This is a genomic window from Pristimantibacillus sp. Z349TD_6 (assembly GCF_056173205.1).
Genome location: NZ_CM149662.1, coordinates 15,001 through 72,671 on the forward strand (window position 1 = coordinate 15,001; position 57,671 = coordinate 72,671).

58 protein-coding genes, 2 rRNA genes and 1 riboswitch (2 of these 61 only partly in view) are annotated in these 57,671 nt (G+C 46.0%); of the genes, 55 read left to right on the forward strand and 5 right to left on the reverse strand.

Annotated features, from left to right (window positions below; all coding sequences use genetic code 11):
- Together AC0VYE_RS00065 and rrf are read left to right on the forward strand one after the other, a co-directional pair.
- Nucleotides 1-1,489, forward strand: a 23S ribosomal RNA gene (locus AC0VYE_RS00065) (it extends 1,444 nt beyond the left edge of the window).
- 99 nt (nt 1,490-1,588) lie between these two features.
- Nucleotides 1,589-1,705 (forward strand): 5S ribosomal RNA (rrf, locus tag AC0VYE_RS00070).
- A gap of 111 nt (nt 1,706-1,816) precedes the next feature.
- On the opposite strand, the gene AC0VYE_RS00075 is transcribed toward rrf, so the two are convergent.
- Nucleotides 1,817-2,347, reverse strand: a complete 531-nt coding sequence (locus tag AC0VYE_RS00075; protein WP_475445332.1) for a transposase — start codon at nt 2,345-2,347, stop codon at nt 1,817-1,819.
- A gap of 232 nt (nt 2,348-2,579) precedes the next feature.
- Here AC0VYE_RS00075 and AC0VYE_RS00080 point away from each other — a divergent pair, with 232 nt between their 5' ends.
- From AC0VYE_RS00080 to rsmI, 10 genes are all read left to right on the forward strand, one after another.
- Entirely contained in the window at nt 2,580-2,771 is a 192-nt protein-coding gene (locus AC0VYE_RS00080) for a sigma factor G inhibitor Gin (protein ID WP_076271262.1), read from the forward strand.
- A gap of 105 nt (nt 2,772-2,876) precedes the next feature.
- A complete protein-coding gene (locus AC0VYE_RS00085) occupies nt 2,877-4,406 on the forward strand; it encodes an aminotransferase class I/II-fold pyridoxal phosphate-dependent enzyme (protein ID WP_475445334.1) in 1,530 nt (509 codons plus the stop codon).
- 113 nt (nt 4,407-4,519) lie between these two features.
- Nucleotides 4,520-5,176, forward strand: coding sequence for a dTMP kinase (tmk, locus tag AC0VYE_RS00090; protein WP_076271264.1), 657 nt, complete (start codon nt 4,520-4,522; stop codon nt 5,174-5,176).
- A gap of 127 nt (nt 5,177-5,303) precedes the next feature.
- Entirely contained in the window at nt 5,304-5,633 is a 330-nt protein-coding gene (locus AC0VYE_RS00095; RefSeq protein WP_054025787.1) for a cyclic-di-AMP receptor, read from the forward strand.
- A gap of 16 nt (nt 5,634-5,649) precedes the next feature.
- Nucleotides 5,650-6,093, forward strand: a complete 444-nt coding sequence (locus tag AC0VYE_RS00100; RefSeq protein ID WP_076271265.1) for a YaaR family protein — start codon at nt 5,650-5,652, stop codon at nt 6,091-6,093.
- Between the two features lie 33 nt (nt 6,094-6,126).
- Nucleotides 6,127-7,104, forward strand: a complete 978-nt coding sequence (holB, locus tag AC0VYE_RS00105) for a DNA polymerase III subunit delta' (protein ID WP_076271266.1) — start codon at nt 6,127-6,129, stop codon at nt 7,102-7,104.
- 3 nt (nt 7,105-7,107) lie between these two features.
- Nucleotides 7,108-7,911, forward strand: a complete 804-nt coding sequence (locus tag AC0VYE_RS00110) for a PSP1 domain-containing protein (RefSeq protein WP_053373398.1) — start codon at nt 7,108-7,110, stop codon at nt 7,909-7,911.
- 62 nt (nt 7,912-7,973) lie between these two features.
- On the forward strand, nt 7,974-8,375 hold the full coding sequence (locus AC0VYE_RS00115) for an initiation-control protein YabA (RefSeq protein ID WP_076271267.1): 402 nt from the start codon (nt 7,974-7,976) through the stop codon (nt 8,373-8,375).
- A 127-nt stretch (nt 8,376-8,502) separates the two neighbouring features.
- Nucleotides 8,503-9,171, forward strand: a complete 669-nt coding sequence (locus AC0VYE_RS00120) for a tRNA1(Val) (adenine(37)-N6)-methyltransferase (protein ID WP_076271322.1) — start codon at nt 8,503-8,505, stop codon at nt 9,169-9,171.
- Nucleotides 9,168-10,049 carry a 16S rRNA (cytidine(1402)-2'-O)-methyltransferase gene (gene rsmI, locus AC0VYE_RS00125; protein ID WP_076271268.1) on the forward strand — a complete coding sequence of 294 codons (882 nt, stop codon included), beginning with the start codon at nt 9,168-9,170 and terminating at the stop codon, nt 10,047-10,049. Before AC0VYE_RS00120 ends, rsmI begins: the two co-directional genes overlap by 4 nt.
- Nucleotides 10,050-10,180: 131 nt before the next feature.
- On the opposite strand, the gene AC0VYE_RS00130 is transcribed toward rsmI, so the two are convergent.
- Nucleotides 10,181-10,435, reverse strand: a complete 255-nt coding sequence (locus tag AC0VYE_RS00130) for an AbrB/MazE/SpoVT family DNA-binding domain-containing protein (protein WP_054025791.1) — start codon at nt 10,433-10,435, stop codon at nt 10,181-10,183.
- Nucleotides 10,436-10,705: 270 nt separating this feature from the next.
- On the opposite strand from AC0VYE_RS00130, the gene AC0VYE_RS00135 reads away from it, so the two are divergent.
- The 25 genes from AC0VYE_RS00135 (at nt 10,706) to urtE (ending at nt 37,244) form a co-directional block, all read left to right on the forward strand.
- On the forward strand, nt 10,706-12,004 hold the full coding sequence (locus AC0VYE_RS00135; RefSeq protein WP_475445338.1) for an HD domain-containing protein: 1,299 nt from the start codon (nt 10,706-10,708) through the stop codon (nt 12,002-12,004).
- A 17-nt stretch (nt 12,005-12,021) separates the two neighbouring features.
- Nucleotides 12,022-12,795 (forward strand): TatD family hydrolase, encoded by a 774-nt coding sequence (locus AC0VYE_RS00140; protein ID WP_076271270.1) that lies wholly within the window; start codon nt 12,022-12,024, stop codon nt 12,793-12,795.
- Between the two features lie 184 nt (nt 12,796-12,979).
- A riboswitch (cyclic di-AMP (ydaO/yuaA leader) is annotated at nt 12,980-13,161 on the forward strand.
- 248 nt (nt 13,162-13,409) lie between these two features.
- Nucleotides 13,410-14,558: a 3D domain-containing protein gene (locus AC0VYE_RS00145; protein WP_076271271.1), complete on the forward strand. Its 1,149-nt coding sequence runs from the start codon at nt 13,410-13,412 to the stop codon at nt 14,556-14,558.
- Nucleotides 14,559-14,682: 124 nt separating this feature from the next.
- On the forward strand, nt 14,683-15,231 hold the full coding sequence (rnmV, locus tag AC0VYE_RS00150) for a ribonuclease M5 (protein ID WP_076271272.1): 549 nt from the start codon (nt 14,683-14,685) through the stop codon (nt 15,229-15,231).
- A 4-nt stretch (nt 15,232-15,235) separates the two neighbouring features.
- Nucleotides 15,236-16,153: a 16S rRNA (adenine(1518)-N(6)/adenine(1519)-N(6))-dimethyltransferase RsmA gene (gene rsmA / locus AC0VYE_RS00155; protein ID WP_076271273.1), complete on the forward strand. Its 918-nt coding sequence runs from the start codon at nt 15,236-15,238 to the stop codon at nt 16,151-16,153.
- Between the two features lie 76 nt (nt 16,154-16,229).
- Nucleotides 16,230-17,114 (forward strand): sporulation peptidase YabG, encoded by an 885-nt coding sequence (gene yabG / locus AC0VYE_RS00160; RefSeq protein ID WP_076271274.1) that lies wholly within the window; start codon nt 16,230-16,232, stop codon nt 17,112-17,114.
- A gap of 282 nt (nt 17,115-17,396) precedes the next feature.
- Complete coding sequence (gene veg, locus AC0VYE_RS00165; protein WP_053373389.1) at nt 17,397-17,672, forward strand: biofilm formation stimulator Veg; 276 nt, start codon at nt 17,397-17,399, stop codon at nt 17,670-17,672.
- 205 nt (nt 17,673-17,877) lie between these two features.
- A complete protein-coding gene (locus AC0VYE_RS00170) occupies nt 17,878-18,063 on the forward strand; it encodes a small, acid-soluble spore protein, alpha/beta type (protein ID WP_054025797.1) in 186 nt (61 codons plus the stop codon).
- 137 nt (nt 18,064-18,200) lie between these two features.
- Complete coding sequence (ispE, locus tag AC0VYE_RS00175) at nt 18,201-19,055, forward strand: 4-(cytidine 5'-diphospho)-2-C-methyl-D-erythritol kinase (protein ID WP_475445341.1); 855 nt, start codon at nt 18,201-18,203, stop codon at nt 19,053-19,055.
- An 83-nt stretch (nt 19,056-19,138) separates the two neighbouring features.
- Nucleotides 19,139-19,966 carry a pur operon repressor gene (purR, locus tag AC0VYE_RS00180; protein ID WP_076271323.1) on the forward strand — a complete coding sequence of 276 codons (828 nt, stop codon included), beginning with the start codon at nt 19,139-19,141 and terminating at the stop codon, nt 19,964-19,966.
- 51 nt (nt 19,967-20,017) lie between these two features.
- Nucleotides 20,018-20,416 carry a RidA family protein gene (locus AC0VYE_RS00185; protein ID WP_305953918.1) on the forward strand — a complete coding sequence of 133 codons (399 nt, stop codon included), beginning with the start codon at nt 20,018-20,020 and terminating at the stop codon, nt 20,414-20,416.
- A 130-nt stretch (nt 20,417-20,546) separates the two neighbouring features.
- Entirely contained in the window at nt 20,547-20,828 is a 282-nt protein-coding gene (gene spoVG / locus AC0VYE_RS00190) for a septation regulator SpoVG (RefSeq protein WP_028609566.1), read from the forward strand.
- A gap of 319 nt (nt 20,829-21,147) precedes the next feature.
- Nucleotides 21,148-22,545, forward strand: coding sequence for a bifunctional UDP-N-acetylglucosamine diphosphorylase/glucosamine-1-phosphate N-acetyltransferase GlmU (glmU, locus tag AC0VYE_RS00195; protein ID WP_475445344.1), 1,398 nt, complete (start codon nt 21,148-21,150; stop codon nt 22,543-22,545).
- A gap of 256 nt (nt 22,546-22,801) precedes the next feature.
- A complete protein-coding gene (locus tag AC0VYE_RS00200; RefSeq protein ID WP_441885271.1) occupies nt 22,802-23,452 on the forward strand; it encodes a 50S ribosomal protein L25/general stress protein Ctc in 651 nt (216 codons plus the stop codon).
- Nucleotides 23,453-23,636: 184 nt separating this feature from the next.
- Nucleotides 23,637-24,197, forward strand: a complete 561-nt coding sequence (gene pth, locus AC0VYE_RS00205) for an aminoacyl-tRNA hydrolase (RefSeq protein ID WP_076271325.1) — start codon at nt 23,637-23,639, stop codon at nt 24,195-24,197.
- 63 nt (nt 24,198-24,260) lie between these two features.
- Nucleotides 24,261-24,491 (forward strand): anti-sigma-F factor Fin family protein, encoded by a 231-nt coding sequence (locus AC0VYE_RS00210; RefSeq protein WP_339205871.1) that lies wholly within the window; start codon nt 24,261-24,263, stop codon nt 24,489-24,491.
- Nucleotides 24,492-24,600: 109 nt separating this feature from the next.
- Nucleotides 24,601-28,128, forward strand: coding sequence for a transcription-repair coupling factor (gene mfd / locus AC0VYE_RS00215; RefSeq protein WP_076271279.1), 3,528 nt, complete (start codon nt 24,601-24,603; stop codon nt 28,126-28,128).
- Between the two features lie 71 nt (nt 28,129-28,199).
- Nucleotides 28,200-29,270 (forward strand): peptidylprolyl isomerase, encoded by a 1,071-nt coding sequence (locus AC0VYE_RS00220; RefSeq protein WP_076271280.1) that lies wholly within the window; start codon nt 28,200-28,202, stop codon nt 29,268-29,270.
- Nucleotides 29,271-29,355: 85 nt separating this feature from the next.
- Nucleotides 29,356-30,930, forward strand: coding sequence for a helix-turn-helix domain-containing protein (locus tag AC0VYE_RS00225; protein WP_475445348.1), 1,575 nt, complete (start codon nt 29,356-29,358; stop codon nt 30,928-30,930).
- 147 nt (nt 30,931-31,077) lie between these two features.
- Entirely contained in the window at nt 31,078-32,085 is a 1,008-nt protein-coding gene (locus AC0VYE_RS00230) for an iron-hydroxamate ABC transporter substrate-binding protein (RefSeq protein ID WP_475445350.1), read from the forward strand.
- Between the two features lie 326 nt (nt 32,086-32,411).
- Entirely contained in the window at nt 32,412-33,686 is a 1,275-nt protein-coding gene (gene urtA / locus AC0VYE_RS00235) for an urea ABC transporter substrate-binding protein (RefSeq protein ID WP_076271283.1), read from the forward strand.
- Between the two features lie 129 nt (nt 33,687-33,815).
- The gene (gene urtB / locus AC0VYE_RS00240; protein WP_076271284.1) at nt 33,816-34,721 is read left to right on the forward strand and encodes an urea ABC transporter permease subunit UrtB; all 906 of its coding nucleotides are present in this window, start codon (nt 33,816-33,818) and stop codon (nt 34,719-34,721) included.
- A gap of 22 nt (nt 34,722-34,743) precedes the next feature.
- A complete protein-coding gene (gene urtC, locus AC0VYE_RS00245; protein ID WP_475445352.1) occupies nt 34,744-35,826 on the forward strand; it encodes an urea ABC transporter permease subunit UrtC in 1,083 nt (360 codons plus the stop codon).
- The gene (gene urtD / locus AC0VYE_RS00250; RefSeq protein ID WP_475445354.1) at nt 35,798-36,571 is read left to right on the forward strand and encodes an urea ABC transporter ATP-binding protein UrtD; all 774 of its coding nucleotides are present in this window, start codon (nt 35,798-35,800) and stop codon (nt 36,569-36,571) included. The genes urtC and urtD overlap by 29 nt, the downstream gene beginning before the upstream one ends.
- Nucleotides 36,549-37,244 (forward strand): urea ABC transporter ATP-binding subunit UrtE, encoded by a 696-nt coding sequence (urtE, locus tag AC0VYE_RS00255; protein ID WP_076271287.1) that lies wholly within the window; start codon nt 36,549-36,551, stop codon nt 37,242-37,244. Before urtD ends, urtE begins: the two co-directional genes overlap by 23 nt.
- 87 nt (nt 37,245-37,331) lie before the next feature.
- Here urtE and AC0VYE_RS00260 read toward each other — a convergent pair whose 3' ends face one another.
- Nucleotides 37,332-38,204, reverse strand: coding sequence for a phosphotransferase (locus AC0VYE_RS00260; RefSeq protein ID WP_475445356.1), 873 nt, complete (start codon nt 38,202-38,204; stop codon nt 37,332-37,334).
- A 26-nt stretch (nt 38,205-38,230) separates the two neighbouring features.
- On the reverse strand, nt 38,231-38,722 hold the full coding sequence (locus AC0VYE_RS00265; protein WP_475445358.1) for a hypothetical protein: 492 nt from the start codon (nt 38,720-38,722) through the stop codon (nt 38,231-38,233).
- A gap of 155 nt (nt 38,723-38,877) precedes the next feature.
- On the opposite strand from AC0VYE_RS00265, the gene AC0VYE_RS00270 reads away from it, so the two are divergent.
- The 4 genes from AC0VYE_RS00270 (at nt 38,878) to AC0VYE_RS00285 (ending at nt 43,238) form a co-directional block, all read left to right on the forward strand.
- Nucleotides 38,878-39,750: an SPFH domain-containing protein gene (locus tag AC0VYE_RS00270; RefSeq protein WP_475445360.1), complete on the forward strand. Its 873-nt coding sequence runs from the start codon at nt 38,878-38,880 to the stop codon at nt 39,748-39,750.
- Nucleotides 39,751-39,762: 12 nt separating this feature from the next.
- Nucleotides 39,763-39,948 (forward strand): type II toxin-antitoxin system antitoxin, encoded by a 186-nt coding sequence (locus tag AC0VYE_RS00275; RefSeq protein ID WP_076271291.1) that lies wholly within the window; start codon nt 39,763-39,765, stop codon nt 39,946-39,948.
- A gap of 343 nt (nt 39,949-40,291) precedes the next feature.
- Nucleotides 40,292-40,834 (forward strand): stage V sporulation protein T, encoded by a 543-nt coding sequence (spoVT, locus tag AC0VYE_RS00280; RefSeq protein ID WP_054025813.1) that lies wholly within the window; start codon nt 40,292-40,294, stop codon nt 40,832-40,834.
- A gap of 127 nt (nt 40,835-40,961) precedes the next feature.
- On the forward strand, nt 40,962-43,238 hold the full coding sequence (locus AC0VYE_RS00285) for a polysaccharide biosynthesis protein (RefSeq protein WP_475445363.1): 2,277 nt from the start codon (nt 40,962-40,964) through the stop codon (nt 43,236-43,238).
- A 154-nt stretch (nt 43,239-43,392) separates the two neighbouring features.
- On the opposite strand, the gene AC0VYE_RS00290 is transcribed toward AC0VYE_RS00285, so the two are convergent.
- Nucleotides 43,393-43,689, reverse strand: a complete 297-nt coding sequence (locus AC0VYE_RS00290; RefSeq protein ID WP_475445365.1) for a hypothetical protein — start codon at nt 43,687-43,689, stop codon at nt 43,393-43,395.
- A gap of 1,018 nt (nt 43,690-44,707) precedes the next feature.
- Here AC0VYE_RS00290 and yabN point away from each other — a divergent pair.
- From yabN to ftsH, 14 genes are all read left to right on the forward strand, one after another.
- Nucleotides 44,708-46,204 (forward strand): bifunctional methyltransferase/pyrophosphohydrolase YabN, encoded by a 1,497-nt coding sequence (gene yabN, locus AC0VYE_RS00295; RefSeq protein ID WP_475445367.1) that lies wholly within the window; start codon nt 44,708-44,710, stop codon nt 46,202-46,204.
- A 180-nt stretch (nt 46,205-46,384) separates the two neighbouring features.
- Entirely contained in the window at nt 46,385-46,657 is a 273-nt protein-coding gene (locus tag AC0VYE_RS00300; protein ID WP_053373361.1) for an HU family DNA-binding protein, read from the forward strand.
- Nucleotides 46,658-46,660: 3 nt separating this feature from the next.
- Nucleotides 46,661-46,951: an RNA-binding S4 domain-containing protein gene (locus AC0VYE_RS00305; protein ID WP_076271293.1), complete on the forward strand. Its 291-nt coding sequence runs from the start codon at nt 46,661-46,663 to the stop codon at nt 46,949-46,951.
- Between the two features lie 130 nt (nt 46,952-47,081).
- Entirely contained in the window at nt 47,082-47,825 is a 744-nt protein-coding gene (locus AC0VYE_RS00310) for a DUF7847 domain-containing protein (RefSeq protein WP_475445369.1), read from the forward strand.
- 166 nt (nt 47,826-47,991) lie between these two features.
- Nucleotides 47,992-48,279 (forward strand): sporulation protein YabP, encoded by a 288-nt coding sequence (gene yabP, locus AC0VYE_RS00315; RefSeq protein ID WP_076271295.1) that lies wholly within the window; start codon nt 47,992-47,994, stop codon nt 48,277-48,279.
- On the forward strand, nt 48,276-48,884 hold the full coding sequence (gene yabQ / locus AC0VYE_RS00320; protein ID WP_475445371.1) for a spore cortex biosynthesis protein YabQ: 609 nt from the start codon (nt 48,276-48,278) through the stop codon (nt 48,882-48,884). Before yabP ends, yabQ begins: the two co-directional genes overlap by 4 nt.
- Before the next feature lie 8 nt (nt 48,885-48,892).
- Nucleotides 48,893-49,201, forward strand: a complete 309-nt coding sequence (locus AC0VYE_RS00325; protein WP_076271297.1) for an FtsB family cell division protein — start codon at nt 48,893-48,895, stop codon at nt 49,199-49,201.
- A 148-nt stretch (nt 49,202-49,349) separates the two neighbouring features.
- The gene (locus AC0VYE_RS00330) at nt 49,350-49,871 is read left to right on the forward strand and encodes a S1 domain-containing RNA-binding protein (RefSeq protein ID WP_475445373.1); all 522 of its coding nucleotides are present in this window, start codon (nt 49,350-49,352) and stop codon (nt 49,869-49,871) included.
- A 503-nt stretch (nt 49,872-50,374) separates the two neighbouring features.
- Nucleotides 50,375-52,867: a stage II sporulation protein E gene (gene spoIIE, locus AC0VYE_RS00335; protein ID WP_076271299.1), complete on the forward strand. Its 2,493-nt coding sequence runs from the start codon at nt 50,375-50,377 to the stop codon at nt 52,865-52,867.
- A 674-nt stretch (nt 52,868-53,541) separates the two neighbouring features.
- A complete protein-coding gene (locus AC0VYE_RS00340) occupies nt 53,542-54,267 on the forward strand; it encodes a vWA domain-containing protein (protein ID WP_441885240.1) in 726 nt (241 codons plus the stop codon).
- Entirely contained in the window at nt 54,251-55,174 is a 924-nt protein-coding gene (locus AC0VYE_RS00345; RefSeq protein WP_475445375.1) for a protein kinase domain-containing protein, read from the forward strand. The genes AC0VYE_RS00340 and AC0VYE_RS00345 overlap by 17 nt, the downstream gene beginning before the upstream one ends.
- Before the next feature lie 39 nt (nt 55,175-55,213).
- Complete coding sequence (gene tilS / locus AC0VYE_RS00350; RefSeq protein ID WP_475445377.1) at nt 55,214-56,626, forward strand: tRNA lysidine(34) synthetase TilS; 1,413 nt, start codon at nt 55,214-55,216, stop codon at nt 56,624-56,626.
- Between the two features lie 49 nt (nt 56,627-56,675).
- Nucleotides 56,676-57,215: a hypoxanthine phosphoribosyltransferase gene (gene hpt / locus AC0VYE_RS00355; RefSeq protein ID WP_076271303.1), complete on the forward strand. Its 540-nt coding sequence runs from the start codon at nt 56,676-56,678 to the stop codon at nt 57,213-57,215.
- Between the two features lie 98 nt (nt 57,216-57,313).
- Nucleotides 57,314-57,671, forward strand: partial view of an ATP-dependent zinc metalloprotease FtsH gene (gene ftsH, locus AC0VYE_RS00360; RefSeq protein WP_475445379.1) — the 5' end (the start) only. It continues 1,640 nt past the right edge of the window; only the first 358 of its 1,998 coding nucleotides appear in the window; the start codon lies at nt 57,314-57,316; its stop codon lies beyond the right edge, outside the window.

Sequence of the window (57,671 nt, forward strand, 5' to 3'; positions counted from 1 at the left end):
TCCTGTACCACCGAAGATCGTTTGAGCAATGGGGTGACACAGAAGGGCAGTGACGCGGACTGATGGAATAGTCCGTCCAAGCAGTGAGGCTGATCGATAGGCAAATCCGTCGATCATGAAGGCTGGGCTGTGATGGGGAGCGAAAATTGCAGTAGCGAAGGTCATGTACTCCGGCTGTCAAGAAAAGCCTCTAGTGAGATCTAGGTGCCCGTACCGCAAACCGACACAGGTAGGCGAGCAGAGCATGCTAAGGCGCGCGGAAGAACTCTCGTTAAGGAACTCGGCAAAATGACCCCGTAACTTCGGGAGAAGGGGTGCCTCGGTAGGGTGAATAGCCCGAGGGGGCCGCAGTGAAAAGGCCCAAGCGACTGTTTAGCAAAAACACAGGTCTGTGCGAAGCCGTAAGGCGAAGTATACGGGCTGACGCCTGCCCGGTGCTGGAAGGTTAAGGGGAGCGGTTAGGAGCAATCCGAAGCTGTGAACCGAAGCCCCAGTAAACGGCGGCCGTAACTATAACGGTCCTAAGGTAGCGAAATTCCTTGTCAGGTAAATTCTGACCCGCACGAATGGCGTAACGACTTGGGCGCTGTCTCAACGAGAGATCCGGTGAAATTTTAATACCTGTGAAGATGCAGGTTACCCGCGACAAGACGGAAAGACCCCATGGAGCTTTACTGTAACTTGATATTGAACTTTGGTACGATCTGTACAGGATAGGTGGGAGCCTTTGAAGCATGAGCGCCAGCTTGTGTGGAGGCAACGTTGGGATACCACCCTGATCGTATCGGAGTTCTAACCTAGAACCGTGAAACCGGTTCGGGGACCGTGTCAGGTGGACAGTTTGACTGGGGCGGTCGCCTCCTAAAATGTAACGGAGGCGCCCAAAGGTTCCCTCAGAATGGTTGGAAATCATTCGAAGAGTGCAAAGGCATAAGGGAGCTTGACTGCGAGACCTACAAGTCGAGCAGGTACGAAAGTAGGGCTTAGTGATCCGGTGGTACCGAATGGAAGGGCCATCGCTCAACGGATAAAAGCTACCCTGGGGATAACAGGCTTATCTCCCCCAAGAGTCCACATCGACGGGGAGGTTTGGCACCTCGATGTCGGCTCATCGCATCCTGGGGCTGAAGTAGGTCCCAAGGGTTGGGCTGTTCGCCCATTAAAGCGGTACGCGAGCTGGGTTCAGAACGTCGTGAGACAGTTCGGTCCCTATCTGTCGCGGGCGCAGGAAATTTGAGAGGAGCTGTCCTTAGTACGAGAGGACCGGGATGGACGTACCGCTGGTGTACCAGTTGTTCCGCCAGGAGCACCGCTGGGTAGCCAAGTACGGACGGGATAAGCGCTGAAAGCATCTAAGCGTGAAGCCCCCCTCAAGATGAGATTTCCCAGTATGTAAGACCCCTTGAAGACGACGAGGTTGATAGGTTCGGGGTGGAAGCACAGCAATGTGTGTAGCTGACGAATACTAATCGGTCGAGGGCTTATCCTAAACACGTTTACTGTGACCCATACATCCAGTAGACAGCAGCATAAAGGCTTCAGCAAGCCTAATCTTTCGTATCCAGTTTTCAGCGTGCAACACGCTACGTTTGGTGGCGATGGCGGAGGTGAACCACGCGTTCCCATACCGAACACGACCGTTAAGCCCTTCAGCGCCGATGGTACTTAGACCGCAGGGTCTTGGGAGAGTAGGACGTCGCCAAGCACGAGAGACCTATCGCATGTGATGCGATAGGTTTTTTGTTTCTTCCGTGTCTAATTTTGATTAAAAATTCAGGCCTTAGAACGCTCTGTATGAGCTTCTAAGGCCTCTTTGTTATCTGCGATAATAAGATGCTTCTCTAGACTGAAGCCTAAGTACGCCGTCCTTCTGCTCCTTACGGAAAGAGAAGGACAGAAGCATACGCGGGATCAGCAGCCATAGGTGCCAACTTACAATGCTAATCATCAATGATTCTTTGATCCATGGATATAGAAGCGCAATGGCACAAAGGCCGATCCAGAACATATGACGATGAACTCGGCGAAATAGGAACAGCTTTATATCATTAGCAGGTTTAAATCCAATCCATGGGGGTGTAATACGCCACACCCATTGCCTGTCAGCTGCTTCGTCCACTCGGATAAAAGTTAGCAGTATAATCGCGATATGGATGACTTGCACGACTGCAAAGCCGAAAAGCCATGAAAACAGACCATCCATTTCATACATAAGCATTTGGAAAGCCAATAATACGGCTGCAATAAGCAAATGGCTCTGAATAAGCTCAGGGCGAATGATTTTTCGTTTTACAAGCTGATATTGATAAATTGTAGCATTTTGTTGTTCGGATAATTTTTGACGCATATTTACTTTTCCTTTCCTTCTCAGAGATACTGTGACTCTCGTTAACTATATCGGTATTTACAAGCATTCTGTCCATAGCTTTATGAAACATTTTTACATATGCTGTAACCATTAGCCCATACGGGGCATACGATATATAAATATTTGAAATGCGCTATGAAACAAGTATAAATAGATAGACTATGTGTCATAATAATAGTTAATAAGGGACGATCAGAAAGCGGGGATTGTTATGGACGATAATCGCGAGTATCAGTGTATTATTTGTAACGAAGAAAAGGCTGAAGGTCAGGGTATTCGGATAGTGACCGGTTTTATATGTGATACCTGTGAAGCGGAAATGATAAAAACAGATGTTAAAGATGCCAAATACCCTTTTTTCATTAACCAAATGAAGCAAATATTTTTGGGTAAAAATGCATGAGCGGTTTCTGATTACAGAAGCTGCTCTTTTTTTGTAGTGTTTATTGAATATTATATATAATAGAAATAGGAATGAATGTTTACTGGAGAGGATTGTACATAAACAATGAAGCCCTTTATTGCTCCGTTATTTGAAGCGATTGTGAATCATACCCGTATTAAGCCAATCGGATTTCACGTACCCGGCCATCATGGGGGACAAGCACTTAAGCAACCATCATGGAATGATCAATTAAATGATGATGTAATCGATTATTTTTATAAAATAATGCAGCTTGATTTAACTGAAATCTCATCAACCGACGATTTGCATCATCCGGAAGCTTCTATTAAAGAAGCACAGCAATTGGCTGCAAAAACATTTGGTTCAGAGGAGACTTATTTTTTGGTTGGAGGAAGCACCTCTGGGAATATGGCGCTGCTGCTCGCCGCATGTGATCCAGATGATATTGTTATCGTTCAGCGGAATGTACATAAATCCATTATAAATGGTTTGAAGCTTGCTGGGGCCAAAGCAGTGTTCCTCTCGCCTCAGATTGAAACGTTATCGGGATTAGCAACGATTCCTTCTGTCCAGCAAGTGGAAGAAGCGCTTATTCAATATCCTGATGCAAAAGCTGTCTTTTTGACTAACCCGAATTATTACGGTATTAGTGTGAAGCTTAAATCATATGTTGAGACTGTCCATAGGTATAATAAGCCGATTTTCTTAGATGAAGCACATGGCGCGCATTATGGCTTGGAGCCAGCTTTTCCACAGTCGGCAATGTCAGAGGGAGCAGACGGCGTTGTACAGTCAGCGCATAAAACTTTACCAACACTTACAATGGGGGCTCTTCTTCACATTCAAGGCAACAGAATATCAAGGGAATTGCTGCGTCAGTCGCTTGCGATGATTCAAAGCTCAAGCCCGTCGTTTCCGATTTTGGCTTCAATAGATATTTCCCGAGCAATGATTGATGCTTTGGGCGCGGATCTTTTTAAACAAAGTCTTGAATCAGCGGCGTTTTTCCGTCAATGGCTGCATCGTCGCTCATCCGTTATACGGGAGATGAAAATCGAAGAAAATAGCGAATCAGGCTTGCGTTCAGATCCGCTGCGACTAGTGTTATACGATTCTAGCCGTAAGCGAACGGGTTATGAGCTGCTGAAGCACCTGGAGCAGCATGGCTGTTTTGCTGAGATGGCAGATCCTAAGTATATTGTACTTGTTGTCGGTATTCAGACATCATTAGAGGACATAAAGAGGCTGCAGGAGGCTGTTGAGGCACTTGAGTCCAATGATACGACTAATAAAAACTCTGATGGGCTGATGTCTGATGATAAAGAGGGGTGTGCTCTGCCAGCAGCTTCAATAGTTCCCTGTCATGAGAGCCGTTCGATCTCAGAGCCTGTTTCGTTTGCAAGATCTAGGTTTAAGAACAAATCAAGTGAGCGAATACAGCTGAAAGATGCTGTACATCATATATCAGCAGAGATGGTTATACCTTATCCGCCTGGCATCGCTATTTTGTATCCAGGAGAGAGAATCACGGCAGAGTTAATTGAGCATATACAACAACTTGCCGAGATGGGTGCAAAGTTTCAAGGCGCTGCTGATGGAATGATGAATACCATAGCTGTTTACCCTGAATAAGCGGAAATAGCAGAACGATTATGAACTTGAAGTAAATGTTGATTGTACTAGGAGTACCGCTTTGTTAATATAGAAGAAAGTATAGTTAACATAACGTTAGGAGAAGCCTTAGTTTGAAAAAAGGTGTATTCATTACCATAGAAGGCGGCGAAGGAGCCGGCAAATCGACACTGATTGAACAGTTGACGAATATAATGCTTCAAAGGGGAAAGTCGATCACGACGACGCGAGAACCAGGAGGCATTCCCATTGCAGAACAGATTCGTGCCGTTATATTGGATCGCGAGAATACTGCAATGGATGCAAGAACAGAAGCACTGCTTTATGCAGCTGCAAGAAGACAGCATTTGGTGGAAAAGGTCGTTCCAGCACTAGAGAAAGGCGAGTTTGTTATTTGTGACCGCTTCGTAGATAGCAGCTTGGCTTATCAAGGTTATGCGCGTGGGCTTGGGATGGATGAGGTCTGGGCCATCAATCAATTCGCGATTAAAGAAGTGATGCCTGATCTGACGATTTACATGGATGTGTCTCCGGAAGTAGGTCTCGGACGTATCGCACAAGCATCAGAGAGGGAAATCAATCGTTTAGACCTAGAGAAGCAGTCTTTCCATGAGAAGGTGCGAGAAGGCTATATGAAGCTGCTGCAGCAGAACCCGGAACGAATCGTGCTTGTAAATGCCGAAAATAGTGCAGATTTGGTGTTTGCTGACGTTTTATCAGCAATTGATGAGCGTTTTGCAGGATTTTTTGCAACCGATGTCAAACTTTAAAGTATAGACGTATTTCTATGCATCAAGAGATTTGTCGTTATGGGGCTTGAGATTCAACGAATGGTTTAATGGTTAAAATTGCAAGTTATTAATAACCTATTCTAATAGTAGTCAAGGGGGAATGAAGATGAAATTAGTAATCGCGGTTATTCAAGATAAGGATAGCAACAGACTGTCAAATGCACTTGTTCGTGAAGGGTTTAGAGCAACGAAGCTGGCAAGTACGGGTGGATTTCTAAGAGCAGGCAATACTACCTTTATGATTGGTATTGAGGACGAGAGAGTACATGAGGTTCTTCAAGTCATTAATGCAAATTGCAAAGTAAGAGACCAATTGGTTACTCCTGTATCACCGATGGGCGGATCAACAGATTCCTATATTCCTTTCCCTGTTGAAGTACAGGTTGGTGGAGCAGCTGTATTCGTAATGCCTGTCGAACGATTTGAGCATTTCTGAATGGGCGTGATATAGGGTGAAAATTGATCAAGGCTTTCGACCATTGGGACAAAACCGTACAAACAACGAAGCCACAAACAAACAGATACAGCCAAGAAGCTTTGCCGATGTGATGGTTCAGCAGGATGCTGATCGTACACAAGAGCAGCTTCAACTGAAGCTGCAGGACATTCATAGACAAGGTGATCGACTTGCTAGAGTGATGACTGTCCGTGAATTGAAAATTTATCGTCAAATGATCAAGCAGTTTTTGGAGGACACCATCAGGCGCGGCGTTGTGCTGAAGGAAGTCAAAGGCTTCGATCGCAGAGGACGAATTAAACGATATAAACTGCTGGATGAGATCGATGCGACACTCGTCTCCATGGCTGAGGATTTACTCGACAGTGAGCAAGGAAGAATTGACTTGCTTAACAGGATCGGTGAGATACGAGGCCTTCTTATTAATTTATTGTTTTGATGATAAGAGAGCAGGGAAAGGTAAGGAACGGCGATGAGCTTCGAAAATATTCCGGGGCAATGGAAAGCGCAGCGGATTTTGACCCACGCTTTGCAGAGCGGTAAAATTTCTCATGCCTATTTATTTAATGGTCCTTCAGGTACGGGAAGAATGGCGATGGCTCGCGAATTTTCTAAGGCATTGTTCTGTACGGCAGGTATTGCCGCTGCTTGCGGGGAATGCTTGGAGTGCAGAAAATTTGAACATGGCAATCAGACAGACTTAACGACGATAGCGCCAGATGGCCAGTCTATAAAAATTGATCAAATTCGCGAGCTGCAGCGGGACTTTTCTTATCGCAATAGCGGGACGAAGCGCAAAGTGTATATGATAGAGCAAGCTGACAAAATGACGCTGCAGGCTGCGAATAGTTTACTCAAATTTTTGGAAGAACCGTTGTCGCCCGTTGTTGCAATTCTAATTACGGATAATGGACAAGCTGTTCTTCCTACTATTCGTTCCCGTACGCAGTGGGTGCCTTTCCTGCCTATGTCGCCTGAGATTATGCTGCAAACTCTTATTGCTGAGGGTGCTCCGTCTATTTTGGCCCGAACCGTTGTTCAATTAACATCAGGTTTAGACGGTGCAAGACAATTTCTCCAGCAGAATCAGTTTGCAGAAATCAGAACCCTAGTGATACAATTAGGCAAGGAGAGTTTGACCCGATTCACCGCGGCGATGATCACTGCTGGACAACAGCTATTCAAAACAGATTTGGTAGAGCATACGCAACTGCTGTTGTCGTTATTAGTTATATGGTTTAAAGATTTGATACAGTTCCAGGCCGGCAGGCAGGACAACATCGTTTTTATAGATCAGTTGGATTGGATAAGTAAACATGCATTTAATCGTTCGTTCGCAGGTTGGGTGTCCTGCATCGAGCATACGTTAGAAGCGAGTAAGCGTATGCGAGCGAATGTTACGCCTCAGCTCGCATTTGAGCAACTATTGGTAAACTTACAGGAGGGCTAATTCTTGTATAATGTCATCGGCGTCCGCTTCAAGAAAGCGGGCAAGATCTATTACTTTGATCCGGTTGAGCATCCCGTGGATAAGGAACAACATGTTATTGTTGAAACAGCACGCGGAATCGAATACGGTAAAGTGGTGGTGGGACAGAAGCAAGTCGGTGAATCGGATGTTGTTCTTCCTCTTAAGAAAGTGATACGTATTGCAAGCGATGTGGATGCAAAAGTTGTTGAAGAAAATCGCGCCGCAGCCAAAAATGCGTTTTCTACTTGTCTTGAAAAAATTAAAGGTCATCAGCTTCGCATGAAGTTAGTTGACGTTGAGTTTACGTTTGACCGTAACAAAATTATTTTTTATTTTACGGCAGAAGGCAGAGTTGACTTTCGCGAGCTAGTAAAGGATTTAGCCAGCGTATTTCGAACTCGGATTGAACTCAGACAAATCGGAGTTCGGGACGAAGCAAAGATGCTCGGTGGTATTGGTCCATGTGGACGAGTGCTTTGCTGCTCCTCTTGGCTGGGTGATTTTGAGCCCGTATCGATCAAGATGGCCAAGGATCAGAACTTATCGCTTAATCCGACAAAAATTTCTGGATTATGCGGTCGTCTCATGTGCTGTCTGAAATATGAGCATGACAATTACGAAAGCATTCGAGAAGAACTTCCGGCAATTGGAAAATTCGTAGTCACCTCATATGGTGAAGGTAAGGTAACTGGTATTAATACATCCACCAAAAGTGTGTATGTGCAATTATTTGATACACCAGGTAAACCGAAAGAACTGTCGATGGATGATGTCGTCATCAAATAAGCGGCAGAGTGCGATTCTCACGGGTGAGGTTACACTCACGCTTGAAGCTCTGGGGTGGGAACTTGGAGAAGAACAATATTTTTGCGAAAATGGACGAGCTGGATAACCAAGTAGGTGTGTTCCATAAGGAGCTTACGGACTTGAAGCAGAAGGTAAAAGAGCTGCTCGAGGATAATAAGCGTCTAAGTGAGGAGAACAACCAGCTGCGTCAGTTGTTTAAGAGAGAGGCTGAGCTAGAGCATGAAGTTGTTGCAGCTCCAGCCAAAGGAATTAAACCGGGAGTAAGCAAAGAGGAACAGGTCATCACTGACCATGCATTCGCGGAAGCGGGAGCAGCTATTGGTGAAGGCCATGACAACTTAACTCGGTTGTATCACGAAGGATTCCACATATGCAACGTTTATTACGGGCATTTGCGGACGGAAGGCGACTGTTTATTCTGTCTATCCTTTCTTAATAAATAGTGGAATCCGTACGACATGCCGCCCTTGCCGCAAGGGGCGGTATTTTTATTAAATAAACAATCAAGGAGCGGCCCAAATCGTGTCGGAACATATAACCTTAGCAGAAAACGAACGTCTCGATGATCTCATGACAGAAAATGGTTTGAAAATTATACAAAGCCGGGAAGTGTTCAGCTTTTCACTTGATGCCGTATTATTGTCACGGTTTGCAAGTGTGCCAAAGCACGGGCGAATTGCTGATTTATGTACGGGTAATGGTGTTATACCGATGCTTCTTACAACGAGAACAAATGCGCAAATTGATGCGGTTGAGATTCAACCGAGATTGGCGGATATGGCTAGAAGAAGCGTCATGCTGAATAAGCTGACAGAGCAGATAAACGTTATTGAGCAGGATTTGAAATTGTATCCTAAGATTGCGGGTAACGGGGTATATGATGCCATAACGGTAAATCCACCTTACATGCCAATAACAGCAGGTGAACAAAACGAAAACGAACATTATGCGATCGCAAGGCATGAGATTCATTGTACGCTGGATGATGTCGCAGAAGCATGCTCAAGGCTGGTGCGCCCTGGCGGCAAGGTCTCGATGGTTCATCGTCCTTCGCGTCTGCTCGATATTGTTGAAACGATGCGTAAATGGAGACTTGAGCCTAAGCGGATTCAATTTGTCCATCCTCATGCAAATGCAGAAGCAAACATGGTATTAATAGAAGCAATGCGTGATGGGAAGCCTGACATCAAGCTTCTTCCGCCAATAATGGTATATGAGAATGGGGTGCAGATCGTTTGAATATACAAAAAAGCTTTGCCGATGCTTCCAAAGAAAATGTTGGAAGCCTTTATTTGGTCGCGACACCAATTGGAAATTTAGAAGATATGACATTCCGTGCGATTCGTACATTGAAGGAAGTACAGCTTATCGCTGCTGAAGATACGAGGCAAACACGGAAGCTGCTTACACATTTCGAGATTGGAACTCGTATTGTCAGCTATCATGAGCACAATAAACAAGCCAGCGGCCCTGAGCTGATCAGATTGCTTTTAGATGGGCAATCCATCGCACTAGTTAGTGATGCGGGTCTACCGGCTGTTTCTGATCCAGGTGCGGATCTGGTGAAGGACGCCATTGAAAATGGTATTTCCGTTATTCCTATTCCAGGAGCGAATGCAGCATTGTCTGCGCTTATTATATCGGGTCTGCCTACGGACCGATTTTTGTTTGCTGGATTTCCGCCGCGCGAGCGAAAGTCATTAATGAAATGGCTGCTCGATATGCAAGCACAGAAAGGGACACTGCTTTTCTACGAGTCACCCCATCGTATAAACAAAACACTTGATGCACTTCAGGAATGTCTCGGCGATCGCCAAATAGCATGTATCAGAGAACTGACAAAACGTCATGAAGAAGCGGTCCGCGGCCGAATTTCAGAATGTATAGCATGGTTTGCGGAGCATCCGCCGCTTGGAGAATTTTGTGTTGTGGTGGAAGGATCAGAGGGTGAAGGGGCAAGTGAGCTGCCAGCGGCAGATATTTGGTGGTCTGAGCTTGATCTTGCTGCCCATGTTGCTCATTATGAGGAACAATTTGATCGTAAGGAAGCCATTAAGAAGGTTGCGCTTGATCGAGGATTGCCTAAACGCGATGTATATAATGAAGTAAATAGATAGATGATTATCATGTATGTGAAATAGTAGACAAAAAAAGACCTTCCTGGCCGGGTTCAAGCGCAGGAAGGTATCAAGGAGTATAAAAAAGGTTAGAATTAACAAGTTAATAAGTACAGTATAACTTATTTTTTTTATTTTGTCACAGGTGTTGGCATTTCTGACAAACAAACATGACAAACAATTTTTCCTTTGAAATAAGATACGTTTTCTGCGTTGCCGCAGAAGATACATGCAGGCTCATATTTCTTAAGCATGATGCGCTCGCCATCTACGTAGATTTCAAGTGCATCTTTCTCGCCTATTCCAAGTGTACGGCGCAATTCGATCGGTATAACGACGCGTCCTAGCTCATCAACCTTACGAACAATACCAGTAGATTTCATCATAATCTATTATTGCCCCTCTCAAAATACGTTTCGTCATCGTTCGACATAGTTTTTGCTTTTATGATTACTATAATACCAACGATTACCATAATAGTCAACCAGGAATATTCCCCGGATAGCTGAATTCACAAGTATTTGACTAGTTAGTACGGTCATATTACTCTGTAATAGAATACAACAGCTTCGACAATTTGGAAACTAATTTCCGACACTATTCGACATGAAAATCATTTTTTGTGTCGAAAATATGAACAAAGGAGATGAGAGACGATGAAAAAACAGCTGACCGAAGAGAAAGTTTTTAAGGATCCTGTTCATCATTATATATATGTACAAGACCAAACGATTTGGGATTTGATCAATACAAAAGAGTTTCAAAGACTGCGCCGGATACGACAGCTAGGAACCTCCTATTTGACCTTCCATGGAGCAGAGCACAGCCGGTTTTCACATTCACTTGGCGTATATGAAATTACTCGAAAAATTATTTCTCAGTTTGAGCGAAATAGCTATCCTGACTGGCCAGTAGAAGAAAAGCTAGTCTCGCTTTGTGCTGCTTTATTGCATGATGTTGGTCATGGTCCGTTCTCGCACTCCTTGGAAGAAGTATTCGACACGGATCACGAAGAGTGGACATGTAACATCATTTTGGGAGATACAGAAATCAATCGCGTGCTAAGTGCTGTATCGGAGCAGTTTCCTGCTCAGGTCGCTGCAGTCATACAAAAAAAATATCCAAAGCCGATTGTTGTTAGTTTGATTTCAAGCCAAATGGATGCTGATCGGATGGATTATTTGCTCCGAGACGCGTATTTTACAGGTGTTAACTATGGAACATTTGATTTAGAGCGCATTTTGCGCGTATTGCGTCCTTATAAAGGGCAAATTGTAGTTAAAGAGAGCGGTATGCACGCAGTCGAACATTATTTGATGTCTCGTTATCAGATGTATTGGCAAATTTACTTCCATCCGGTGACTAGAAGCTCGGAAATTATTCTACGTCAAATATTTCGTAGAGCACAGGAGCTTTACGTGGGTGGCTACTCCTTTCAGTGGATGCCGAAGCAGCTGAAATGCTTGCTTCAAAACACGATGACGGTGCACGATTATCTGAAGCTGGATGAAGCGCTCGTTCAGACCGCTTTCGCAGAGTGGGCGGAGGAGCATGATTCTATTTTAAGCGATCTATGTGAACGATTTCTGAACAGACATTTGTATAAGTACATTACGCTTGAAAACCCGGAAGAAGAGCTGCTAAATGAGATTAGCGAATGTTTCTCTTCTATAGGAATGAATCCGGATTATCATATGGAAATCGATTTTCCATTTGACCTGCCATATGACGTATATCGACCAGATAAAAAAGAAGGAGAAAAGAAAGAAAAAGCGCCGATTTTGTTGTTAGATGGTTTGGAAGATATAAGCGAAATATCCTCTAAATCCGACATTGTTCGTTCTATTACTGGCCTGCATCAAGGACAATATCATCTTTATTATCCAGAAGAGCCGCTCAAACAAAATATTCATCGATTGCCGGATTCACTTCGTAAGCTTTTCAAACTCGAATGAAGGAGCATAACATCAACATGACATTACTTTTTGATACACATACCCATTTAGATTCGGAGAAATTTGATGAGGATCGCGACGAGGTCATCCAGCGTGCGAAGGATGCAGGCGTGCATATGCTTGTCAATATTGGTTTTAACCGTGAAACGATCCCTACAACGATGGCGCTTGCCGAAAAATATGATTTTATATACGCTGCGGTTGGTTGGCATCCGGTTGACAGTATAGATATGCTTCCAGAGGATTTGGAATGGATTGAACGTCTATGCGCGCATGAGAAGGTTGTTGCCATTGGTGAGATTGGACTCGATTATCACTGGGATACTTCTCCAAAAGAGGTACAACAAAGGGTTTTTCGTGAGCAAATTCGTCTTGCTCGTAAGGTGGGCAAGCCAATTGTCATTCATAATCGGGATGCTCATGAGGACATTATTCGTATTCTTCAGGAAGAGAATGCAGCAGAGGTTGGCGGTGTCATGCATTGCTTCTCCGGCAGCTGGGAAACGGCTAAACAATGTCTTGATATGAACTTCTATATATCATTTGGAGGACCCGTTACTTTCAAAAATGCAAGGGTGCCAAAAGAGGTGCTTAAGCAGGTTCCGATCGACCGAATTTTGATCGAAACCGATGCTCCATATTTAACTCCTCACCCGTTCAGAGGGAAGCGAAATGAGTCCTCTTACGTCTCTTTAGTTGCAGAGACAGCAGCCGAATTATTGGGCAAAACGGTAGAAGAAATAGGTGTAATTACGACTGAAAACGGTCGAAGATGTTTTGGTATTGTCTAAAAACGAGAGAAATAATGAGAAATAGAGACCTTTATCGCGTAAAAACTAATTTTTATAGCGATAATCGCTTATTTTTTCCTGCTTTATCCTGCTTTTTCGCTTAAATCGTCTTTTATCGTATCTTTACAATTGACCTCGTATGAAGGTATGATTCATCTCAGAGCAATAAAATTTTGTATTGGATTTCCAGTTTACGCTTAATCTCCATTCGGAGAGCGGGGGAACCATGTACGGTTTTTCGATACCGTATTTTGAATTCTTCAGGGGTGAATTTCGAAGCCATTGCCATGAGCATTGTGTAACGAATAGGGCGACTCTCTTGTCCGAATCCGTCAGCTAACCTCGCAAGCGTTATAGAGAGTGATCAACCTCGTGCATCCATTTTTCTGTATCCCAGTGAATCATTTAACCGGGAAGCCACGAAACAGATCCTCTGTCGACGGCTTCTTTTTATTTTCGAATAATCGGGAATTTGTCGACATAGGGATAAAAGATGGGGGTGGGAGGATCGATAGCAGTACTGGATTGCGTGCTCGCACGCCAATATACTATAGTCGCGTCAGTTGTATCATGCGTAACACTTGGCGGCGGGGCTATGAAGGAGGACCGATGAAGTGGGAATACTCCAGGTTAAGGACACCCATGGGAAACGATCATCCAGCATGTCTTTCGCATTGCGATGGAAGCGTGAAAACTTGCGTTTGATTCTTTTGAGTGCTACTATCTCAATCGCTATGACTTTCATGTTTTTGGTGTTGTTGTACGGAACGGCTGTCAAAAGCGTCTCCGTAGTAGTGAACGGACAAGAAACCATTGTGGAAACGAAGCAATGGGTCCTGCAACGCCTACTGGATGAACAAGCTATCGCAATTGGACCACATGATGAGGTGTCCATACCGCTTAATGCGGCAATAAAGGACGGAGATCGTATAGAGGTGACTCATGCGATACCGGTAATTGTGAAGGCTGATGGCAAGACCTCTACTGTATATACGACAGAGAGAACAGTGCAGGCAGCGATCGAGGAATTACATATTCCAGTTCGTGGTCAAGATAAAGTAATACCTCCGCTTCATACCGTTTTGGACAACGAATTGACTGTAACCGTCGTTCGCGTAGATAAGAAGGTAGCTGAGACAGAGCGTGCAATGCCATTCTCTATTGTGAAGAAGAACGATCCAACGCTGGAAGCGGGCAAGCAGAAGCTTGTTCAACCCGGCAAGGAAGGTCTGATCGTAGAGAGTATCGAGAAGCAGTACGAGGACGGAATTCTTATATCGAAGAAGATGGTCAGCAAAGTGGTTGAAACCGCTGCGGTTAATCAGGTTGTCGCTATCGGAACGAAGAAGGAAGAGCCTAAAGTATCTGTGCTCTCGAACAAGAGCCCGAGCTTTACTTCGCTTACGAAGAGCGGTGTAACGTTTAAGGCGAGAAAAGTACTTAAAAATGTCACGTTGACTGCTTATTCTGCAGACATCTCTTCAACAGGCAAAGATGAAAGCCATCCGCAGTACGGGATTACTTCATCAGGTACTCGTGTGCAAGAGGGTCGGACGATAGCTGTTGATCCGAAGGTAATTCCTATCGGTTGGTGGGTTTATATTGAAGGAATCGGTTTCCGCCGCGCTGAGGATAAAGGAAGTGCGGTTAAAGGCAACAAAATCGACGTATACTTTGATAGTACAAAGATTGCGAACAAATTCGGCAGGAAAAAAGGCATCACCGTATATGTGCTGGGGCCGAATAAACCAACTGCAAGCTAATTGTGCGGTTACCATCATCTTATCGCAATAATCAATTAAATATGCCATCATAAGGAGAGGCACTGCCTCTTCTTTTTGCATGTCTAAGGGTCTAATACAGTTTATGTAGAAGGGGATGATCTTGGTGATCAAAGAGATCATTGTCGTTGAAGGCAAAGACGATACCGTTGCAATAAAAAGGGCGGTAGATGCAGATACCATAGAGACGAATGGTTCCGCTATCGGTGAGGATGTATTGAAGAGGATTGCGCTGGCCAATGAGCGTCGCGGCGTTATTATATTCACTGACCCTGATCATGCAGGAGAACGCATTCGCAAAATTGTTGCGCGCCATGCGCCAGGATGCAAGCATGCTTTTTTGCCGCAGGAGAAGGCTTTGTACAAAGGGGACATCGGCATTGAAAATGCGAGCCCTGAAGCTATTCGTGCGGCGCTCTCTGAGCTCCGTACAGAGTCGGCAGATGAAGCGGGAGAAATTAGCTGGGAAGACTTAATGGATGCAGGTCTGATTGTACATCCTGATGCGTCTAATCGTCGCTTGGTTATAGGCAAGCTGCTCGGAATTGGTTATGCGAATGGCAAGCAGTTCTATAAACGCTGTACAAGCTTTCGAATTTCCAAAGCAGAGTTTACGGAAGCTTTCCGTCAAATGGAAAAGGAACTGGAGGGATAGCTGAATGAGTCAAGAGCATAGTGAGCTTAGCAAGGAAACGGTAAAGCCATCCGCGATAGAGGTGGCTACGCCCAAACGGACCAAAGAAATCATTGCGAAATACGGTTTTTCCTTCAAAAAGAGTTTGGGACAAAACTTTCTGATCGATCAAAATATACTGAATAACATCGTAGCGGCAGCTGAGCTTGATGAAACGAAGGGCGCGCTTGAAATCGGCCCCGGTATTGGCGCACTCACACAGCGGCTTGCCAAAGCGGCTGGTAAGGTGACGGCTGTCGAAATCGACAATAGGCTCATTCCGATTTTGAAGGATGTGCTGGAGGGCGAGGAGCATACAACCGTCATTCATGGCGATGTGCTTAAGCTCGATTTGAAGAAGCTGTTCGAAGAGCAGTTTGCGGACGTAACAGGCGTAAGTGTTGTTGCCAACTTGCCTTATTATGTGACAACGCCAATTCTTATGAAGCTGCTTGAAGAGAAGCTGCCGCTTGAGCATATCGTCGTCATGATTCAGAAGGAAGTCGCGGAGCGGATGGCAGCGAAGCCAGGCGGCAAGGAATATGGCAGCCTTAGTGTAGCCGTTCAATATTACTGCGTGCCTAAGGTTGTCTGCATGGTGCCTCATACGGTGTTTATACCGCAGCCAAATGTAGATTCAGCCGTTATTAAGCTGTCTTTGCGTGACAAGCCTGCTGTTGATGTACCCGATGAGGATCATTTCTTTAAAGTGGTGCAAGCCAGCTTTGCACAGCGACGGAAGACCCTGGCGAATAATCTAACTGCATTCGTGGGCAAGGAGCGCCGCGAAGCATTAACGGAAATGCTTTTAAGCAACGATATTGACCCTATAAGACGCGGTGAGACGTTGTCGCTCGAGGAATTTGCGCGGATTAGCCGCAGCATGCTGGAGGCCGGCTGGTAGAGCTAGGCCGTTTCATCATAAAATACTCACCATTCGCACGTTCTGCCCATAGGATAGACGAAGAGGTGATTTACCCATGAAGCAAGGGGACCTGGTCGTCCGCAAATCGTATGGCGGTGACGTGCTGTTCAAGGTTGAGGCTATTCGTACACATACTGCCGTTCTGAAAGGCACGGATTACCGATTGCTTGCGGATGCTCCGATTCCTGATTTGTCGGTCATACGCGATCCAGAAACGACAAGTGCGGTGCAAGAAGTTCGAATTAAAGTGAATGATTCATTAAGACGCATGCATTCTGAACGGGAACGTCAAGCGGTTGAGAATGAGGAGCATATTCGGCATGCGCTGCAGCAGACTCAACCATTCTTTGAAGTGCCAGGAAAGGTACTTCACCTTGATGGTGATAGTAATTATTTGAAGAAGAGCATGCAGCTGTACAATACGATGCAAGTTCCTTCCCACGGTCTCCATGTGCATGAGTCTCAGATGGCTGATGTGCTTTACCGTCTGCTGCCCCAAATTCAACCGGATATTGTCGTAATAACAGGTCATGATGGCGTACTGAAAAGCCGTTTGCCCATGGATCTGTACAGTTTAAGCAGCTATAAAAACTCACAACATTTCGTTAATGCCGTACGTGTCGCTAGAGAATATGAGAGAAGCCGTGACGGGTTGATCGTTATTGCAGGTGCTTGCCAATCCCATTTTGAAGCTTTGCTGCAAGTGGGCTCGAACTTCGCAAGCTCGCCAGGACGAATATTGATTCATGCGCTCGATCCTGTTTATATAGCGATTAAAGCAAGCTATACATCCATAAAAGACACGATTAACTTAGCAGATGTCATTCATGGTACGATAAGCGGAATTGACGGCGTGGGCGGTATTGAGACAATGGGCAGCTTCCGTGTAGGTCTGCCAAAGCCAAAAATTACGTCACCGAACTCTGTATTAAAGCAGTAACAGATAGCGATATGCTCTGAAGGGATGAATAGAGACTATTTTCAGGCTGAAAATAGTCTAATCAAACATGTCCTTTTCGCCACAATTTTATATCAAATGTTACGTTTAAATTGAATCAACTTCTTAATATGTATATTTTTTGCTTCGTTATGTATGGTTTTTTAAAAAATGGGTGAAATCACCGTTGACAAGTAAATATACCGACTGATATAATATTTTGCTTTGTTTGACAACCCTCCTCCTTTTGGTTATAATGGACAAGGAAAGAGGTGGTAGTGGACAATGGCAAAAAATGCGCTATTGGATATTAAACGCAGCTTGGAAGCTCATGTTGGCTCCAAAATCCGTCTTCGAGCGAACGGTGGACGACGAAAGACCATCGAACGAACCGGTACGTTGGAAGAAACCTACCCTTCTGTTTTCATTGTAAAGCTGGATGAAGAGCAGCATGCCTTTAAGCGTGTCTCTTACAGCTATGCGGACATACTGACTGAGTCGGTGGAAGTGACCGTATGCAATGATGAAGGTCAAGTCCGTATCGCCCATTTGCAACAATAGAATATATATCGCCTAGTGAGGCATGTTAGCGCAGAATAGCATCTGCGCTTTTTTTTTGCGTTCATTCACATTTGCCTTTGCGAAAAGAAGGCGGCCCTTTCCATCTCCGTATGGTCGCTTGTCATTTGAAGCATACTACCTGTGCAATAGTGACAGCCGTATATTTTGATTAGAATGACGTAAATTCGAATATGGAGGTAATGAAATGGGTCGCAGAAGACGCGGAGTAATGTCTGAGGAATTGAAATATGAGCTTGCTAAAGATCTTGGTTTTTATGATACGGTGCAGCAAGAGGGTTGGGGAAGCATACGCGCGAAGGACGCCGGAAATATGGTGAAACGCGCAATTCAAATCGCTGAGCAGGCTGCTGCCAAAACAAATCAACCCTAAGTGATGGCTCCTATTTATTCGTGAAAAAGCTAAGCGGATGACTGTCGAAAAACATTCGATTGTCATCTCTTAGCTTTTATTGCGTTGGTTTGATATAATGATGCTTAAGCTTACGAACGAACGGGTGAACTTATCAGATGAAAATTTATGAAAAAGCTCCTGCCAAAATTAATTTATTGCTCGATGTACTCCGCAAGCGTGATGACGGCTACCATGAAGTCGAAATGATTATGACGATGGTTGACCTTGCAGACCGCCTTGAAATGGAAGAGCTACCTAGAGATACGATCATTATTTCAAGCCAAGTTGGATACATACCGTTAGATGAGAAAAACTTAGCGTTTCAGGCAGCTAGGCTTATTAAAGACCGTTATGATGTTAAGCAAGGCGTATATATTCATTTAGACAAAAAAATACCAGTCGCTGCGGGACTCGCTGGCGGAAGCAGTGATGCTGCTGCTGCCCTGCGAGGGCTAAACCGTTTGTGGAAACTGGATATCCCTGAGGACGAGCTGTGCAAGCTAGGCGCAGAGCTTGGCTCTGACGTTCCGTTCTGTGTAACGGGCGGCACTGCCATCGCAAGGGGACGTGGCGAGAAGCTTGAACATATCGCCAACCCTCCGCAATGCTGGGTTGTACTTGCCAAGCCGCCAATCAATGTATCGACGGCTGACGTATATGGCAGGTTCCGCGCAAATGAGCTTAAAGAGCATCCATCCATTTCAAATATGGTTGGTGCACTTGAGCGCGGTTCTTTTGCCGATATATGTGAAGGACTTGGCAACGTACTCGAAAAAGTTACGCTGGATGTGCATCCTGAGGTTATGCAGCTGAAGGAAAGTATGATTCGGCTTGGTGCCGATGGTGTGCTTATGTCTGGCAGCGGACCTACTGTATTCGGCCTTGTGTCGAAGGAAGCCAAGCTTCCTCGTATTTATAATGGGCTCCGCGGTTTCTGCAAAGAAGTATATGTGGTAAGAATGCTCACATAAGGCTGACGTTCTCCTTGATTAAATCCGTATAAAAATGTTATATTTACATTATAATATTCGGATTTAGGTGGGGGGAGATGTGTTTGAAAAAGTTGAAACGGAGCTCGCGGTTGGTAGAGATGACCCAATACCTGTTAAGTCGACCCCACACGTTAATTTCACTGACAGCATTTGCTGATCGATATCAATCGGCAAAGTCTTCAATTAGTGAGGACCTGGCGATCATAAAAGAAGTGTTTGAGGAAGAAGGTATCGGCGAGCTTCATACACTTGCAGGAGCAGCAGGCGGAGTAAGATATACGCCTAAGATGCAAGAAACGACGGCTCTTACCATTATGACAAGCATATGCCGCCAGTTAGAGCAGCCTGAAAGGGTCCTTCCCGGCGGTTATTTGTATATAACGGATATGTTAGGCCAACCAGAGCTTCTCGCGGATGTCGGCAGAATGTTTGCAACTGCGTTCGCAGACCGGAAGATCGATGTCATTATGACCGTTGAGACAAAAGGAATACCTCTAGCTTACGCAACAGCTGCGTGCTTGAATATTCCGGTTGTTATTGTACGGCGTGACAATAAGGTAACGGAAGGCTCTGCAGTGAGTATCAACTATGTATCAGGATCAACCAAGCGGATTCAGACGATGTCACTCGCACGTAGAGCGCTTAAGGAGCAATCCCGCGTTCTTATTATCGATGACTTTATGAAGGCAGGCGGAACGATCCAAGGCATGATGGATTTGCTGTTTGAATTTAAAGCTATCGTCGCAGGCGTTGGCGTATTTGTTGAGTCAGGCGAGGTAGAACTCGAGGAACGGCTTCTTGAGGACTATGTCTCTCTAGCTAAACTGACGGCTGTTGATATGAAGACAAAACAAACGACGGTAATTCCAGGCAACTATTTTAAAGAATAGATACGTGTAAATGAGTGCTTATTACATCTTGTTAGGAAGGCTGGGACCATCATGACAACAAAGCAACAAATGCAAGTGATTGCAACGGACAAAGCTCCTGCAGCAATCGGACCTTATTCGCAAGCGATTAAGCTCGGAGGATTATTGTTCACTTCAGGACAAATTCCGCTCGATGCGGCTGGGCAGCTTGTTGATGGCGGCATTGAGGAACAAACGCATCAGGTGTTTAGAAATTTGGAGGCCGTGCTTGCTGCTGCAGGTGCCAGCTTTCAAGATGTCGTAAAAGCGACCGTATTTATGAAAGATATGAATCAATTTGCAACGGTAAATGGCATTTACTCCTCTTACTTCGGAGAGCATAAACCGGCTCGTTCGGCCGTGGAGGTCGCAAGGCTGCCAAAGGATGTTCTTGTCGAAATAGAGGTCATTGCATCGACAATTGTCGAATGAAAACGAAAAAGATTCAAAATAAAAAAAATATTTTAAATTGAGTATGAATTTACCAAAAATGTAGAAGGAATTGGCACAAAAACGTGGAAGTATACACCAAGTCTCTGATAGACAAAGGTGGTGAACACAAGTGCAAATTACTGATGTCAGACTCCGCCGTGTAAATTCCGAAGGGCGTATGAAGGCAATCGCATCCATTACTATTGATAATGAATTCGTTGTTCACGATATTCGTGTCATCGATGGAAACAATGGTATGTTCGTTGCAATGCCAAGCAAACGTACTCCGGATGGAGAATTTCGGGATATCGCTCATCCGATCTCTTCAACCACCCGGGAGAAAATCCAGGCTGCTGTTCTCGCTGAATACGAGCGCGCAGCAGAAGAAGTTGCGATTGAAGAAGGAGCTTAAGGCACTGCATTTTATGTTTTTGGGGTTGATTGGAGAAGAGAGCCATGGCTCTCTTCTCTTTTTTTTGCGAGAGGTGATTGCTAAGCATATGATTACGTGCGACTTATCTTTTTACTATGAAACGAATAGGTTGTAGTGTAGAATGACAGGCAGCGATTCCATACACTTGGAAATCGAGCAACATATTCGTATAATGGAATAGGATGTACGACTTGAATCATTGCAGCTTTCAGCGTTTGCTGATGAAGATAGCACTTTTTTCACACTTATAAAGCTATACTAAAATAATCATTTATTGCAGGTCTAGGGGGTCTTTCATTTGAAAGTTATGGCGATTGTGCTTGCTGCAGGACAGGGCAAGCGTATGAAATCGAAGTTATATAAGGTGCTGCATCCGGTGTGCGGCAAGCCGATGGTAGGCCATGTGCTTGATGTTGTGAAGGAAGCGGCTGCGGAGCGCGCGGTCGTTATTGTAGGTCACGGAGCTGAAAAGGTTAAATCGTATTTGGGCGATGGCGCTGAATACGTCTTGCAGGAGCAGCAGCTCGGTACCGGTCATGCGGTACTGCAAGCGGAAGCACTGCTTGGCGGCGAGAAAGGTACAACGATTGTGATTTGCGGCGATACTCCGCTTGTGCAAGCATCGACAATTGAAGCCATGCTTGAGCTGCATCATTCGAGCGGAGCTGCTGCAACGGTTCTGACAGCCGCTTTTGACGAGCCTACAGGCTATGGCCGCGTTATTCGTGGCGAAGATGGCACTGTACAGCGGATTGTTGAACAAAAGGACTGCTCAGCTGAAGAAGCGGCAGTTAAAGAAATTAATACAGGCACGTACTGCTTCGACAATGAGAAGCTGTTCGCTGCGCTTGCTAAGGTAACGAGTAATAACGCACAAGGCGAGTATTATTTGACGGATGTTATCGGAATATTCCGTGAAGCGGGCGAATCTGTCCAAGGCTACTGCACGACAGATGTGTCAGAAGCCATAGGCGTGAATGACCGCGTGGCGCTTGCTGAGGCAGAGCGTTTTATGCGTGATCGAATTAACCGCAATCATCTGCTTGGCGGCGTCACTTTGATCGATGCGTCTTCAACTTATATCGAAGCGGGTGTTCAGATCGGATCTGACACCGTCATATATCCAGGTACAGTGCTTCGCGGGTCAACAATTATCGGAGAAGATTGCATTATCGGTCCTCAAGCTGATATTGCGAACAGTACGATCGGCAACGGCGTCGCGATTAAATATTCAGTTGTTTCTGAATCGGTAATTGGCGATACAAGCGCTGTGGGGCCTTACGCTAATTTGCGTCCAGGCTCGAAGCTTGGCGTTGGCTGCAAAGTTGGTGACTTTGTGGAGCTCAAAAACGCATCGCTTGATGATGGCAGCAAAGTATCGCATCTAAGCTATGTTGGAGACGCTAAGGTTGGCAAAGACGTTAATATCGGCTGCGGCGCCATAACGGTCAATTATGACGGTTACAATAAATTTGTAACGGAAATCGGCGATAATGCCTTCATCGGCAGCAATGTCAATTTGATTGCACCATTGAAAATTGGTGATGGCGCATATGTTGTTGCCGGCTCTACGGTTACGCATGATGTACCAGCTGGTGATCTTGCGATCGCACGCGAGCGCCAAGTGAATAAATCAGGTTATGCGGATAAAATCCGTGGACGTGCAAAAGCAAAAAAAGAAAAGAAACAATCATAATATCAAATGGTTGATATAGAGGATGCAGTGACGAATTCAGAGGATGAATTCGTTGCTGCATCTTTTTTTATGCAAATGTCGTTTAAAGTTTAATTTTTGGCTGTAGTGGGTAAGTTATAGGGAAATCAAAACAGAAGCGAGTTTTTGCTTCACAAAAACTAAGCATATGCTTACGAAGCAAGTTTTGCTTCACAAAACTAAGCGTATGCTTACGAAGCAAGTTTTTGCTTCACAAAAACTTTAGGAGGTAATCAATATGGCGATAGCTATGAACGCGGATCAACGAACTGGCACGACGAAAGGTGAGTTGCGCCAATTGCGGCTCCAAGGGAAAATACCGGGCGTTATTTATGGTAAACAGTTGAATGATGCAGCACAGGTCATGGTGGATAGTAAGGAATTGCAGGCTTTGCTGCGTTCTCAGCCGAATGCGGTGCTTGAAATTAATATTCCATCCCATGGAAAAACCTCCGTTATGATCGCAGAGGTGCAACGTGATTCTTTGAGCAGGCAAGTGCTGCACGTTGATTTCCATCAAATTAATATGAACGAGAATGTGCGGGCGAACGTTCGTATTCATGCAGAAGGCGATTCTCAAGGTGTACGCGAGGGCGGTATCCTGCAGTTGATTTTGCATGAGCTTGAGGTGCAATGCTTGCCGGGCAGTATTCCTGATTCTATTTCCGTCGACATATCGTCGCTGGAGATTGGCGGAAGCATACTCGTAAGCGATTTGAAGCTGCCGAGCGGCGTGGAATTACTAGCGGAGCCTGAGCAGGTCGTTGCAACGATTCTTGCGCCGCAAAAAGAGCTTACAGAAGAAGAAGCAGAGGCTGCTGCAGTGGAGCTTACAGAAGCAGAGTCACGCTCCAACGAAGCGAAGCTTGAGGGCGTTAAGAGCCTGTAGAATCTCTTTTGAAAAATTACGTATACAACGCAGTACCGAGCATATTCAGGCGCCGTCCTTCATCAGGGCGGCGTTGTTTGCTTTTTGGGGAAAATAGAATGAAAGTTCTGCCGCAGGACGGCTTCCGATGTTTACGCTTGTAATAGATTATGTTACATTTGTCCGTAAAGGAGTGGAGAGAGCAATGAGGTGGATTGCAGGACTTGGCAATCCCGGTGCTGCTTATCAAGGAACCCGGCATAATGTCGGATTTATGGTTATTGATGAGCTTGCAAGGCGCTGGGGCATTAGTGTAACGCAAAATAAATGCAAGGCATTAATCGGAGAAGGCAACGTACAAGGCACGAAGGTTGTCCTTATTAAGCCGATGACATATATGAATTTGTCTGGAGAGTCAGTAAGATCATTTCTAGATTACTTTAAGGCTGAGGTCCAGGACGGCTTAATCGTTTATGATGATTTGGATACGGAGATCGGCAAGCTTCGCCTTCGCTATCAAGGCAGTGCGGGCGGGCATAACGGAATCAAATCATTGATTCAGCATTTGGGCACGCAAACTTTTGACCGCGTTCGGATGGGCATTTCGCGCCCGCAGCCAGGCATGAACATTGCGGACTATGTGCTCTCCACTTTTCCGAAGAGCGAGCATGAGAAATTGTCTGCTATGGTTGCTGACGCATGTGATGCTATTGAGTTTAGATTGAAGGCGCCTTTCGAGGAGACAATGGCAAAGTTTAACCGATAATCTGTTAGAAATTGATTATGAGGGCATACTGAAGGATATAACTACCCTTCAGGAGGCATACATATGGCAGTAAACTATATTTGTCGGCACTGCAGAACATCGATGGGGTCGCTTAGCGGGTCAAATATAACGGAGCATCAACTGGGCTTCCATTTCTTGACCCCCGAAGAACGCAGCGATATAATAGCGTATGACCCAAATGGAGATGTAACGGTAAAAGTGGTCTGTGATTATTGCCGCGAGGCGATTGATGCGAACCCAGAGCTTCATTTGGTAACTAGTCCTCTTCAATGACGGAAAGTGAATAGTATGAGCCTTAGCAGATGGCTGAGGCTTATTTTCAATGTACAGGGAGCGATCGTATCACTCTCCGATTGTGTAAAGAAACGGGGTGTCGCAAAAGTTGAAAGCTTTAATTAATGCTTTTGCCGCGGATACGGACGTTCAGTCCGTTATATCCGGTATTCGTAAAGGCATGCGTGAGCAGATGATATCTGGCCTCGCAGGCTCTTCCAGACAAGTGCTCATTGCAGCGCTGCGGGAGGATGTAGAGCGTCCTATGCTTGTTGTGACGCATAACATGTTCTCTGCGCAGAAGATTGCGGAGGACTTGCAGGAATGTCTTTCGTCAGAAAATGTATTATTATATCCCGCAAATGAGCTGGTAGCTGCAGAAGCGGCGATCTCGAGTCCTGAGACGCTTGCGCAGCGAATGGATGTGCTGATCAAGCTGTCCCAAGGCTATCGCGGGATTGTTGTCGTGCCCTTCTCCGGCGTTCGGCGCTATTTGCCTATAAGCAGTGTTATGGCTGAAGCGCAAGTAGAGGTTCAAGTTGGCCAATCACTGCCGATAGATGCTTTTCTGCGGCAAATGACCGCTCTTGGCTATACACGGGCTGACCGCGTAGAATTGCGCGGCGATATGAGCGTGCGCGGAGGGATTGTTGACTTCTATCCGCTTACGGCTTCACAAGCGTACCGGATCGAATGGTTTGGCGATGATGTTGATTCCATACGCACCTTCGATCCAGCAGATCAACGTTCTTTGGATCGCTTGGAATCTTATGTGGTTCCGCCATGCCAAGAGCTGCTCGCAGACGGCCACCGTATGGAGACTGCGGCTAATCATGCGCAGCGGCTGCTAGAGAAGCAGCTCGATAAGATGACAGATCGTACAGCCAAGGATCGACTTCGCACGGAGCTGGGCGGAGAGATTGAAAGGCTGCGCGAGCATGTTTATTTTCCGGAAATTTATAAATATATTTCGTTGTTATACCCAGAGCGTCAAACGATTCTTGACTATATGCCAGCTGATACGCTGCTCATACTAGACGAGCCAACGCGTTTAATAGAGACAGCGAAGCAATTGGAGCGGGATGAAGCGGAATGGTCCATGCATTTGCTGCAAAACGGCAAGTCGCTTCCGGATCTTGCTCTAGCCCGCGATACAGAGGAGATTTTGCATCACCGTCCGTTTCCAACGCTGTTCCTGTCCTTATTCTTAAGGCAAATCCCGCATTCGCAGCCGCAAAATATATTGAACATGACAAGCCGCTCGATGCAAAATTTTCATGGACAAATGAATGTGCTGAAGGCAGAAATGGAACGTTGGCGCAAGACGGGTGCCACAGTAATGATGCTTGCCGGCAATGCAGAGCGTATGGAACGCATGCGCCGAGTTCTTGACGACTATAGCATTGAGACGCCTACTCTGCTAGAAGGTAATTTGCAGTCCGGTTTTGAGCTGCCATCCTCTCACCTTGTCATTATTACTGAAGGCGAGATGTTCTCCCAGAAGCAGCGCAAAGCCCGGAAAATGGATAAAAAAGTTGATAATGCCGAGCGTATTAAGAGCTATACAGAGCTTAAAGTCGGTGACTATGTTGTTCACCATAATCATGGTATAGGCAAGTATGTAGGTATAGGCACGCTAGAAATAGCAGGTATTCATAAAGATTATTTGCATATTCTCTATGCTGGCGGCGATAAGCTGTCTGTTCCAATCGAGCAAGTGGATATGATTCAGAAGTATGTCGGCAATGAAGATAAAGAGCCTAAGGTCAATAAACTCGGCGGCAGTGAATGGACACGGGCGAAGAGCAAAGTAAAAGCATCCGTTCAGGATATTGCTGATGATTTGATCAAGCTGTATGCAGAGCGGCAGACGGCACCAGGGTACGCTTTTGGACAAGATACGTCGTATCAGAATGAGTTCGAAGCGATGTTCCCTTATGACGAGACGCGTGACCAGCTCAGAGCGATCGAAGAGATTAAGAAGGATATGGAGAAAACCCAGCCGATGGATAGGCTGTTATGCGGAGACGTCGGTTACGGGAAAACCGAGGTTGCCATTCGTGCTGCCTTCAAATCAGCAATGGACAGCAAACAGGTAGCAGTGCTAGTTCCGACGACTATTTTGGCGCAGCAGCATTATGAGACATTCCGCGAGCGTTTTGCAGGTTATCCGATTAACGTTCAGGTGCTCAGCCGTTTCCGTTCACGCAAGGAACAGAACGAAACAATGAAGGGCTTGAAAGCAGGAACAGTAGATGTCGTTATTGGGACGCATCGATTGCTGTCGCAGGATATTATTTTCAAATCGCTCGGCCTTCTGATCGTGGATGAGGAACAACGTTTTGGCGTATCGCATAAGGAAAAGCTGAAGAAGCTTAAAACTAATGTCGACGTGCTTACGCTGACTGCAACACCGATTCCAAGAACGCTTCATATGTCGATGCTTGGCGTGCGGGACTTGTCTGTTATTGAAACGCCGCCGGAAAATCGTTTCCCTGTGCAAACCTATGTGGTGGAATACAGCCCGTCCCTCGTACGGGAGTCGATAGAGCGCGAGCTGGCACGTGGAGGCCAAGTCTATTACTTGTATAACCGTGTTCAAGGCATCTACCAAATGGCGGAGCAAATCAATGCGCTTGTACCAGGTGCTAGAGTTGCGGTCGGCCATGGGCAAATGTCAGAGCAGGAGCTGGAGAAGACCATCCTTGATTTCCTCGATGGCGAATCCGATGTTCTGGTAAGCACCAGCATTATTGAGACAGGCGTCGATATTCCGAACGTGAATACGCTTATTGTGCATGATGCTGACAAAATGGGACTCTCTCAGCTGTATCAGCTGCGCGGCCGCGTTGGTCGTTCGAATCGTATTGCATACGCGTATTTCACGTATCAACGGGATAAGGTGCTTACGGAGGTTGCCGAGAAGCGTCTGCAATCCATCAAAGAATTTACTGAGCTCGGCTCAGGCTTCAAAATCGCGATGCGCGATCTATCGATTCGTGGGGCGGGCAACCTGCTTGGGGCGGAGCAGCATGGCTTTATTGCCTCGGTAGGCTTCGACATGTATTCGCAGATGCTGGCTGATGAGATCGCGAAGCGCAAAGCGGAGATGAGCGGCGAAGAAATCAAAGAAGAGAAGCCAGTTAGCATGCTTATTGATATTAGCGTAGATGCTTATTTGCCTTCGGATTACATTTATGACAGCATCCAAAAAATTGAGATCTATAAAAAAGTGGCTGCTATCCGAACGTTCGAAGAGGCAGATGATGTGATTGATGAGCTTGTGGATCGTTTTGGCGATTTACCGCAAGCGGTAAGCAATTTGCTCGCAGTGGCTAGATTAAAAGTGTATGGCACGATGTATGGTATTGAACAGCTCAGCGGCAAAGGTGATGATCTGCTGCTTCGTTACGCAGCTAGCGAGAAGCGGAGGATTGACCGTAAGAAGGTTGATCAGCTTTGTCTGAAGCATGAGAACCGCTTTAAGCAGGGCAGCGAGCAGGAGCCAAACCCAAGTATTTTGCTGCGCGGCAAGGGATTGAATATGGAGCAGAAAATTCATATGATTGAACAATTTTTGCAAGCGTACAAGGATGTTCTCCTTTATAAAGACGAATTGCAAGATGCGACAACATAGACAAGATTCGCTTTATACGCCCCTTTTCTGATACAATACTATCAAGTTCTCAATATGAAAGGGGATTCAACATGTTACACAGTTCACGCAAATCGGCATGGCGCAAAGGCGCGCTGCTTATCGTGGCAGTCGTGCTGGTCTTGACGATGGCGGCATGCGGCGGCGCGAAGGAAACAGAAGTTGCAACCTATAAAGGCGGCAATGTGACAGACAAGGAATTCAACAAGTATTTGGATGTATTTACGGTTATGCAGCCAGCGTATGCGCAAGTTATTGAAATTCCGCAATTTAAGGAGCAGCTGCTCCAGCAGTATATTTCCTACAAAATTTTAAGCAGCCAGGCTTCTAAGGAAGACGTTAAAAAGGCTGAAACAGAAGTAAAAGAACAAATGAAGCAGTATAAGACAGCACTTTCCCAAGATGCGGAATTGAAAGCTGCTGTAGATGCTAAGAAATTGAAAGACAAAGATATGGAAAACTATTTGCTTATGACTTCCAAACTTGTAGCTCATATGAACGCTCAAGTAACTGAGGAAGAAATGAAAGCAGAATATGAAAAGAACGGTATTAACTATGCAACCGTTTCTGTTCGCCACATCTTGGTATCAACTAAAACAACGGATCCAACTACACAAGAAGAGAAAGAAATTCGCACGGATGCAGAAGCTTTGGCTCGCGCTAAAGAAGTGAAAGACAAGCTGGCAGCAGGCGGAGATTGGGCTGCCCTTGCCAAAGAATATTCCGACGATCCAGGCTCGAAGGACGCAGGCGGTCTATATGCGGACAAGAAGAATGGCCAATGGGTAGAAGAGTTTAAACAAGCTGCTTATAAACAAGAGATTGGCGTTATTGGCGAGCCTGTGAAAACAGATTTTGGCTACCATGTTATCCTTGTTGAGAAACGTGATACGCCAGCATTTGATAAATTAACTGATGCAGATAAAGAATCAGTAAAAGGTACAGTTGCTTCTGAGAAAATGAACAAATACATGACAGACGAGCTTCCTAAGCAAGAAATCGTCATTAAGCTTCCAAAAGCAAGTGATACTCCTGCCAGCGATGCTCCTGCTGGTGAAGAAACGCCGGCTACGGATGCTCCAGCTACAGATGCTCCAGCTACAGAAGCACCTGCAACGAAATAAGTGCAAGACAAACATGTCAGACCCTTTAACCATTCACCGGTTAAGGGGTCTTTTTCTGAAACTATGCTGAGTAAGGATGGATTGTATGCTGAACACAAATCAATATTTGCTGCGTGAAGCCAAAAGCATTTTATTGAAAAAGACAGAGATGTCTAACGAGATGCTTATTAGCACCCCTTCCTTATTTATGCTCGGAGAAGGTTACGGAGCCATGAAGATGGATGATGATGCGTATGAGCTAAGCTTCGGCTGCTTGTTGTTTGCGCATGCTGGGACGAGAGCATCGATTTCCAGCTCAGAGCACTCCGATCTGCATTTGTATATGATCCAATTCGACCAGTACGTTCAAATCCAGGATACACGCGACCAGCTTGTCTATCATCAGAGCTGCGAAGGCCTTCCCGATAATGGCTATATTGCTTCTAATCGAATAGGCATTTTATTAGGTTTATTTAAATCGTTAATCGAGGCTCATCAAGCGGAAGCGAGCAGCAATCCATTTGAAGCTCAAAAACTGCTTCTAGAGCTGTTGTATGAGGTATTGATCGCAGGCCATAAAACGCCTTATTACGAATATGCAACGCCCGTACAAAAAGCAGTGCAGTACATTAAAGAAAATTACAGTACGAAGCTGCAGCGTAATTTCTTGGCCCATTTAACCGGCTATCATCCGCATTACTTATCAAAGCAGTTCAATAAAGAGATGGGGCAAAGCATATCGGACTTTATATTGCAGCTTCGTGTGGACAAGGCTAAGGAGCTTCTCTCCATAACAAGCAGCCATATTAATGAGATTGCGGCAATTGTCGGCTACCAGGATGCATTATATTTTAGCCGGAAATTCAAGCAAGCTACCGGCATGCATCCATCTGATTTTCGCCAAAGGCCAAAGCGCATCGTGGCGTTTCAATTTATCGGCACTTTGCTTGCGCTAGGCATTACCCCTGTTGGTGTAGATGGTCGTTTAGCGTATCATTCACAGCAGCTGAGGAGCGAGCTCGAAGGCGTCATATCCTTTGAAGATTGGGACAGCCAGAAGGTGCGTATGCTTCAGCCTGATATTATCGTTGCACCCGATTACCTTAGGCCAGAACAGCTTGGACAGCTGCGAACAATCGCGCCTGTGCTAGTCCAACCATGGGAAAACATCAATCCGATTGAGCGACTGCGATTCATGGGTCATATTTTTGGGAAACAGCATGAGGCAGAAAAATGGATCTTGCAGTTCTATCAAATGGCTGAGCAGTTGAAATACAAGTTGAGCAATGTATTTCATTCAAATGAGACAGCAGCTGTTTATGAAATTGCAGACGGTAATATTTATGTGCTAAGCAAGCAGGATCGTGGTGCTTATGCGTTATATGATGTGCTGGGCTTCCAGCCGCCTGACGCTGTGAAGGAGCATGTGCTTGATGCGGGGAAAAGTAAAATCGTTACTCTCGACGAGCTTTCTTTATTTGCAGCTGATCATATGATTATTAGTATTTTTGAGGAGACGGGGATGGAGAAAACGAATCGATTGCTGGCAAGCGAAGCATGGCAGCAGCTTCCTGCTGTTAAGAGCGATTTGGTTTATCGTATCCCAGTCAATAAATGTTACTCCAACGATGGTGTATCCTTACAAAAGCTGACGTTCACACTAGCTCAATTATTTTTATAAACACGATATGAAGCTGACAATAATCCATGTGACATGGTTATTTTTATCTATAGACGATGGATAAAGTGATCTGATATGCTTCTAACGATAATGATTCGCATTATCAAAAATGCGAGTTTATCGTTGAATGTACATAGGAGGTCCACCATGTCAAAGAGAAAGCCATATTTTATCCTTACTTTATTCCTTATGCTGTCTGTCCTCGTATCCGCCTGCGGCGGTGCGAATAACACAAATAGCAATGCAGCAACTAACGCACCCTCCGAAAGCGAAGCACCTGCAGCTACAGAAGTGCCGGCAGCGGAATTCCGCGGCTTCGAGACAACGAAGGGAACGATTCAAATTCCGGTTAAGCCGCAGCGTATCGTTACCGACTATTATGGCGGTGAATTGCTTTCTGTAGGAGCAAACGTGCTTGGCGTAGAGCCATCTACCTTCGAAAACCCGTTCCTTACTGAGCAGCTTAAGGGAGCAGTTGATGTAGGGTCGCCGATTAACGTTGAAAAAGTGCTTGAGCTTAAGCCTGACTTAATCGTGGTTATGTATGAAGAAAGCTACGAGAGCTTGTCTAAAATTGCACCAACATTATATATTCCTTATGGAACAGCGTCCAATATTTACGAAAGCGTTAGATTGTTTGGAGACATTGTAGGTGAGAAGGAGAAAGCGGAGCAATTCATCACGGCATATGATGAAAAGGCGAAAGCGGGCCGCGAGAAGCTGAAAGGTGTTGTCGAAGAAAATACGACAGTCGGCATTTTTGAGCTTACAGATAAAGGCGAAATATGGATGTTTGGCGAAAATTCGGGCAGATCGGGTCAAGCGGTATATAATGCACTGGGTCTAAAAATTCCTGAATCGATTAAAAAGCAAGTGGATGCCAACGACGGCTTTTTCCAGCTGTCTAAAGAAGCACTTCCTGAGTATTCGGCAGATTATATGTTTATGACCGTCTATGACCCGGAGAAGAAGGGTGAGGCGATTAAGCAGCTGACAGACTTAGCGGTTTGGAAAAGCTTAGACGCCGTGAAAAACAATCAATATTTTGAAAATGATTTTAATACATTCTATCGTTATGATCCTATTGCTATAAGCGGACAAGTCGATCTTATTGTAGACATGCTTATTGCAAGAGCAGAAGAAAATAAAAAATAACATATGAATTTAAACAAGTTAACCCAACTTGAGGCATTTGCCTTAGGTTGGGTTTTTTATGTGAATAAAAATGTCATACATTCAATTTTTCGTACATAAAAGAAGTACACCGACAAACAAGTGTCATTATACCTAACATAAATATAAATAAAACACCCCTAAATGACCATTTTTAAGTGAAAATGTATCCCTTGAAAAAATTAGTGTTAACTATATTGACATTAACTTAGTTCCCAATCTATAATAAAAGCACGAACAATGGAAGTTAATTCCATGTAAATGTTCGGAAATATAGAGACAAATATGAAGCGATGGGGAGTGGGAAGATGAAAAAGAGAATGTTTTATTCATTTGGCCTTATGTTTGTAGCTTTAACGATCGTATTGACAGGTTGTGGCGCAAACAACAACAAACCAGCATCTACGAATGGGGAAACAGATAAACCTACGAATGCTGCCAATGCCGGATCGGGAGCAGATGGGGAAATAAAAGTGGGAATATTGCACTCACAGAGCGGCACCATGGCAATTAGCGAGGTATCGGTTATCGATGCTGAAATGATGGCTATCGATGAAATTAATGCAGCAGGCGGCGTTTTAGGTAAAAAGATTGTACCTGTACTTGAAGACGGCGCTTCGGATTGGCCCACCTTCGCTGAGAAGGCGCGCAAGCTTATTTCCGAAGATAAAGTGGCTACCGTATTTGGTGGATGGACATCCGCAAGCCGGAAAGCAATGAAGCCGGTATTCGAAGAGTTAAATGGCCTGCTGTGGTATCCGGTGCAATATGAAGGTCTTGAATCTTCTCCGAATATTTTTTATACAGGCGCTACGACAAACCAACAAATCGTTCCATCTGTCTCGTGGCTGCTTGAAAACCGCGGCAAGAAATTTTACTTACTCGGATCGGACTATGTATTCCCTCGTACCGCAAACCTCGTAATTAAAGAACAGTTGAAGGCTGAAGGCGGCGAACTGGTTGGAGAAGAATACACGCCGCTAGGCCATACAGATTACAGCACGCTAATCAGCAAGATCAAAGAAGCTAAACCAGATGTCGTATACAACACGCTTAACGGTGACAGCAACGTTGCGTTCTTCAAGCAATTGAAGGATGCAGGCATTACAGCTAAAGATTTGACTACATTGTCAGTATCGGTTGCAGAAGAAGAGATCCGCGGTATTGGCGTCGATGTGCTGGAAGGCCATTTGGCGGCGTGGAACTATTATCAAACAACGGATACGCCAGCTAACAAAACGTTCGTCGAAAACTACAAAAAGAAATACGGTGATGAGCGCGTAACGGCGGACCCTATCGAAGCCGGCTATACAGCGGTCTACTTATGGGCAAAGGCGGTCGAGAAAGCAGGCTCCACTGACGTAGATAAAGTAAAGGAAGCAGCCAAAGAGCTGGAGTGGGATGCTCCAGAAGGAAAAGTGAAAATCGACGGCGCTACTCAGCATATTTACAAAACGGTTCGTATTGGCGAAGTGCAAGCGGACGGCCAATTCAAGGAGCTGTGGAACTCAGGTGAAGCGGTTAAGCCGGATCCGTATCTCAAAGGCTACGACTGGGCAGCAAGCATTCAACCAACGCAATAATCCATAAGCAAACAATGGTCTAATACACAGCAATTAATGGGGGAGTATTCGATCGCTTCGAATGCTCCCTTCTGCTTTTTTTGTGACAGAGGAAGGCGACAGCCGTTTATGCTAGAGAGGAGCGGTCATATGGAAGTGTTTCTGCTGCAGCTATTTAATGGTTTAAGCATCAGCTCCATTTTATTGCTGGTTGCTTTGGGGCTTGCGATTACGTTTGGCTTGATGAAGGTCATCAATATGGCGCATGGCGAGTTAATTATGATCGGTGCGTACTCCACGTATTTGACGCAAAATGTGTTTCATGATTATTTGCCGAAATCGATGTTTGATTGGTATTTTGTATTGGCCATTCCGGTCAGCTTTATCGTTGCATTTATCATTGGTCTTATTCTCGAAATGTCGCTGATTCGCTTTCTATATGGACGGCCGCTTGATAGCTTGCTCGCCACTTGGGGTGTGGGTCTCGTGCTGCAGCAGCTTGCAAGATCTATTTTTGGGGCGCCAAACGTTGCAGTTACAAGCCCAGCATGGCTAAATGGCGGCTTAAAGATTATGGATGGAACATTGCTTCCTTACAAAAGGTTATTCATCATCGCACTCGTCATCGCTTGTTTAATTGCTATGTATTTCTATATTTACCGCAGCCATGAAGGCAGAAGGATGCGGGCAGTGATGCAAAATCGCGATATGGCCGCATGCCTTGGGGTTTCGACAAGACGAGTGGATGCGATGACCTTCGCTATCGGCTCGGGTATTGCCGGCATTGCGGGCTGTGCGTTAACGCTGCTTGGTCCTATCGGCCCGTCCCTTGGCACTTATTATATCGTTGATGCCTTTATGGTCGTCGTGCTTGGCGGAGTCGGCAAGCTGGTTGGGACGGTGCTCGGGGCAACAGGGATTGGGATGTTTAATACGTTGTTTGAGTATTGGACGAATGCTTCGCTTGGCAAGGTGCTAGTGTTTGTCTGTATAGTTGCTTTCCTCCAATGGAAGCCTATGGGACTCGTTGCCATGCGTTCGCGGTCGCTTGACTAGGGAAAAGAAAGGTGGAACGCTTATGCGCTTGCAAAAGTTTACTCCTCAGCGGTTATGGATCTTAATTGGCTATGCGGCAGCAGCGGCTGCACTCTTCTCCGCTCCGCTATTTGTAAGTGATTTTCGGCTCAACTTGTTAGCGAAATTTCTAGCCTTTGCCATAGTAGCATTAGGGCTTGATCTGATATGGGGCTACACTGGCATTTTAAGTTTAGGGCATGGCATTTTCTTTGGATTAGGCGCCTACGCTATGGCGATGTATTTGAAGCTGGAGGCAAGCGGAGGAAGGCCGCCGGATTTCATGGGCTGGAGCGGTCTTAAGGAGCTTCCTCTTTTCTGGCAGCCATTCCAGAGCTTCTGGTTTGCGGTAGCGATGGGAATTGCCATACCTGCGCTGCTCGCGCTTGTGCTTGGTTACGTCACGTTCCGCAACCGAATTCGCGGCGTTTACTTCACGATCTTGACGCAAGCGCTCGTTATTATTACGACGACACTGCTCATTGGTCAGCAAGCTTTTACAGGCGGTACGAATGGGATAACAGGCTACTCCACCGTGCTTGGCTTCTCTATAGGTTCTCCTGAGACGAAGCGCGTGCTTTACTATATTACCGTCATTGCTCTCATTGCTATCTTCATCTTTTGCCGCTACGTCATCGGCAGCCGCTTCGGCAAGGTGCTTCGCGCGATTCGAGATGGCGAGAACCGGGTGCGGTTCATCGGCTACAATCCGGCAATTTATCAAATGGTCGTATTTACGATTTCGGCTGGCATTGCAGGTATAGCGGGCATGCTGTTTGTACTCCACGTCGGTATTATTTCACCGTCGATGCTCGGAATTGTGCCTTCGATTGAAATGGTTCTTTGGGTAGCCATTGGCGGACGTGGAACGCTGGTTGGAGCCGCACTAGGCGCTATCCTTATGAACTGGGCTAAAAGTGAGTTCAGTACCGCTTATCCGCAGGGCTGGTTATTCTTTATGGGGCTGCTGTTTGTGGTCGTGGTCGTATTTATGCCTAAAGGTGTTGCTGGCTTAGTTGGCCAATTGAAATTACGCAAAAAAGGGAGGGAGCCAAAGCATGAAGGAGTCCGCAATCCTGCTGTGTGATGATGTAACTGTTGAGTTCGATGGCTTTAAAGCAGTCCAAGGCATGAACCTAAAGCTTGAGAAAGGGGAGCTTCGTTTCCTCATAGGGCCAAATGGAGCTGGCAAAACGACAATTCTGGATGTGATTTGTGGGAAAGTAAGGCCTACGGCGGGACGTGTCACATTCGGGAAGGTAGATATAACGAAAAAGAAAGAGCATCAAATTGCTGAGCTTGGCATCGGTCGTAAATTTCAAGCTCCTTCGATATTCCCTTCGATGACGGTTGCTGAGAATTTGGAAATCGCGATGCGTCAGAAGCGTACCGTGTTCGCGACGTTGTTTGCAAAGATGGTTGAGGATGAGCGGGCTAAAATTGACGGGCAGCTCGTTATGATTGGTTTGCAGAAAAAATCGAACTGGCGGGCAGGCGGTCTGTCGCATGGAGAGAAGCAGTGGCTCGAAATTGGCATGATGCTGCTCCAGGAGCCGGAAATATTGCTGCTCGATGAGCCGGTGGCGGGGATGACCGATAAGGAGACGGATAAAACGGGCGAGCTTCTTCGCCAGATAGCCCGTATGCGGTCGATTGTAGTCGTGGAGCATGATATGGAGTTTGTTCGTAATTTTGCGAGCAAGGTCACCGTTATGCATGAAGGGAAGCTGCTGAAGGAAGGCTCGATGGATGAAATTCAACGGGATGACCGCGTGGCGGAAGTGTACTTGGGGAAAAGGCGGGATGCCGATGTTAGCCGTTCAACAGCTTGAGGCTGGTTATGGTGAGAGTATTATTTTGCGTGATGTGTCGCTGAAAGTGAAGCAAGGGCAGGTTGTATGTCTGCTCGGGCGGAATGGCGTAGGCAAAACAACGCTTATGAAAAGCATTATGGGGCTGCTGAAGGCGCGCGAGGGTTCTGTTTCTTATAATGGCTCGGATTTAACGAAGAAAGCGCCGGGACTGCGGGCTAAAAGTGGAATCGGCTATGTACCGCAAGGACGCGAAATATTTGCTCAGCTATCCGTTTATGAAAATTTGCTGCTTGGCCTTGAGGCTTCAAAGTCGAAAATATCTTCTATTCCAGAAGAGGCTATTGCAAAGTTTCCTGTGCTGCCGGCAATGTATACGCGCCGCGGCGGCGATCTTAGCGGCGGACAGCAGCAGCAGCTTGCCTTCGCGAGGGCGTTAGCTTCAAGGCCTCAAGTATTGCTGCTTGATGAGCCTTGTGAGGGGATTCAGCCCTCCATTGTCGATGATATTAGGGATGTTATTCGCTCAATTAAAGCGGATGGCAAGACGGCTATTTTGCTGGTGGAGCAAAGCCTGGATTTCGTGAAGAGTGTAGGAGACTACTTCTACGTGCTGGAAAAAGGGGCGATTGCGTGGGAAGGCGGCTTGGAGTCGCTGGATGATGAGGTCATACGCAAATATTTGACGGTATAAAGCGAATGATGAGCAAAAAGCGCCTTTATGAGAGGCGCTTTTTTCTTTGTGATGTTAGAGCTGTTTTTGAGCTGTGATGATAGTGGTTTATTCATTGCTTATTAAGGACTTCCAGTAACGCCATGCTTGTAAGTAGTCGTCTATATCGTGAGGGTGGTGCTTGAGGCAAATGCCTAAACGGTAATAGAGCTGAATGATCACTTCTTCAATTAGCCTTGATTGATCAGCATCCGATTGATTAAGCATAACGAATGCAGGCATTAACGTCTCTATGCTCAAGTCATCAGGTGAGGAACAGAATGCATAAAGCAAGTCATAGAGCGGAGGTCCGATTATTGGTGAAGGATCGATAACGCCAATTAACTCGTTATGACTAAAGATAAAGTTGTGAACGCCGCAGTCGCCGTGAAGCAAAAATTTTCCCTGAGATTCGCTCATCGTTGCTTCCTTTAAAAGTGACTTTACAAGGGTATGATCCTCTAATGGCAAGCGGTCGCCGATATAGCTTCGAGCGTAATCGATGTTCTCCTCCATAAATTCTCGCCATGTATCGCGGGGATTCTCCAGCCAATCACCCCATTTCTGTGATGGTGAGCAGCTTATGTAATGCTGAATAAGTCCGCTCACTAAAGCCTTCAACCATTGCTCCTTAGAGCCGACAATATAATCGGTTGAACCCTTGAGAAATGTATAAACGATATATGTTTTATCTGGAGCGGTGTAAGTAAGCTTAGGCAATAGAGGGGCATCTGGATATGTTTTTTTATATTGTTCAACTAAAGAAAGTGCAACTGGCTGATCGAGCTTTAGCACATATTTGGGTGATTCATCGACTTTAATGAGGTATACAAGACCTTCCGTCGTTCCGTCCATTTGTTTATGGACTTCGGACTGTTTTTCAATGGCACCTATATGCCGAAGGTTTTCGATAATTTGCTGTACATCGTTCTTTATTTTCATTTAAATCCCCCTGTATATGGAATGATTTATGCTTCATCTGGTGAAGTGCTTTTATATTTCTTAGTCCAGCTTTTACGCCACTCTTGATAAGACATTCCTTGAATATCTTCTAAATTTTTGCCGTCTATAGACCAATACCCGCCGTCTGTAGTGTCTCCGGTTGGAAATGAAGTTCCTCCTATGGGCTGACCATCAGCCAAATAAACAAAAACATCTACCTTATCTTTGCTTAGCGGGTGGTTCGTTACGGTAAATTTCTGTATATGAATCGTTTTTCCAATATAATCGGAGGGGTTCACCCGCTGCAACCCCCAGTACATCATATAGGGCAATACTGATAATTTCTGTTCGGTAAGCTCGTAGCTCTCAACTTGCCCATCTTTTGAGCTGATTCGATATCCTTTTTCTTCAAGATAGCTTCGAGAAATGGATTGCTCTGACGTTGTTTTGGTTTCTCCTGTACAACCGATCGACAAGGAAAGCAGAAATAGGATTAATAAATATTTCAATGTATTCATCCCTTCTTTATCTCTTTGCTTTTTGTGACGAAGCAGCAGCTGCCTTTGTTGCAAAAAGAGGTTGGATGTAAAAAGAATTAATTGCTTATATATGTAAAAAGTGATATCATATTTATATCAAAACAATATACAAAAAGATGAAGGAGTGGGGTTTAATGAACGAGAAGAAAGCCTGGTATGTTAGCGGATACATGGCATTGCTGTTTTCGGTAGTTGCTGCTGCTGGCGGTATTTTTCTAACGATATCGGAAGCATCCAAGGACGGCGGGTCTGGGGTAATTATCGGTGTTGGCGCCTTTTTGATTTTGCTGTCAGTCATTTGTTTATCCTCTCTTACGATCGTTCAGCCGAATGAGGCGAAGGTGGTTACTTTTTTCGGAACGTATATGGGTTCTGTTCTTGAAAGCGGCTTATGGATGGTTCTTCCGCTTACGAACAAGGTTAATATTTCACTTAAAGTACGCAATTTCAACAGCCAAACACTAAAGGTAAATGATGCAGAAGGAAATCCGGTGGAGATTGGTGCGGTTGTTGTATTTAATGTAATGGATACGGCAAGAGCGAGCTTCGACGTTGATAATTATGAGCGTTTTGTAGAAATTCAAAGCGAGACGGCGATACGTCACATTGCCGCGCAATATCCTTACGATGTTTTCTCTTCGGACACGGCTTCCTCACTTAGAGGCAATGCGGATGAGGTAGCAGCGGAGCTAGGCAATGAGTTGCAAAACCGTCTTGCAGTTGCCGGCGTAAAGGTGCTTGAGACTCGCTTGACTCATTTGGCGTATGCTCAGGAAATCGCTAGTGCCATGCTTCAAAGGCAGCAGGCGATTGCGATTGTAGCGGCACGTTCCAAAATTGTTGAGGGTGCAGTTGGTATGGTAGATATGGCACTGCGGCAGTTGGAGGAAAACGGGATTAGCTTGGATGCCGAACGGAGAGCGGCGATGGTGAACAATTTAATGGTGGCGATTGTATCTGATCGCGCTGCGACTCCAGTCATTAATACAGGAACTCTTTACGGCTAGAGGCTGATTATTATGGCTAAAGAAAAGAAAGCATTTCCGCTTCGTTTGGATCCCGATATCCATCGTGCTCTTGAGCAATGGGCCGCAGACGAATTCCGCAGCGTCAACGGGCACATTGAGTTTTTGCTCAGAGAAGCGCTTGGCAAAGCAGGCAGGCTCAAAAAAACGAATCAGATGGACAATAATGAAGGTAAATAATATTCAGGCAAAGGGCGGTTATCGATACAAATCGATAATTGCCTTTTTTAATCCATAAACAATTAAAAAGCATTTGCTTCTCATGCAAGCAAAAGGGAGAAATGGGGAATGCTGAAAACGAGCTCGGGGAAGCGTAAAACGAAGGCTGGACGATACGTCGACGGCCTTTTTCACAAAGAGATGGAACGTTTGGCTTGAACTGTAGTCCGTGCATAAGAAATTGGGAGCGGATGAATACTATGGTCAGATTCAAAATCTTTTGAAGGAAGTTTCTTCTTCGTTATAAACAAGCTGCAAGAATCCAGTCGATTCAAAATCCTCTAGGAAAGCGGGGCAACAAGAAATGAAAGCAACTGGAATTGTACGTCGCATCGATGATCTCGGGCGTGTCGTCATTCCGAAGGAGATCCGCCGTACACTGCGTATTCGCGAGGGAGACCCTCTAGAAATATTTGTAGATCGTGATGGCGAAGTTATTTTGAAAAAATATTCTCCTATCGGTGAGCTTGGCGACTTCGCTAAGGAATATGCGGAATCGTTATTTGAGGGAACAAATCATGTTACATTGATCACGGACCGGGATACCATAATTGCTGTAGCTGGAGCCTCCAAGAAAGAACTGCTTGATAAGCAGGTAGGCACTGTTCTGGAGAGCTGTATGGAAAATCGCAAGACGCTTGCTGAAGCAAATGGCGGTGCCTTTGAAATTGTGAAGGATACGCAGGAAACTTACAGCTCCTTCGTTATTGCGCCGATCATTGCGGGTGGCGACCCCATTGGAACAGTCGTGCTGCTTAGCAAGGATGAATCGGTAAAAATGTCTACTATGGAAACAAAAATGGCTGAGACGGCAGCGGGCTTTTTGGCAAAACAGATGGAGCAATAGTAAGAATTGTGGCTATAACAGCTTCTTTGATCGAGAAACACTCGATTGGGGAAGCTTTTTCCACGTTTACGATTGTGAGGTATAATAGATACCAATAGAAATCGTGCGATAGGCAGGAGTGAACGGAATGAACCGCAAGCCGGGGGAAAATGGGCAATCGGCGGAAATGCTGGGGCAGGCGGGTAAGCGAAAAACAAGCGTGGGAGTGGTCGAAGCACGCCAAGCTGAGGCTGAACTTACGGAGAGCCAAGAGCGACCTTTTGCCGGCGAACAGTCGCTAGCTAAAGCAGCAGAAACAACAGTTGAAGGACGAGTTCAAGTAGAACGAAGCTCGAAGCAGCATCTCATGAATGGTGTTGCGCTCATGGCGGGTGCGGCGCTGCTGTCAAAGCTGATTGGTGTTTTTCAAAAAATACCGCTGCAAAATCTAGCTGGGGACCGCGTGTTTGGTATTTACAACGCCGTGTATCCGTTTTATCAGCTGGCAGCTGTTCTAGCAACTGCGGGATTGCCAACGGCCGTATCACTTCTCATTGCTGAGAGGCTTCGCAAGGGAGATGATGCAGAAGGCGTCAGGCGAACGTTATACGCTGCGCTTTTGCTGCTTGGTGTGACGGGTATTATTTCGTTTGGCTTGATGTGGGGTGGAGCGAATCAAGTAGCAGGTTGGATTGGCGATGCGGAGACGGCTGGTGCAGTGCGCTCGGTCTCGTTTGCGCTGCTGCTTGCTCCGTTCGTTGCTGCATTAAGAGGATATGTGCAGGGAATCGGACAAATGGGATTGTCTGCCGCCTCGCAAGTTGTTGAGCAAATGATTCGTGTAGGCGTAATGCTGCTGGTGCTTGCATTAAGCTGGTCCGCTGGATGGGCAGATGCATCTGTGGCGTCTGGTGTGATGAGCGGTTCGGCATTCGGAGCTTGCGCATCGCTTTTGCTGCTTGCTATATATTTATGGCGCAGACGCAGCGGGGAGCGGCTTAATCGAATGGCAGGGGCAATACGAGCAGAGATGAGAAAGCTTGCCGTTATTGCACTGCCTGTCGCGCTTGGCGCGGTGGTTGTTCCTGTTCTTGGCGTTGTGGATGCCTTTATGGTTCCTCGCTTATTGCAGGAAGGCGGGGCTTCGGAAGCGGCGGCAATGACATCGTTTGGCGTGTACAGCCGAGCGCAGCCGCTTGTGCAGCTTGTTGTTATGGTAGCCGGAGCGGCTGCGGCGGCGCTCGTACCAAGCATTGCATTAGCGCGTATGCGGGGTGCATACGGACAGCTTCGAGTGCAGCTCTCGCTTGCCGAGAGGGCGGCTTGGGCAATCGGCGCTGCTGCAGCCATCGGTTTGGCGCTGCTCGCGGAACCGCTCAATATGATGCTGTATTCGGATACTCAAGGCACATTCGCCTTCGCTTTGGTTGGCTGCACTGCTCTTGCGGGCAGTGTGAATGCGGTGACGGCTCCTGTGCTTCAAGGGTTAGGCGCTGTACGTATTCCAGCTATTTTGCTGCTGGTTGCAGCGCTGCTTAAAGGCGTAATTAACGCTGTGCTTGTACCCGCGTATGGCATTGAAGGCGCAGCTATCGCAGGCGTCGCGGCGCTAAGCGTGGCTGCTTTGCTTGGGATCATTGCAGTTCGATATGCTGCGTCGGGTTCTGGGGCGGCGCTAGCTGGCGGACGAGCGGGAGTGGAAGGGCGTGTGAAGCCGCGCGAGCGGGTAGTACGAGAGCGGGTGCAGGGGGAAGAGCAGGGACGAGAGCAGGAGCAAGTGCAGGGACGAGTGCGAGAGCGGGAGCAGGAACAAGAGCGGGGACGAGTGCGAGAGCGATGGAGAGAGCAAGGGCAAGAGCAAGGGCAAGAGCAAGGGCAAGAGCAAGGGCAGGAGCGAGTGCATGGGCGAGTGCAAGAACGAGTGCTTGAGGAAGAGGGAGAGCATGGGCAGGAGCGAGTGCAAGGGCGAGAGCGGTGGAGAGGGCAAGAGCAAGGACGAGTGCAAGAGCAAGGACGAGTGCAAGAGCGAGAGCAGGAGCAAGTGCAGGGACGAGTGCGAGAGCGGGAGCGGGAGCAGGAGCAAATATATGGGCGAATGCAAGAACGAGTGCTCGAGGAAGAGGGACGCCAGCCGTCGCATGGACGTGCGGCGGCTGGCACGGTCTTTGCGCTCGCGGTCATGGCCGCGGCGCTTGTTATCGCCGAGCGAGCGCTGAGCGCAGCGCTTGGCGGGCTGCCGCCTAGGGCGGCAGCAGCTGCGCTTGCGCTGACGTGCGTTGCCGTCGGCGCTTGCGCCTTTGGCGCCGCAGCTTTGCGTGGCGGCGCTATCAGCGCGCGCGAATTGCGCGCGTTGCCGGGCGGCGCGGTGCTAGCCGCCCGTTTGCAGCGCTGGCGGCTTATTCCGCCAGCAAAAGATGAGCGCTAGCGCCGCAAGTTGGCGGCGGTGAGCGCTTGTAAGGCAAGTGTTTTTCATGGAGTAATATGAAAAACACCAACTGTCTGAACTGCACAGGTTATCTCGTGTAGATTATTAGGGTTTTCTCTAAAGTTGAGAAAACCTAAGCATCTTTTCAGCACAATCATAGCTGTGCGGCATCGCTTGCAACGGTTGAACATGTAATGATGCCCAATGGCAGAAAGCGCTGCAAAATAAGACTAATAACTAGACTTATTTGTGCAATATTGATCATTCTGAAGCAAATAGAACTAAATTCTAGTTCTATTTCCGACCATTCCGCACTTCTGCTGCCCATTGGCAGAAAGCGCAGCAAAGTAAGACTAATATCTAGGCTTATTTGTGCATTATTGATCATTCCGAAGCAAATAGAACTAAATTCTAGTCCTATTTCCGACCATTCCGCACTTCTGCTGCCCAATGGCAGAAAGCGCTGCAAAATAAGACTAATATTTAGGCTTAATTTGTGGAATATTGATCATTCTGAAGCAAATAGAACTAAAATCTAGTCCTATATCCGACCATTCCGCACTTCTGATGCCTAATGGCAGAAAGTGATACAAAATAAGACTAATATCTAGTCTTATTTGTGCATTATGGAGCATTCTGAAGCAAATAGAACTAAATTCTAGTTCTATTTCTGACCATTCCGCACTTTTAATGCCTAATGGCAGAAAGTGCTGCAAGATAAGACTAATATCTAGGCTTATTTGTGCAATATTGATCATTCTGAAGCAAATAGAACTAAATTTTAGTCCTATCTCCGACAATTCCGCACCTCTGATGCCCGTTGGCAGAAAGCGTCGCAAAATAAGACTAATATCTGGACTTACTTATGCGATTTTGGTCATTTTGAAGAAAATATATCTAATTTCTAGATCTATAACAATCTCTAAGAATCTAGCAATTATGAGCAGAATTAGTAGAGGTTATTGCATAATCATTACATATTTTTATAAATAATTCTGTTAAATAGGTTAGTTTCGCGGGCAATAAATCTGGTTACCAGCTCATTTATTCTGATCAATAACTCTCTCAAATAGATAAACTATTTTACGATTGATACGCTATTGAGACTAAACTATCCGTTATGCCCATATCCCATATTGTTTCCTACGAATTGACTATTTCAAATATGAACATCCAGTGTGATATGCTAATCGCAAGCAATTTTTACGGCTATATTGATGTTTTTGCCAAATTGGTTCATTATTGATTTTTGAGCAAAAATAAACGATGATTAGTCGTGTTTTTATGTATCTGCGCTAGTTTTCGAACTCATTTTTGAATGCATCCGAGCTCTTTACCGAACATATTTCCGAACTCGTTTCAATCCCTATAAACGACCCCAAAAGGTCTTTTTTAAGCCGCTGGCATTATAGCTACTCCATCAAATTTCGACCATAATACGAATGAATAGTTAAGGAGGCTTTACCACTATGGCAACCCCATATCTTACTGTTGTTGGGCTCGGGTCAGGTGATCCTGACCAAATGACGCTTGGCGTATGGCGCAGGCTGCAGGCAGCGAAGAAAATTTTTGTCCGTACGGCTGAGCATCCTGCAATGTCGATGCTTCTGGAAATCGGTATGGAATATACCTCATTTGATACTTTGTATGAGCAGCATGACTCCTTTCCGGATGTGTACAAGGCAATAGCCGAGGCGCTTATTTCCGAAGCGAAAAGCATGAGCACAAGCGTGGACGAGCCTATTATTTATGCGGTTCCCGGGCATCCAATGGTGGCTGAACGCACGGTTCAGCTGCTGCGTGAGCAATGTCCGGAAGCGGGTATTGAGCTGCAAATTATCGGCGGTGAAAGCTTCCTTGATCAAGCTTTTATTAGTCTTGGAATCGATCCAATAGAAGGTTTTGCGCTGCTTGATGCAGCTGAATTACAGCCGTCTTTGTTGCAGCCGCAGTTGCATACTCTGATTGGACAGGTGTATGATGCCTTCACGGCATCTGATGTTAAGCTTGCGCTTATGGAGCGTTATCCCGATGACTACGAGGTTGTGGTAGGGCATGCTCTTGGTGTTGCGTCCCAGCAGCAGATCATTCGCGTTCCGCTATACGAGCTTGATCGCACACCTGGTTACGGTAATTTATCGTTGATTTGGGTACCGCGCTCTGATGATGCAGCGCTTCGCAATCGTTCCTTTGAGCGATTGCATGAGATTGTATCTATTCTTCGCAGCCCTGAAGGTTGTCCATGGGATCAGGAGCAGACGCATCAGTCTATCCGTAAAAATTTTATCGAAGAGCTGTATGAAGCGCTTGAAGCTATCGATAATGATGATCCGGATGCCATGCAGGAGGAATTTGGCGATGTTATCCTTCAAGTGATGCTTCATAGCCAAATGGAAGAAGAGACTGGCGCATTTTCCGTCTATGATGTGATACAATCACTTAACGAGAAGCTTATTTTCCGCCATCCGCATGTATTTGGGGACGTTGATGCGAGCAATTCGGAAGAGGCGCTGGTTAACTGGGAACAAATGAAGGCCGAGGAAAAACGGATAAAAGGAACCGATGTTTCGCGTACATCGGTGCTGGATGGCATTCCTCCAGATCTGCCAGCACTCATGAAAGCCTACAAGCTTCAGAAAAAAGCGGCTAAGGTAGGTTTTGATTGGGACGAGCTTGGCCTTGTGCTTGCCAAGATTGAAGAGGAGCTTGCAGAGCTGCGCGCAGCGATAACCTCGCAATCGGAAGAGGAGCAGGCAGCTGAGCTTGGAGATTTGCTGTTTGCAGTCGTCAATGCCTCGCGCTTCATCCACGCTGATCCGGAAGAGGCGCTTTCCCGCACGAACAAAAAATTCCGCAGTAGATTTGAATATATTGAGGAACAGCTTCGTATAAGCGGTAAAAATTTTGACCAGACTGATTTAACAGAAATGGATCGTTGGTGGGAAGAGGCAAAGCGTCAATCCTAGCTTGCAATTCGTCATGAATCGCCTTTATTCCGCAACAAACGCAAAAAATTTTCAAATAGCGGCAGGATTTATTTGCTACAAGGCAGAATAAGTATTCTTCGTGAGAGTAAAAATGGGAAGCAAAGGCGGCGCCACAAGCGTCGACCACAAATAATGGTTAAAAATTAGGAGGATTTTATAATGAACAAAACAGACTTGATCAACAACATTGCAGAAAAAAGCGGTTTGACTAAACGTGACGTAGAAGCAGTACTTAACGGCTTCTTGGGCGAAGTAACAGATGCACTTGCTGGTGGCGATAAAGTACAATTGATCGGCTTCGGTACTTTTGAAACTCGCAAACGTGCTGGACGCACTGGCCGCAACCCGCAAACAGGCGCTCCAATCGAAATTTCAGAAGCAAAAGTTCCTGCATTCAAAGCAGGCAACAAGTTGAAAGAAGCTATCCAATAATCTATGCGATTAGATAAATTTCTTAAGGTATCCCGGCTGATCAAACGCCGTACCGTTGCGAAGGATGTTTCCGAGCAAGGTCGCGTATGGATCAACGGCCGCGAAGCGAAAGCTAGCAGCGCCGTCAAAGTCGGTGATGAGCTCCAAATCCAGTTCGGTCAAAAAATCGTAACCGTTCGCGTTGAGCGAATTGCGGAGACGACCCGTAAGGATGAAGCCGGAGAGCTGTATACCTTGGTGAAAGAAGAGCAACGCCAGCGCGAGAATACGCTCGACTGGGAAGTACCGCAATAACAACAAGGCTGCCTACAAGCATAATACTTGCAGGCAGTCTTTTTTTGTGCCCAATAAGTAGCTTCTAAATTTTACGAGATTCGCTGTTTCAACCTCATAAATTATGTCTATATACTCGGAGGACTATTCGATGAATCATCTGCAGCTGCCCATTCCCGAGTATCGGCGAAAGGGTTTTTCGTTGCTTGCGCATGCTTGTGCTCTCTATTTCAAAAACATTGTACCCATTCTATTTTTAACAGCGTTAATAACGATTCCGGTTGAGGTTATTAAAAACTATTACTATTTTGAACCAGAAGACGGCTTTATTTATATGCCCGCCAACAGGATGGACAGTGTGACCATTTTATTTTTCCTATGTATCATCACGCCGATGATTATTTATTACATACTTGGTAAAATGACGGGGAATAGCAGTGGCATTGTGCAGCCCATTCTGTGGGGGCTTCGCAAATGGCCGCGCATGATTGTGTATACTTTTCTACACGGCGTCATTGTAATTGCGGGATTTATCGTATTTATTGTTCCGGGTTTCTTGTTTGCTGTATGGCTGATGCTGATGCCTATTATTGTTTCTATTGCTGATACATCGCGGATAAATCCGATGACAGTTAGCCGTGATTTGGCACGCGGGCGTTATTTCAAGCTTGTAGGCTATGCGATTGGCGGATACGTTATGATCATAGTGCTTACCAGCATTATCGTTTTTATTTTCTCTCTCTATGTGAATCAATCATGGATAACCGCGACGATATTTGATTTATGCTATAGCCTATTCAACCAGTTGGTAACCATTGTACTATTGTTAGTTTTTTTACAGGTATATACAGAAAGAAACGACGACGCGCTGAATGCTATGAATCAAGCAGATTAGGTTCTAATTCTCGTCCACGGCCCATAAGCTAGTCTTAACATATAAGACAGGATAAGCTTTGCGCCTATGCCCTTCTTATATTTGAACGCGAAACGTATGCTGCGCCGCACTAGCTCGGCTGTAGCCGTTTACGCCAAGACATGTTAACGAAGCGGAGGACGAGTCTATGGTTGACCAAGGCAAGGGGCAGAAGCGTCAGGAAGTCAAAATGCTAAATCGCAAGCTGCTGGAGCTTACCGGCGTCGTAAACGTAGAGAGCTTTGACAGCGAAGAGTTTTTACTCGAAACAGAGCTTGGCTTCTTGGAGGTTAAGGGCCAAAATTTGCATATGAAGCTTCTTAGCCTTGAACAGGGAATGGTAACTATTGAAGGACTCGTCCATTCGCTCGCCTATATGGACAGCAACAATTCCTCCTCTAAATCCAAAGGGTTGTTCGGGAAGCTATTTAAGTGACGCTTAATATGCAATGGTTAACGATGGCGGTCATGCTATTATCAGGCCTTGGCATGGGAACAGTATTCGACGGCTACCGAGTCGTGACGAATGAGCTCAAGCTTCCGCGCTGGTGGCTTCCGGTGCTTGATGTCGTTTACTGGATGGCAGCAGCATTGATCGTCTTTCGGGTACTGTACGCTAGCAACAATGGCGAGGTGCGAGCGTACGTTTTTATCGGACTGGCTATTGGGATGGTCATCTATTATTTCTTTTTTAGCAGAATCGTTATTCAAGTTGTAAAATGGATCATCGGAGCCGTTCGCAAACTAATCCAAATTGTGCTAAAATGCCTGGATATTCTTATCGTTAAGCCGATTTTACTGCTCTATAAGTTGGTAAAGGTAATTTTGGCATTTGGGTCTGCGCTCACTATTTTCACTCTAAAAATTGTGATACAATTAGTCCGTCCATTTTGGAAATTGTTTGTTTGGATGGCAGGTCCAGTCATTCGTCCGCTTGGACGGTGGCTATCGCGCTACGCTGCCAAATGGCAATTAGTTGGCAAGCTGAGAGGATTTGGACAACGAATAGCTCGATTGTGGAGCAAATGGTTTAGGGGGTAACACCGCTCATGGCAAAAGCAGCTGAGAATAAAACGCCAGGGAATGCTGGCACAAAACGCCGGTTCAAACTATGGATGATGTTCATCGTGCTATTTATGGGCTGGGCGGGGTATACAATTTTTGGCCAAATGCAGCAGAAGAACGCAACAGGTTTGAAGCTGACTACAATTCAAGATAAGCTTGATGTTACCACCAAAGAAACCGAGGAGCTTAAACGTCAAATTGAACGATTAAACGACCCAGAATATATCGAACAGCTAGCAACAAAAGAGCAGGGCATGGTAAAGAAGGGCGAGCAGCAAATTTTCAGTGACTAATTAGGGCGTCAATTCGGGTGAACGTCTGTTGACCTTACTTGAACGGTTCGGTTATAATCACGTTAATAGCGTTTTCGCAAAACTTTTAGCATATGCTTATGAATTCAGTTTTGCTTCGCATAACTTTTAGGGAGGAACATTTTATTTTATGGCAATTGAAGTGGGCGCTAAGTTAGAAGGAAAAGTGACAGGCATTACGCATTTTGGGGCATTTGTCGACTTGTCGGGAGGTGTCACGGGTCTTGTTCACATTTCGGAAATTGCTGATAATTACGTCAAAGACGTGAAGGATCACCTGAAGATCGACGATGTCGTGAAAGTCAAAGTGATCAACGTGGACAAAGACGGAAAGATCGGGCTTTCCATTAAGCAAGCCATTGACCGGCCAGAAGGCCAACCAGCGCCACAACAACGCGAGCGTCACAGCGGAGGCGGCGGTGGAAGCACTGGCGGTAGTGGTGGTGGTGGCGAACGTTTCAACCGCGGTGGCGGCGGTGGTGGTGGCGGCGGACGTCCCTTCAACAAGCAATCGGCTGGCAGACCGGCATACGGTAAACCGTCATTCGAGGATAAAGTGTCACGGTTCCTGAAAGACAGCGAAGAGCGCATCTCCTCTTTGAAGAAGAATACGGAGGGCAAACGCGGCGGACGCGGTGCCAAGCGAGTATAAGCTGAATCGTCATAACATTATACATGAAGCAGAACCTAACCGGTTCTGCTTTTTTTGCGTCCAGCTGCACAATATTCCCTGCGATAATAAGTAAGCGCATACAGGTTGCTGTCGAAGCAGGACAATAAGACTGCGTATATGCTGGTGAATGTTTGGACGAGCCTCTAATTGTCACGGTCAATGTCGTTTGTAAAGCGCGCAGAATCGTAAAAAAAATACTTTTCTCTAATCCTCCATCATTCCCGACACATTATAACCTCGATTCGCCATCATTTCGAAAGCACACAACACATATTTTGTTGTCGGACCTGTGTGATTTAGTTGTGCAGGAGGCATTGAAATCCCATACGGGATATATGTTTGACAGTGAAATGACAATGACCGCAATGCCATTTATTTTTGTCGGAAAAAATTTACAATTCAGTTGCTTTAACTGACAAACTTTATGCGGACAACCTCCTATAATGAAAAACACATTACATTCGGAATGGTGGTGTCTGCTCATGGAAAAGGAAAACGCGGTTGTGCTTCCAGGTATGAAACGATTAGGACTAGCTCAGACGATGTTGCAGAAAGGTCGGGAATGGGCGGCTGCAAGGCGGTTCATTCAAGTCATTTTAGCAAAAAAGTGGACGTTTCTACTCGTAGGTGTAGCTTTCTTGCTCGGAAGAGCGGTTATACTCGAATCGCTGATGCCGTTTGCCATTGCTTATTTCGCCGTTATTTACTTTATGAGAAGGGATATTTACCCGTGGGTAGCAATATCCTTAGTAGCCGGGAGCTGGTTTGCAGCTGATCCTGCCCCGATGTGGATTGCGATGGAAATTGCTGTACTCTTTCTTTTCCTAAAGGGATTAGAAACCTACGAGAAGGCAGAACTGTCGACGGCGCCCATTCTTGTGTTCGCATCAACGTTAATGGTGCAAATGTTCAGCGTATTTATAGGGGACGAGCTGAGCTGGTACAATTTCATGCTCGTTGTGGTAGAGGCAGCGCTTGGTTTCGTGCTCACATTGGTGTTCATACAAGCGATACCAGTGCTTACGATGACCAAAAAATCAGCTTCTCTCAAAAACGAGGAAATCATTTGTTTAATGATTTTACTCGCGTCGGTTATGACGGGGGCGGTTGGATGGGTGTTTTACGGAATGTCGGTAGAGCATGTGATGTCACGTTATATGCTGCTCCTCTTTGCTTTAGCAGGGGGCGCGCCGCTCGGCGCTTCGGTCGGTGTGGTTGCAGGACTCATTCTAAGCTTGGCTGATTTTGGTGCAGTCGTTCAAATGAGCTTACTCGCTTTTGCGGGCTTGCTTGCTGGTCTGCTGCGTGATGGCGGCAAAATGGCAGCGGCATTCGGAATGTTGCTTGGAACATCGATTTTATCCATATATGTAGGAAGCCAGGCTGATGTTATGAGCTCAACCTGGGAGTCGGTAGCAGCCGCAACGCTACTTATGCTGACGCCGCGTATTATGATCCGCACGATATCAAGGTATGTGCCGGGTACGAATGAGCACGCCAAATCGCAGCATGATTATGCGAAGCGGGTACGTGAGGTGACTGCAGACCGCGTATCACAGTACTCAGAAGTGTTCCGTCAGCTGTCAAAGAGCTTTGGCCAGCTGGGTAGCAGCGTTACGACGGTTAAAAGGGAGGATGAGATCAGCCATTTTATGAATGCGGTTGCTGAGCGCAGCTGTGCCAGCTGCCATCGGCAAAATGCTTGCTGGGAGGACAAGTTTTTTCATACGTACAAAATGATGACCGATATGATGACGGTCGTTGAGGAGAAGCGGATTCCGTCCCCTAAGGAAATACCGCGTGCGTGGTCGGCGCATTGCGTGAAATCCTCGCAGGTTCTTGTGGATATGAGCCAGCAGTACGAGCTATATCAAAATAATATGCACTGGAAGAAGCAAATATGCGACTCCCGTCAGCTTGTAGCGGATCAATTGCAGGGGGTATCGCAGGTAATGGAGGATTTGGCAAAAGAAATTAAAAGGGAGGGACAAACGCTTCATCTGCAGGAGGAGCAAATTCGAGAGGCGGTGGAAGGACTCGGTTTATCCGTACAAGGAATTGATATTGTGAGCTTAGAGGAGGGGAATGTGGATATAGAGGTGTATCATACGTTTGGACAAGGCTATGATGAGTGCCGAAAAATAATCGCGCCGCTGCTTAGTGATATTTTGGGAGAGCATATTGCAGTGAAATCGGAGCACTCCCCAACGAGAAGCGGTGAGCCGTCCCTGGTCGCGTTTGGCTCAGCCAAGCAGTACGAGGTGGAGACGGGCATAGCTGGTGCAGCTAAAGGAGGAGATCTGCTGTCTGGCGACAGCTTCAGTATGGTGGAGCTTGGAAATGGCAAGTTTGCAGTTGCGATCAGCGATGGTATGGGCAATGGTGAACGTGCGCGTCAGGAAAGCAGCGCGGCATTGTCGATTCTGCAGCAGCTGCTGCAGTCAGGCATGGATGAGAAGCTGGCCGTGAAGTCAGTTAACTCAGTGCTCTTATTGCGCTCATCTGATGAAGTATTTGCTACCGTCGATTTAGCGATCGTTGATCTGTATACGGCGCAAACGACGTTTATGAAAATAGGATCAACGCCAAGCTTTATTAAACGAGGAAATGAGGTTATTCCGATAACTGCGAACAATTTGCCGATTGGTATTCTTCAAGATATTGACGTCGACTTCGTCTCGATGCAGATGCAATCGGGCGACACGCTCGTCATGATGAGTGACGGCATTTATGATGCGCCGGGCCTTGCGGTTAATAAAGAGCTCTGGATGAAGCGAATTATTAGCGAGCTGGCGACAGATGATCCGCAGGAAATGGCGGATGCGCTGCTTGAGAAGGTGGTTCGTCATCATAATGGAGAGATTATTGACGATATGACCGTGCTTGTAGCACGTATCGATAAGCATTTGCCGGAATGGGCATCCTTCCGTTTTCCGGGTGTGACGCGTATGGAGCGTCCAAGGACGGTGAGCTGAGTATTGAAATAAAATATGGACTGTGAAATCATTTATAAATTTAAAACAATGATGAATGGATACTTGAACGGTGAGCTTGTATCTATGATATTCATTGAGCAAGCAGTAGCCTATTTGTTGTCGGCTGACTCACGCTGACAGGAAATGGGCTATTGTTATGGTTTGTTACATAATAGCGAGCGTATAGTACATAGAAGCTTTAAAGTGACAAAGACATGACATGCTCTGTTGAATTAACCCGCGAAGCGGAATTCACACTAATATTAATACATACACGTAGATTTTATTTTTGAAACATCAATTTGTTGTTGCATTCATTTATCACTCAATTACGACCGATGAAAGATAAAGGGGCATATGAAGTTTAGTGATTTTCAACTGTGGTACATAGTAAATGCTCAAACAAAATAGTTATACATATTGCTATGAATATCAAACCTATTTTCAGTGAGTGGACGGATGTGCCTTATTAATACAAGTAATATTGGTTTGTTATATGTGTAAATATCATTTTTTAACTAGTCTAGCTGTTTATCCCTCTCAAAAAAGGCAAAGCTAATAGAAAGGCAAAGGGCGAAGCCTATGCTTACGAAGCTGCGTTTGATTCTCAAACGCTAAGCCTATGCTTACGAAGCTGCGTTTGATTCTCAAACGCTTGAGGAGGGTAAATCATTATGAAGCAAATATTGTTGATTACAGATGGATGCTCTAATGTGGGTCTAAGTCCAGTCATAGCGGCTGCACATGCGCAATCGGAAGGGATTTCAGTAAATGTAGTAGGCGTACTCGATCATGGCGATGTAGGTGAGCTTGGCGCGGCTGAGATTGATGAGATTGCTCGTGCGGGCGGCGGTCTAAGCAGGATGGTAAATATGCGTCAGCTGTCGCAGACGGTACAGATGATGACTCGCAAGACCGTAGTGCAGACGATTCAACTAGCAGTTCAAAAGGAATTGAAGCAGGTGCTTGGCAACGGCTCAATCGAAGCATTGTCACCGGAGAAGCGTGGCGATGTTGTACGTGTTATCGACGAGCTGGGGGAGACATCAAATTTGCAAGTGGCGCTTCTTATTGATGCCAGCGCCAGCATGAAGCCAAAGCTGGCGGCTGTGGAGGAGGCTATACGCGATTTAATGCTCAGCCTGCAAGCGAGACAAGGGAAAAGTGAAATCTCGGTATTTCATTTCCCGGGCTCAAGACATGGGGATGACTGTTTGATGGATTTGAGCTGGACGAGTCACTTAAATGGTGTTCACGCCATCTTTCCGAAACTGCAAATGGGCGGAACCACGCCGACGGGCCCTGCGATTATGCATGTCATTGATTTTTATCGTCAGGGCGATTATGGTAGACAGAGCAGAGACGAAACGGATGGGATGATGAGTGACTACGTCGTTTAAAGTTGATCTTCGCCGTGGCATGGTGGTGGTTGGCAAGTGGAAACAAGGGCGTTACCGGGTAGAGAGGTTGCTTGGAGAGGGCGCAAACGGTAAAGTATATCTCGTACAGCGTGATCGCAGCTGGTATGCGATGAAGCTCGGTTTAGATGCACTCGATCTGCAATCGGAGATCAATGTGCTGCAGTCGATCGCCAAGCAGAAGCAATACGGGCAGGAGTCCTTTTTGTTCGACGTAGATGATTTGTACGGTCCGGATGGAAAGGAATATCCTTTTTATATTATGCGCTATGTACTGGGGTCTAAGCTGGACGATTACCTAAAGCAGCACGGTTCGGAGTGGTTTCCGTTAGTTGGCTTGAATCTGCTGGGCAAGCTGACGAAGCTGCACCAAGCAGGATGGGTGTTCGGCGACTTAAAGGTGGAAAATGTGCTTGTTGCCGATTATGGTCATGTTGAGTTGGTTGATTTCGGCGGGGTGACTGCAGCAGGCAAAGCCGTTCGCCAATTTACTGAGATTTATGATCGGGGCTACTGGAATGAAGGCTCGCGATCTGCTGATCCGAGTTACGATTTGTTCTCGTTTGGTGTGCTTTGCATACAGCTGCATGAACCAAAACGGCTTCATCAGTTAACGGTGGAGCTATTGCCGCAAAATCGCTCAGCTATGGAGCTCATCCAGATAGCTGAATCCAGCTCGGTATTAAAGCCAGTTGCCGGATGGCTACGTAAAGCTTTTGCGGGACAGTATTCGGACGCGGGTGAGGCTTCAGCGGCTTGGCGTTTACTGATGCATAGACGAGACACGCATAGACCCTCTGCTACACCAGGGTGGTTAAAGGGGCTTGCTGCCCTTTCAGCGGTCTTGCTTGGAACGTCGGTTTACTGGCTCATACGCAATGTTCTGTAGCGGCAGCACGCAACGGGAAGTGAAGGTGAGGTACAACCTATGAATCTGCGAAACGAGCTTGAGAAAACAGCTGCAGACCGCAGGCTTTGGTCGAAAGGGGATTGTATTGTTGTAGCGGTGTCCGGAGGTCCGGATTCGATGGCGCTGCTGCATATGCTGTCTGCTGTAGCGAAGAGCAATGAAATCTCCATTATTGCAGCTCATGTGAATCACGGCTTTCGAGTAGAGGAGTCGGCGCATGAGCTGATTGTCGTTAAGCAATTTGCGGAGCAGCTAGGGGTCATTTGTGAGACGGTAACGTTCGACATGCCGTCTTATATAGAAGAAACTCGAATGAATGGACAAGCTGCCTCACGCGAGAGGCGGTACGGCTTTTTGCATGAAATCGCGACCCGATATGGAGCCTCGCGTATCGCGTTCGCCCATCATGCAGATGATCAGGCGGAAACCGTCCTTATGCGCGTCATTCGTGGGACAGGCTTAACTGGTTTGGCGGGAATTCTCAGTAAAAGAAGAGAAAAAAACGTGGAACTTATCAGGCCGCTGCTTCGTATGAACAAGTCAGACCTTCTGCGTTACTGCGAAGAACACCAAATTCCTTACTGCACGGACAGCAGTAACAAGGAACGCCATTATTTCCGAAACATCATTCGGTTAGATATTTTACCGTATTTATCAAAGCATAATCCGCACATATCCCAATCCCTTCAACGACTTGCTGAAGTAGCGGGAGCGGAAGACGAATGGATGGAGAAACAAACCGAAGCGTTATTTGCGCAGCTCGTTACGTTATCCCCCAATGAATGCGCGATAAGCTGCGACGATTTGCATGGTCTCCACGTCGCTTTACAAAGGAGATTGATTAAACTAATATTAAGTTATCTTTCTAAGGAAACGGAAAAGATATCTTTCGAGCAGATTGAGACGATGAGGCTTGCTGCTTCCACTCATGCGCCTGCAACTTGGCGAATCGATGCTGGTGCCGGCATATGCTGCGCTCGTGAATATGATAGAATGCGGTGGATTAAAGTGCCACAGCATGTATCCAAAGAAGCGAGTGTCTATTTGTGCGAGGTGGGAAGGGATAAAGCTAGCCTGGCGATCGAGCAATGCGGGTGGACATTTGAGTTTGCTTATACATCAGCGTTAGAAAGTTGTAAGCCTGCATCGCGTTATGAAGCCTGCTTTGATGCGTCGGAACTAACGTATCCGCTCGTTGTTCGAAATCGGCAGCCGGGAGACAGAATTCAGGTTTTAGGATTAAATGGTTCGAAAAAAGTGCAAGATATGTTCGTTGACGAGAAAGTTGCTCCGCTGAAGAGAGAGCTGTATCCATTGCTGTTTGATGGGTCAGGCAAATTACTCTGGATTCCGGGCATTCGCAGATCAAGTCATGCGCTTACGGATGTACACACAAAAGACGTGTTATTCATAAGGGCAGGCAACGAATAAGAAGCACTGGTACACTCATAAACATAGTTAAGCGTAGGGGGATTTACACTTGCAGAACGATATTCAAGAAGTATTGTACGACGCGCAGCAAATTGGTGAGAAGGTTAAGGAACTTGGTGCAACACTGAGTAAAGATTTTAATGGGCGTAATCCGCTCGTTATTTGTGTTTTGAAAGGCGCGTTTATTTTCATGGCTGATTTGGTTAAGGAAATTACAGTGCCGCTTGAAATTGATTTTATGGCTGTATCTAGCTACGGACAATCCACGAAATCATCTGGCGTTGTCAAAATTATTAAAGACCTCGATGTATCTGTCGAAGGCCGAGATGTTCTAATCGTTGAAGATATTATCGACAGCGGATTGACGCTTAGTTACCTAATTGACGTGCTAGAGCGTCGCAATTCGAAGTCTGTTACAGTTGTAACTTTGTTCGATAAACCTGCTCGCCGTACAGTTGAATTGGAAGCAGACTATAAAGGCTTTACACTGCCTGATGAGTTTGTTGTCGGTTATGGACTGGATTATGCAGAGAAATATCGCAATCTCCCTTATATTGGTATTTTGAAGCCGCATGTTTATCAAAAATAATTGCGATTCACCCGTACATGCCCTTCTCCGTACACCTCTATTGTTATGGAAAGTCATGATATGGTAAAATATTTTAAGCGTCTGAGAGGAGGTTGGGGATGAATCGGATCATCCGTAATACTGGTTTTTATTTAATTATCTTTTTGGTGACCGTTGGGATTTTTCAATTTATCAGCAGCCAAAATAACACGACCGTTGGATTGCGTTACGATGAACTCGTTACAGCAATTGAGTCAGGGAATGTTAAAGAGTTAAGTGTTAAGTACGAGAACCAATCTTATTTTGTTTCCGGAAAATATAAAGTGAAACCTGCGGATGCAGAAAACGATCAATTCGTATCAAGGACCGGCGTTAGCGCTGAGGCTAAGATCGCTGAATGGTCGAAGCAGTATGGATTCGCTTATGAGACGAAGGAAATGGATCAGCCAAGCATTTGGCTTACATTCCTTACCTCCA

Bases quoted from the DNA above. Each gene is read 5' to 3' on its own strand.
- pth (WP_076271325.1), top strand. From the start codon at position 23,637: ATGAGGTGGATTGCAGGACTTGGCAATCCCGGTGCTGCTTATCAAGGA.
- urtE (WP_076271287.1), top strand. From the start codon at position 36,549: ATGTTAGCCGTTCAACAGCTTGAGGCTGGTTATGGTGAGAGTATTATT.
- AC0VYE_RS00260 (WP_475445356.1), bottom strand. From the start codon at position 38,204: ATGAAAATAAAGAACGATGTACAGCAAATTATCGAAAACCTTCGGCAT.
- holB (WP_076271266.1), top strand. From the start codon at position 6,127: ATGAGCTTCGAAAATATTCCGGGGCAATGGAAAGCGCAGCGGATTTTG.
- AC0VYE_RS00185 (WP_305953918.1), top strand. From the start codon at position 20,018: ATGACAACAAAGCAACAAATGCAAGTGATTGCAACGGACAAAGCTCCT.
- urtC (WP_475445352.1), top strand. From the start codon at position 34,744: ATGCGCTTGCAAAAGTTTACTCCTCAGCGGTTATGGATCTTAATTGGC.
- AC0VYE_RS00285 (WP_475445363.1), top strand. From the start codon at position 40,962: ATGAACCGCAAGCCGGGGGAAAATGGGCAATCGGCGGAAATGCTGGGG.
- AC0VYE_RS00275 (WP_076271291.1), top strand. From the start codon at position 39,763: ATGGCTAAAGAAAAGAAAGCATTTCCGCTTCGTTTGGATCCCGATATC.
- spoVT (WP_054025813.1), top strand. From the start codon at position 40,292: ATGAAAGCAACTGGAATTGTACGTCGCATCGATGATCTCGGGCGTGTC.
- AC0VYE_RS00265 (WP_475445358.1), bottom strand. From the start codon at position 38,722: ATGAATACATTGAAATATTTATTAATCCTATTTCTGCTTTCCTTGTCG.
- urtA (WP_076271283.1), top strand. From the start codon at position 32,412: ATGAAAAAGAGAATGTTTTATTCATTTGGCCTTATGTTTGTAGCTTTA.
- yabG (WP_076271274.1), top strand. From the start codon at position 16,230: ATGAAGCAAGGGGACCTGGTCGTCCGCAAATCGTATGGCGGTGACGTG.
- AC0VYE_RS00325 (WP_076271297.1), top strand. From the start codon at position 48,893: ATGGCAAAAGCAGCTGAGAATAAAACGCCAGGGAATGCTGGCACAAAA.
- AC0VYE_RS00210 (WP_339205871.1), top strand. From the start codon at position 24,261: ATGGCAGTAAACTATATTTGTCGGCACTGCAGAACATCGATGGGGTCG.
- urtD (WP_475445354.1), top strand. From the start codon at position 35,798: ATGAAGGAGTCCGCAATCCTGCTGTGTGATGATGTAACTGTTGAGTTC.
- AC0VYE_RS00075 (WP_475445332.1), bottom strand. From the start codon at position 2,347: ATGCGTCAAAAATTATCCGAACAACAAAATGCTACAATTTATCAATAT.
- AC0VYE_RS00140 (WP_076271270.1), top strand. From the start codon at position 12,022: ATGACATTACTTTTTGATACACATACCCATTTAGATTCGGAGAAATTT.
- rsmA (WP_076271273.1), top strand. From the start codon at position 15,236: ATGAGTCAAGAGCATAGTGAGCTTAGCAAGGAAACGGTAAAGCCATCC.
- yabP (WP_076271295.1), top strand. From the start codon at position 47,992: ATGGTTGACCAAGGCAAGGGGCAGAAGCGTCAGGAAGTCAAAATGCTA.
- AC0VYE_RS00080 (WP_076271262.1), top strand. From the start codon at position 2,580: ATGGACGATAATCGCGAGTATCAGTGTATTATTTGTAACGAAGAAAAG.
- AC0VYE_RS00330 (WP_475445373.1), top strand. From the start codon at position 49,350: ATGGCAATTGAAGTGGGCGCTAAGTTAGAAGGAAAAGTGACAGGCATT.
- AC0VYE_RS00120 (WP_076271322.1), top strand. From the start codon at position 8,503: ATGACAGAAAATGGTTTGAAAATTATACAAAGCCGGGAAGTGTTCAGC.
- AC0VYE_RS00135 (WP_475445338.1), top strand. From the start codon at position 10,706: ATGAAAAAACAGCTGACCGAAGAGAAAGTTTTTAAGGATCCTGTTCAT.
- AC0VYE_RS00270 (WP_475445360.1), top strand. From the start codon at position 38,878: ATGAACGAGAAGAAAGCCTGGTATGTTAGCGGATACATGGCATTGCTG.
- AC0VYE_RS00085 (WP_475445334.1), top strand. From the start codon at position 2,877: ATGAAGCCCTTTATTGCTCCGTTATTTGAAGCGATTGTGAATCATACC.
- AC0VYE_RS00305 (WP_076271293.1), top strand. From the start codon at position 46,661: ATGCGATTAGATAAATTTCTTAAGGTATCCCGGCTGATCAAACGCCGT.
- spoIIE (WP_076271299.1), top strand. From the start codon at position 50,375: ATGGAAAAGGAAAACGCGGTTGTGCTTCCAGGTATGAAACGATTAGGA.
- AC0VYE_RS00300 (WP_053373361.1), top strand. From the start codon at position 46,385: ATGAACAAAACAGACTTGATCAACAACATTGCAGAAAAAAGCGGTTTG.
- AC0VYE_RS00130 (WP_054025791.1), bottom strand. From the start codon at position 10,435: ATGATGAAATCTACTGGTATTGTTCGTAAGGTTGATGAGCTAGGACGC.
- AC0VYE_RS00200 (WP_441885271.1), top strand. From the start codon at position 22,802: ATGGCGATAGCTATGAACGCGGATCAACGAACTGGCACGACGAAAGGT.
- AC0VYE_RS00340 (WP_441885240.1), top strand. From the start codon at position 53,542: ATGAAGCAAATATTGTTGATTACAGATGGATGCTCTAATGTGGGTCTA.
- AC0VYE_RS00220 (WP_076271280.1), top strand. From the start codon at position 28,200: ATGTTACACAGTTCACGCAAATCGGCATGGCGCAAAGGCGCGCTGCTT.
- yabN (WP_475445367.1), top strand. From the start codon at position 44,708: ATGGCAACCCCATATCTTACTGTTGTTGGGCTCGGGTCAGGTGATCCT.
- urtB (WP_076271284.1), top strand. From the start codon at position 33,816: ATGGAAGTGTTTCTGCTGCAGCTATTTAATGGTTTAAGCATCAGCTCC.
- veg (WP_053373389.1), top strand. From the start codon at position 17,397: ATGGCAAAAAATGCGCTATTGGATATTAAACGCAGCTTGGAAGCTCAT.
- AC0VYE_RS00095 (WP_054025787.1), top strand. From the start codon at position 5,304: ATGAAATTAGTAATCGCGGTTATTCAAGATAAGGATAGCAACAGACTG.
- AC0VYE_RS00310 (WP_475445369.1), top strand. From the start codon at position 47,082: ATGAATCATCTGCAGCTGCCCATTCCCGAGTATCGGCGAAAGGGTTTT.
- AC0VYE_RS00170 (WP_054025797.1), top strand. From the start codon at position 17,878: ATGGGTCGCAGAAGACGCGGAGTAATGTCTGAGGAATTGAAATATGAG.
- AC0VYE_RS00225 (WP_475445348.1), top strand. From the start codon at position 29,356: ATGCTGAACACAAATCAATATTTGCTGCGTGAAGCCAAAAGCATTTTA.
- AC0VYE_RS00230 (WP_475445350.1), top strand. From the start codon at position 31,078: ATGTCAAAGAGAAAGCCATATTTTATCCTTACTTTATTCCTTATGCTG.
- ispE (WP_475445341.1), top strand. From the start codon at position 18,201: ATGAAAATTTATGAAAAAGCTCCTGCCAAAATTAATTTATTGCTCGAT.
- tilS (WP_475445377.1), top strand. From the start codon at position 55,214: ATGAATCTGCGAAACGAGCTTGAGAAAACAGCTGCAGACCGCAGGCTT.